Source organism: Halorubrum sp. SS7 (genome assembly GCF_005435055.1).
Lineage (GTDB): Archaea > Halobacteriota > Halobacteria > Halobacteriales > Haloferacaceae > Halorubrum > Halorubrum salinarum.
This window is the reverse complement of the sequence record NZ_SGXV01000002.1, coordinates 54,405-108,244: the sequence shown is the minus strand read 5'-3', so window position 1 is coordinate 108,244 and position 53,840 is coordinate 54,405. Positions and strand designations below refer to the sequence as shown.

Here is a 53,840-nt window from a genome sequence, read left to right as displayed (position 1 = left end):
CGAGCATCGTCTTCGCGATCGGCCTCGCGGAGCTCCTGACCCGCGGCTACGACCTGTTCACGGAGCAGACGACCGCGGTCCTCGAAGTCATCCTGTTCATCAGTGCCATCTACTTCGTCCTCACGTTCACGACGAACCGCGCGCTCGATTACCTCGGCACCCGCTACGCGATCCCGGAGGGGGAGTCGGCGTGACTGACGACGACTTCCTCCGCGTGAGCGAGGTCTCGAAGTGGTACGGCGACGAGCAGGTGCTCGACGAGGTCTCCTTCGAGATGGACCGCGGCGACGTGACCGTCCTGATCGGCCCGTCCGGCTCCGGGAAGTCGACGATGCTCCGCTGCGTCAACCGGCTCGCGGAGGCCCAGGAGGGCTCGATCACGCTCGACGGCGAGGAGGTGCTCTCGCCCGACACCGACGTGGACGAGCTCCGGCGCGAGGTGGGAATGGTGTTCCAGAGCTTCAACCTGTTCGCGCACCTCACCGCGGTCGGCAACGTCGCGCTCGGCCCCCGGCGCGTTCTCGGGCTCTCCGAGGACGCGGCTCGGGACCGCGCGGCGGACCAGCTGGAGCGCGTCGGGCTCGCCGACCAGCTCGACTCGTACCCCGCGGAGCTGTCGGGCGGCCAACAGCAGCGCGTCGGGATCGCCCGCGCGCTGGCGATGGAGCCGAAGCTCATGCTGTTCGACGAGCCGACGAGCGCGCTCGACCCGGAGCTCATCGGCGAGGTGCTGGAGGTGATGCGCGGGCTGGTCGACGACGGGATGACGATGCTCGTCGTCACCCACGAGATGAGCTTCGCGCGGGCCGTCGCCGACGAGGTCGTCTTCCTGGACGACGGCCGGGTCGTCGAGCGCGGGCCGCCCGAGCAGCTGTTCGAACGCCCCGAGAAGGACCGGACCGCCCGCTTCCTCGACCGCATCGCGAGCCACGAGTGATGGCGGGGGCGACGCGACCGCGGACGGTCGGCGAGCGCGTGGCCGACGCGGAGGGGTCCGCCGGCCGGATACTGCTGGTCGCCGCCGGCGCGCTGTTCTGGGGCTGGCTGGTCGTCAGCTGGGGGAACCGATGGCTCGGCGGCGTGATTGCCCCGGTCGGCGAGCCGCTCGTCTCGCCGGACGCCGTCGAGGGCGCGCTCGCCGGCGTGCCGGGGCTCGCCGGGCTGGCGGCCGACGCCGCGTTCGTGGTCGAACTCTCGCCGATCCTCGCGCAGGGGACGTGGCTCACCGTGGTCATCACCGGCGTGAGCCTCGTCTGCGGCTTCTTCATCGCCGTGCCGCTGGCGGTCGCGCGGGTGTACGGTCGGTTCTCCGCGTGGCTCTCCTTAGGCTACACCGAGCTGCTGCGCGGCACGCCGCTGCTCGCGCAGCTGTTCGTGCTCTACTACGGGCTGAACCTGGCGGCGTCGGTGCCCGCGGTGCTGTCCGGCGTCTTCCCGCGCGAGGTTGTCTGGGTGGCGATCCTCGGGTTCACGCTCAACGGGGCGGCCTACCAGGCCGAGTACATCCGCGGCGCGGTCGAGAGCGTCGACGACGGGCAGATCACCGCGGGGCGGGCGATCGGCCTCTCGAAGCTGGAGTCGATATACCACGTGGTCCTCCCGCAGGCGCTCCGCTACGCGATCCCCTCGTGGACGAACGAGTTCGTCTACCTGATCAAGTACTCGTCGCTGGCGGGCTTCATCACGGTCCCGGAGCTGTACTACCTGGCCAATCAGGTCGCGAGCGACACCTTCCGGTACACCACCGTCTTCCTCGTGCTCGGCGCGATGTACCTCGCGCTCGTGTTGACGGCGTCGAAGGTCATGGAGCGCGTCGACGAGCGCGTCGCGATCCCCGGGCTCGGGGCGGACCGAGAGCGGTGACGCTCACCCCTCGAAGTCGGTGACGACCTCGACGCCCCGCACGTCGTACTCGTCCATGGCGGCGAGCCGGTCCGAGACCTCCGACAGCGACAGCTCGCGGGCGACCAGCGCGCCGGGGTCGATCCCGGTCGCCTCGATCAGCGCGAACAGGTCCGGGTAGCTCGTCGGCGGCATCCCGCGCGAGCCGAGGAAGGATATCTCCCAGCGCGTCATCCAGTCGGTCGGCAGCGACACCTCGCCGCGTTCCGCGTCCGTGGTGAGCCCGACTTGGACGTGCGTGCCGCGCGGACGCAGCGACCGGACCGAGTTGCGGCAGGTCTCCGCGATCCCCAAGGCGTCGAGCGAGACGTCGGCGCCGCCGTCGGTGAGGGCGCGGACCCGCTCGGGGACGGACCCGTCCCCCGGGAGCGACTCCGGGGTCAGGGTCTCGGCCGCGCCGAACTCGGCCGCGAGCGCGAGGGCGTCGGGGTCGAGGTCGACCGCGATCACGCGGGCGCCCAGCGCGGCGGCGATCTGGACCGCGGAGAGCCCGACGCCCCCGCAGCCGTGGACCGCGACGGCGTCGCCCCCGCCGACGGTCGTCCGCTCGGCGAGGGCGTGGTACGCGGTCATGTAGCGGCAGCCGAGCGCCGCGGCCGCGGTCGCGTCGAGCCACTCGGGGCGCTCGACGAGGTTGTAGTCGGCCGCCGGGACGGCCACGCGCTCCGCGAACGCGCCCGGCGCCGCGGCCTCGAACCCCAGCGCCCGGCCGTCCTCGCAGACGTTGCCGGCCCCGCGGCGGCAGTGCGGGCAGGTGCCGTCGCCGAGCGAGAAGGGGACGACCACGCGGTCGCCCGGGTCGAACCGGTCGACCTCGCCGCCGACGGCGACCACCTCGCCGGCCGGCTCGTGGCCGAGGACCTGGCCGCGCGGGACGCGGTCGTCCGCCCACTCGCCGTGGCCGGCCCAGGCGTGCCAGTCGCTGCGACAGACGCCGCAGGCGTCGACGCGGACGACGGCGCCGTCCGGATCCGGGTCGGGCTCGGGGAGGTCGCGGACCGCGAGCGGCTCGCCGTACTCTCGCAGGATCGCTGCGCGCATACGACGATCCATCGGGGGCCGCGACAAAGGTCTCTCGGCGTCGCGGGGGCGTTTCTCGTTATTTTCGCACTTTTCAGACTTGATCTCAGCGTATGACAAGTGATAGGCGAGTAAGGTTTATACTGGCCGAGTAGTCTCGTTGACACGTGTCCCCACCGATGGAACGACGCCCCGGGATCGCCTACCGCCGGCCTGCGGGGGACCCGTCGCGGTTCGTGATCGAGGCGTCCGGGGAGCCCCGGATCGAGGTCCCGGAGCGCCCGGAGGGCGGCTGGCTCGACTGCGTGGTCGACGAGGACCGCGAGCGACTCCGCGAGGCGCTCGACGCCGCCCCGGTCGACGTGGTGTACCGCGTCGCCTCCGACGGGGAGCCGCAGTGGGTCCACGAGCGCGGGCGGGCGGCCGACGGCGGCGACCTGGTCGGATACCTGTTCCCCGCGGACGAGCGCGTCGAGCGCCGGAAGCGGCTGGAACGCCAGCGAGAGCGGCTCGACGAGTTCGCGAGCGTCGTCTCGCACGACCTCCGGAACCCGCTCTCGGTCGCGTTCGGGAACGTCGAACTGGCCGCCGAGCTCGACGGGGACGCGTCGAGCGAGCGGCTGGACCGCGCCCTCAACGCGCTCGACCGCATGGACGACCTCATCTCGGACCTCCTGACGCTGGCCAAGGAGGGGAAGACGGCCCGGAGCGCCGAGCCGACCGACCTGCGGTCGGTCGTGGACCGCGCGTGGCGGACCGTCGGCGAGCCGGCCGACGCCGCGCTCGTCGTGGACGGACCGCTCCCGACCGTGACGTGCGACTCGGAGCGGCTCCGGCAGTGCCTCGAGAACCTCTTCCGGAACGCGATCGAACACGGCGCCCCCGACGAGGCCGGCGCGGGCGACCCCGCCTCCGCGGACGACGAAGCGGGCTCGGCCGGTCGGGTCGCGCCGGGCACGTTCGCACCGGGTTCGGCGGCGGGCGCCGACCCGAGCGACCCCGACGCCGCCGCGGTCCGGGTCCGCGTCGGGCGGACGGACGAGGGGTTCTACGTCGCGGACGACGGCCCCGGGATCGATCCCGACCAGCGGGACGCCGTCTTCGAGCCGGGCCACACGACCGCTCCCGACGGCACCGGCTTCGGGCTGGCCATCGTCGAGCGGATCGCGGCGGCGCACGACTGGACCGTCTCGGTGACCGAGAGCCGCGAGGGCGGCGCGCGGTTCGAGTTCCGCTGCGCGGACGCGGTCGACTCCCCGTCGCCGAGCGGAAGCGACACGGATCCGAACTCGCCCCGGCTCAGCGGCGGCGGGAGCCGGTGAGCGACCGGCGCCGGGTCACATGAAGTCGGTCAGGCCCGCCTGATCGTCGTCGTCGCTCTCGTTCGAGGAGCCGTCGTCGTCGGCCGGCTCCTCCCCCGAGTCGGCTGTGTCGCTCTCGGGGTCAGTCGATCCGGAACCGTCGCCGTCGCGGTCCGCGGTCTCCGCGGCCGCGTCGCCCTCGTCGCCGCGGCGGGCGCCGTCGAGCGCGAAGGCCCCCTCGGCGTGTTCCTCGATCAGCTCCTCGCGGCGGGCCTGCGCGTCCTCGACGATCGATTCAACCTTGTTCGTCGACTCGCCGGAGCCGGTGACGAAGGCGACGCCCGCCTCGTCGAGGTCGTAGGCGGCCGCCATCGCGACGGTCAGCTCGCGGGGCTTACAGTGGTGGGTGACGGCCTCGAGGAACGGCAGCACCTCGCGGCGGGCGGTCGCGACGCTACACCCACTGGCGGCCGCGATCTTGCCGACGACCTCGTCCGCGGTCGCGTCCGACGACGACCAGAACTGCGGGCGGCCGTACCGCGTCCACCCGCCCTTCTCGCCGTCACGGGCGGCCGCGACGCCCGCGGCCGCGTTGTCGGTCGCGTACCGCCAGTAGGAGTAGTTCTGCGTGGCGCGCACGCGACCGAGCCACACGTCCGCGTTCGCGAGGAAGTCGTACGCGCGGACCGCCTCCGCGGGCTCGTACACGTCGAGGACGTTGTTCTCGATCCAGCGCGAGAGGTCGTCCGGCGTCTCGTCGACGGCGTACGCGGACTGGAGCGCCTCCTCCGCGGACTCCTCCTTGAGGACCGCGTCGAGGAACGGGAAGAGGCCAAGCGCCTTGTCCCGGTCGCCGGTGACCACGTCCTCGACCGTGACCGCGTCGCGCCCCTGCGTCGCGGCCTGGAGGTCGTTGATCGCGCCGCGGAGGTCGCCGCGGTTCCCCTCCGCGATCCGCTGGAGGGCGTCCGACTCGAACTCGATCCCCTCCTTGCGGCAGACGTCGCGCAGGACGGGGACGATGGAGCGCGCGGAGACGTCGCGGAACTCGATCTCCTGCGTGGCGTTCCGGAGCCCGCGGGACATGTCGTAGTAGTCGTTGGCGATGAGCACGATGGGCTGGCCCGACTCCTTGACCAGCTCCGTGATCGCCGAGGCGCCGCCGCGGTCGTAGTTGCCGTGGATGTTGTCGGCCTCGTCCATGACGACGAGCTGGCGCGAGGCGGTGTCACCGCCGCTCGCCCCGCCGCCGGCCGCGCTCCCGCCGAGGGTGGCGTTGCGCGCCGCACGCCCCGCGAACCGTTCGATGACGTCGGCGGTGCGCTGGTCGGAGGCGTTGAGCTCGACCGTCTCCCACCCCATATCGTTCGCGAGCGCGTGCGCCGCGCTCGTCTTCCCGACGCCCGGGCTCCCGTGGAGGACGACCGCCTCGCGGTGGTCGTCCCACGAGCGGGCCCACTCCGCGAACGCGTCGCGGGCCTTGTCGTTGCCGCGAACCTCCGAGAGCGTGCTCGGGCGGTACTTCTCCGTCCAGTCGGCCATTACCGGAGCAAGGAGCGAGCCGCGTTTAGTGGTTGCGGAGCGCCGCTCCTCGCGCGCCGCGCACGGGTCCGAACTCGTGGGATCGCTCGTCAGATGAGGACCGGTGCGACGCCGAGGGCGGCGGTCACGAGAAGGACCGCGACGTATCCGGTAGCGACGAGGAGTACCACGCGTCGCGGATAGTCGACGAGGCCTCGACGGTGTCCAACTGCCGCGAGGTAGCCGGTCAGCGGCAGCAACTGAAGGGCGTGGAGGCCGACGAAGTGCGCCAAGCGGAAGTCGCCGACGAGCTGCCAGCCGACGACCGGGACCGTCGGCTCCGCCGTCTCGACGACCCGAGACTGGATCGCGATCATCGCCGCCCCTTCGAACGCGCCGACGACGAACCACCCGATTCCGAGGAGGATCCCGGCAGCGAACGCCGGGTGGACGTCGAACTCGTTGCCGCGCGCTCGGACCGCCAGGGCGGCGATCGCGACGGTGACGACGACGATCGTGACGCCCATGACTCCCCCGATCGCCCCGTCGAGGACCGTCGCCCGGTTGAAGTGTGACCCGACGCCGCGAGCGGCCTGTCCGCCGATGAGGACGATTTCAAGGAGGAGACCGACGCCGACGACCCGGGAGACGCGGCGGCGAAAGTCCGGGTCGACCGGGAGGTGAACGCCGAGCCAGCCGAGCGTCGCGCACACGAGCGCGATGGAGCCGGCGAACTTCGCCGGCTTGAGCCACGCCGGTTCCCCGTTGACGACCGTCGGGTCCAAGGCGGTGCCGACGGCGAAGGCACCGAACAGGACGGCGTTGATCGCGGCCACGGCGGACAAAACCGGATCGCGGCGCCACAGCTCTCCGATCGGTCCGGTGATCGTCCGTGCCATCGTCCGCAGCGTCGCCCGTCCGCTCGTGGCCGCAGCGGCCGGCTCGGAGTTCATACGATAGTGTTGCCGGGCGATTCATGTGTACGTGACCCCAACGTGTTGGTATCTGCCCGAAGCGGCAGTGACCAGTATGATCGACGCCCGATTCCGCATTCGCCTCCCGCCGGACCTGTACATCGCCGACCTGTCGGAGGCGTTCCCCGACGCGACCTTTCGGCTGCTGTCCGGCGTCCGCAGCGGCGCCACCGCGAAGGAACTCGGTGAGGTGCTGGCTCGGACTCCCGGGTCGGTCGCAGCGGCGTTTCGCGAACACGAGGCGGTCGACGCGTACGAGGTGTTGGAACGCACCGACGACCGGCTCCTCGCGACGTACGAGACGACGGACGTCGACCTCTACGCGTTCGTCGAAGCCGGGGGGTTCCCGCCCGAGTTTCCGATCGAGGTGCGGAACGGGTTCTACGAGTTCGACCTGACCGGCACGCGCCGGGAGTTCGACCAGCTCCGAGAGACGCTGGAAGCGAGCGGGACCGAGTACGAGCTCCTCTCGAAGGTGAACAAGAGGCGATCGGACCGACTCCTCACGAGGCGACAGGAGGAGCTCCTCGCCGCGGGCCTCAGAGAGGGGTACTTCGAGGTCCCGCGAGAGTGTACGCTGGCGGATCTCGCCGACGTGGTCGGCGTGGACAAGTCGACCGCGAGCGGGATCGTCCGCCGGGCGCAGGCCCGGCTTATCGCGTGGTACCTGACCGACGTGACGGCCGACAGCTGACGATGGCCTCGAGGGACCACCAGATCTCGACGCCGCACGTGCGATGGATCCCTGACGAGAGCGGGTTTTACACTCGACCGAGGTGGTCGTAGACGCGCTCGGTCGTCTGACTGCTCGCGTGTCTGACCCGACTCCGAACGTCGTTTCCCGCGTCCTCGACGGGCGTAACTGACGGGTGAACCGGGCAGGTCACTGTCGTACCAAACCATCGTCATACCGGTCGATCTGGCCGGTTTCGGACGGTTCGTATAAAATTTCGTATGGGACCGCTGAGAGTCGAACTCAGGTCATACGGACCCCATCCGCATAGGATACCACTACCCCACGGTCCCTGTCTGCGGTCGAAAAAACGACGGTCCGGTAATTAAGGACTTCGCTTCACTCCTCGTCGGCGTCCCGCGGCACCACGAGGTCGCCGTCGTCCCGCACCGCGAGGCTCCCGATCGGGTCGCCCTCGTAGACCGCCAACCCCTCGCAGCGACCGAGGACGTACCCGTCGCGGTCCGCGGTGACCGTCGCCTCCTCGGCGCCCGCGGCGTCGACCACGTCGGCGAGGACGTCGCCCTCGGCGAACGCGCCGCCGGCCGCGACGCGGTGCCGAACGAGGCCGGAGTCGTCGGTCGTCGGCCCGCGGTAGCGCCGCACTGGGAACTCGACGGGTGCGGGCTCGACGCCGACGCCTGGCGCGCCGACCGACTCGGGCACGTCTTCGGGGTCCAGCAGCCCGAGTTCGACCGCGACGCCGACTGCGCCCGCGACGCCCGCTGCGAGGAGGGCGTCGTCGACGACGCTGTGGGCGCCCAACTCCGCCGTGAACGCCGGGATCCCGGCCTCGTTGAGGACGGCGCCGGCGGTCGACCGCTGGAGGTTCTCCTCGACGTACTCGGCCGCGAGGTACTCTCGGACCACCGGGAGGCCGAACGCGTCGACCAGCCGACCCAGCTCTTCGGAGAGCGCGGCCGCCTCGGACTCGATCCGGCGATCGCCGTAGAGGACGCGGTCACGGATGGCGAAGGGCTCGCTCCCGACGCCGGCGGTGTGGCAGTCGATCAGCGCGTCCGCGGCGGCGTTCGTCCCGACCGCCTCGACGGCGAACTCGCTCGTCCCGTCCGCGGACTCGCCCGAGCCGGTCGGGGATTCGTCCGCGTCGGTCGGGGATTCGCCCGTGATCGCGGCGTACAGGCGGGCGTCGATCCGCTCTTGAAGCTTCGGCGGGCGGGCCGACTCCGCGTCGGCGTCCGGGAAGTGGCGGTTCGGGTCCTCCTCGGCGTAGTACGTCTCCCTCGCGTTCCGCCGGAGTCCCGCGGGGGAGACCGCGGGCACCGCGACGACCGCGCCGGCGAGGTCGGCGAGGCAGTCGCCGAAGGCCGCCATCGCGTCCTGAACGACCGCGACGCCGGTCGCCTCGTCGCCGTGGACGCCGCCGGTGAGCCACAGCGTCGGCCCGGCGGCGGCACCGTTCGCGACGACGACCGGAAGCCGCTCCGAGCCGCCGGTCGGGAGGTCGGCGACCGGGAGTCGGCCGCGGTCGAGCGTCCCCGGCGCGGCGCCGGCCGTCCCGAGTGTTATCCGTCCGTCCGCCTCCCCGTCCGCGTCCGGCTCGTCCATACCCGAACCCGGCGTGGCCGACCTATAAAAGAACGCGCTCCAAGTCGACGACTTTCCCGCCGTCCGCGCTCGGATCGCCGACGATCCGCCCGAGACAGACCGCGGTGCCGTCCGGAGTGAAACACGCGACGAGCGGGGGTTCCGCGTCGGATTCGGCGTCTCCGGGGTGGGCGTCGCCGTCGACCGCGTCGTCTCCGGTCGGGACGGCCGCGTCGTCGACGTCGATCACGCCGGGCGCGTACACCGGCGCGCCGGTCGCGACGTTGCGCGCGGCCGACCGGGCGACCGTCACCGCCGGGAGGTGCGTCAGGGCGTCCTCGGCGGGGCGAACCACCTCGCGGAGGAGCGCGTCGTCGCCGTCCTCGGCCCACGCGAGCGCGTCCACGAGGTCCTGAAGCGTGCGGAGGTCGCGGTCGTCGAACGGGTCGGTGGCGGTGCGGCGGAGGTGGCCCATGTGCGCGCCGACGCCGGTCGCGAGCCCGACGTCGTGGCACAGCTTCCGGACGTACGTCCCCGACTCGCAGCGGATCCTGAGGAGCGCCTTCCGGTCGCCGACCTCCAGCACGTCGAGGTCGTGGACGGTACGGGTGCGGAGTCGACGGCTCACGGCGCTCTTCCGCGGCGGCTTCTGGTAGATCTCGGCCTCGAACTCCGCGACTACCTCGCGGAAGTCGGCCGGGGGCGGCCCGTGGAGCTCCAGCACCGCGACGTACTCTTTGGTCCCTTCGAGGAACACCTGCGCCATACGGGTCGCGTCGCCGGTCAGCGTGGGCAGGCAGCCGGTGACCTTTGGATCGAGCGTGCCGGAGTGAGCGACGCCGCGGGTGGGAGGACCGCCTGGATCGAGCGCGTCGAGCGTCTCGTCTATCGCGTCCCGCACCCACGCCGACACCTGATGCGAGGAGGGGCCCGCGGGCTTGTCGAGGTTGACGACGCCGAAGCGCAGTAGTTCCGGCACCGAGCGCTCGCCCGGCGGCGCCCTGAGCGGGTCCTCTCCGTCGGGGGGAGCGTCGGCGTCGGAGTCTGAGGCGTCTGTCATGCGGAGGCAGGTTGCGGACTCAGAAGTCGTACACGACGCCCTCGACGGGCGATTTCCCCTCGTCGTCCTCGGGGTCGTACGCCTCGACGGTCGCGACGAGGACGTCGAGGAACGGTTCGGGGCCCCAGCGGGCGGTGTTGTACGCGGCGTCGTAGATCGAGAGGTCCTCGATGTCGATGTTGTAGTACTCCCGGTACCGCTTGCGCTCGGAGGCCTCGCGGCGCTGCGTCTCCGTCCGCGCGCGGTCGACCGGCTTCGCCTCGCGCTCCGCGATCCGCTCGGCGCGGACCGACAGCGGCGCGTCGAACCAGAACCGGAAGTCGGCGTGGTTGGCCGCGAGCCACCCGGCGAGCCGCGATTCGAGGACCACGTCGTCGCGCTCGACGGCGATCTCGCGGAGCCGGCGGTCGAGGTCGCGGTCGATCTGGGGGTCCTCCTCGGCGAACTCGTTGAACTCGACGGGTGTCATGTCGCGTTCGGCCGCCATCTCGCGGAAGATGTCGCCGCCGGAGACGTGTCCGAGGCCGAGCGCGTCCGCCAGTTGGACGGCGTTAGTGCTCTTCCCGCTGCCGGGCGGGCCGGAGACGGTGATCAACATATCACCACTGCGCGGGTGTCGTTCAAAACGGTTGTCGTTCGGCCGCGGCGGGGCCGTCCGTTCGCGGGCAGTCCGGCCCCGCTCGGTCAGGGCTCGTCGTCGGCCGTCGCGGCCGTCATCGACCATACCGCGACGAGGCCGAGGAGGAGCGCCGGGACGAGCGGGAGCGCGAGGTACGTCGCGAAGAAGGGGAGACCGAACCAGCCCGCGGCGTACGGGTAGACGTAGATGATCCCGGGGATGACGAGCGCGCAGGTGAATATCGCCGCCGTCAGCGCCCACCCCTTGCGGCCGAAGCCGTCGGCCGCGGGCTCGTCGGCGGCGGTCGGGCCGCCGGCGCCGTCGCTGTCGGTCGCGTCGGCGCCGTCGTCGGTGCCCGGGACGTGGACGTAGCCGCCGTCGGTGGTGCCGTCGGCGGTCGCGTCCGCGCCGGCGTCGGTCTCAGAGCTCACTGTCCGGCTTTACCACCACTTTGCCAAAGCCCTCACGGTTTTCGATCATCTCATGTGCGCGCGCGGCCTCGCTCATCGGGAGGACCTCGCGGACGCGGGGCTCGAAGGTGCCGTCCCAGACGAGTTCCAGCACGTCGTCGACCTCGCCGGGCGTCGCCATCGTGGAGCCGATGACGGAGAGCTGGTTCCAGAAGATGCGGTTGAGCCCGGCGCCCGGGTTCGGGCCGGTGGTGGCCCCGCAGGTGACGAGCCGGCCGCCCTTCGCCATCGACTTCAGCGAGTCGGGGTAGGTGGCCTCGCCGACGTGGTCGACGACCACGTCGACGCCGCGCTTGCCGGTGAGCGCGGCGACCTCCTCGGCGAAGTCGTTCGCCTCGTAGTCGATGACGTGGTCGGCGCCGCACGCCTCGGCGTGCGAGAGCTTCTCCTCGGTGGAGGCGGTCGCGTACACCTCACAGCCCGCGTGGTCGGCGATCTGGACCGCCGCGTGGCCGACGCCCCCGGAGGCGCCCAAGACGAGCACCTTCTCGCCGGCCTCGATGTCGGCGCGCGTCTGGAGCATGCGCCACGCGGTCTGGAAGACGAGCGACGCGGAGCCGGCGACCTCCCAGTCGACGCCGGACGGGACCGGGACGAGGTTCGCCGCGGGCACCGTCGCCTTCTCCGCGTGGACGCCGCGGACGTGCTCGCCGATGATGTGGAAGGAGACGCACAGCGACTCCTCGCCGTTGCGACAGAACTCGCAGTCCCCGCAGGAGACGCCGGCGCTCACGGCCACGCGGTCGCCCGGCTCGAAGCGCGTCACGCCCTCGCCGACGGCCTCGACGACGCCCGCCGCGTCGCTGCCGGGGATGTGCGGCATCTCCAAGTCGATGCCGGGCATCCCGCGTCGCGTCCAGATGTCGAGGTGGTTCAACGCGCCGGCCTTCACGTCGACGAGGACCTCGCCGCGGTCCGGCTCCGGGTCGGGGAACTCGCCGTACTCGATCACGTCGCGGTCGCCGTGGTCGTCGAACTGAACGGCCTTCATGCTCGGACCCTCCCGCGGGACCCACTAAACAGTACGCTTCACGGAAGCGGGCGATCACCCTCTCGTCGCGACCGCGAATACACGGGACTGCGCGCGCACCGACCGTGCGAGTGGCCCACAGCGACCCGACCGTTTCGTGATGTTTAAGTACCGAAAGCGGGAGCATACGAACGCACGAACTGTAGGGGCGTCGGGCCCCGAGTCCGCAAGGGCGATGATACAACGCGGGTTGCGGTAGCCAAGCCTGGCCCAAGGCGCAGGGTTGCTAACTCTGTGGCGTCACTGCCTCCGGGGTTCGAATCCCCGCCGCAACGCTCGAACGGACGAGTACCGCCGATTCGCGTCGGTAGGGCTCACCACAACCAACACATGAGCACGGAAGAATCACAGGACGACTCGCCGGAGGAGGAGGAAGACCTCCAGTACTTCGTTCGGATCGGGGGCGCGGACCTCGACGGGACGAAGACGGTCGAGCGAAGCCTGTCCGAACTCGACGGCATCGGCACGCGCACGGCGCGGCTGGTCGCCGAGAAGGCCGACGTGGACCGCAACGCCACGTTCGGGCTCCTCGACGAGGAGGACATCGACGCGGTGGTCGACATCGCCGAGAACCTCGAAGACCACGTCCCGTCGTGGATGACGAACCGACAGAACGACTTCTTCACCGGAGAGACGACGCACCTCGTCGGCACCGACGTCAGCGAGAAGCGCCGTCACGACATCAACCGGATGAAGGTCATCGAATCGTACAAGGGCGTGCGCCACAAGCGCGGGCAGAAGGTCCGCGGCCAGCGCACCAAGTCCACGGGTCGCTCGGAGGGGACCATCGGGGTCAACGTCGAGGAGATCCGCGAGGAGATGGCGGACGACGAAGGCGGTGACGACGAATGAGCACCGGAAAGAACACCAAGGGCTACGAGACGCCGAACCACCCGTACCAGGGCGAGCGCATCGCCGAGGAGTCCGACCTCCTCTCGCGGTACGGCCTGAAGAACAAAGAGGAGTTCTGGCGCGCCCAGTCCGAGCTGCGTAACATGCGTCGGGAGGCCCGACGGCTGCTCGGCGAGGCGCAGGGCGACGTCGAGGCCGCCCAGGACGCCGGCGCGGAGTTCGTCACCCGGCTCCGCCGCATCGGCATCCTCGGCGACAACGACGACATCTCGACGGTCCTGTCGCTCGACGTGACCGACCTCCTGGAGCGTCGCCTCCAGACGGTCGTCTACCGACAGGGCTTCGCCTCCTCGACCCAGCAGGCCCGCCAGTTCATCGTCCACGGCCACATCACCGTCAACGGCGCCCGCGTCACGCGCCCGTCGGTGAAGGTGGACGTCGACGACGAAGGCGCCATCGCCTTCGACGAGACGAGCCCGCTCGCGGACGATCTCCACCCCGAGCGCGCGGAGTCACAGGAGTAACCAACCATGAGTGAATCCGAGGACGGAAAGTGGGGCATCGCCCACGTGTACGCGTCGTTCAACAACACGCTCATCACGGTCACCGACGAGACGGGCGCCGAGACGATCGCCAAGTCGTCCGGCGGCACCGTGGTGAAGCAGAACCGCGACGAGGCGTCGCCGTACGCCGCCATGCAGATGGCGGAGGTCGTCGCCGAGCGCGTCAAGGACGCCGGTCTGGAGGGCGTGCACGTTCGCGTGCGCGGCCCCGGCGGCAACCTCAACAAGTCCACCGGTCCCGGTGCGCAGGCGACGATCCGCGCGCTCTCGCGTGCGGGCGTCGAGATCGGGCGCATCGAGGACGTCACGCCGATCCCGCACGACGGGACGAAGGCGCCGAAGAACAAGCGAGTCTGACATGACCGAAGACGAATTCGATGTCCAGTACGTCGAACGGGACGAACGCAGCGCGCGGGTGCTGATCCGCGGGCTCACGCCGGCGTTCGCCAACGGCATCCGCCGCGCGATGATCGCCGACGTCCCGACGTTCTCGATCGACACCGTTCGGTTCGTCGAGAACTCCTCGGTCATGTTCGACGAGATGATCGGCCTGCGTCTGGGGCTCGTGCCCCTGACGACGCCGCTCGACGACTTCGAACTCGGCGACGAGGTCACCCTCGCGCTCGACGTCGAAGGCCCGGCGACGGCGTACTCCGGCGACATCGAGAGCAGCGACCCGCTCGTCGAAGTCGCCGACGAGAACGTCCCGATCATCGAGCTGAAGGAGGGGCAGCGGTTGGAGTTCGAGGCCGACGCGGTCCTCGACACCGGCAAGGAGCACGCCAAACACCAGGGCGGCGTCTCCGTCGGTTACCGCCACCTCCAGCGCGTCACGGTCGAGGGCGACCGGGGCGAGTTCGACGACGACGAGCCGAACATCCTCCGCGGCGTCATCGAGACGCCCGAGGGCGACATCGAGCTCACGGACGAGTTCGACAACGACCTCTCGGAACGGTTCCCCGGGAAGGAGGTCGCGGTCGAGGACGTGCCGGGCGCGTTCGTCTTCCACATCGAGACGGACGGCTCGTTCGACGTCGAGGAACTGCTGCTCCGCGCCATCGACTCCATCGAGGAGCGCGCGGACGAACTACAGACGAAAGTCGCAGTCTAAGGAAATGACGGCCCTTCGAACCAACACCCTGACCGTCGCCCCCGCCGACAGCCGCGGCGCCGCTCCGACCGCCGGAGCGCCCGCGGCCGACGCGGCGGACGGCGGGACCGAAAGTGGTTTGAAGGGAGCCGGAATACGGTGGAGTGCACGCAGGGATAGCCAAGTCAGGCCAACGGCGCAGCGTTCAGGGCGCTGTCCTGTAGAGGTCCGCAGGTTCAAATCCTGCTCCCTGCACTCCGTTTTCCACGAACTCTCCGTTCAGGAGGGACAGCTATGAGTAGCAAGACGAACCCGAAACTACAGAACCTCATCGCCGATCTGAAGTCGGTCTCGCGTGACTCCGGTGCCAACGTGTGGCAGGACGTCGCCGACCGACTGGAGAAGCCACGGCGCACGCACGCTGAGGTCAACCTGGGCCGCATCGAGCGGTACGCTCAGGAAGACGAGACGGTCGTCGTCCCCGGCAAGGTGCTGGGCAGCGGTGTGCTCGAAACGAACGTCACCGTCGCCGCCGTCGACTTCTCCGGGACCGCCCGGACGAAGATCGACCAGGCCGGCGAAGCGGTGACGCTGGAACAGTTCATCGAACAGAACCCCGAAGGAAGCGACGTGCGGGTGATCCGATGAGTCTCGCGAAGATCGACGCGGACGTCGTGGTCGACGCCCGCGACTGTATCCTCGGTCGCGTCTCCTCCGAGGTCGCGCAGCGCGCCCTCGCCGGGGAGACCGTCGCCGTCGTCAACGCCGAGCGCGCCGTCATCACCGGCAACGAGGAGGCGACGATGGAGACGTACCACAAGCGCGCGGAGCTCGGCTCGGACAGCGGGCCGTACTACCCCAAGCGCCCGGACCGGATCTTCAAGCGCGCCATCCGCGGCATGCTGCCGTACAAGTCGGAGGACGGCCGCGAGGCGTTCTCGAACGTGCGCGTGTACGTCGGGAACCCCTACGAGCGCGACGAGGACGTCGAGAGCGTCGTCCTCGACGGCACCTCGCTCGACCGCCTCTCGAACATCAAATTCACGACGCTCGGGGACATCTCCGAGTCTCTGGGAGCCAACGTCACATGGTAACGAACACCTCAGGCAAGAAGAAGACGGCCGTCGCCCGCGCCACCGTGCGCGAGGGCGAGGGCCGCGTGCGCATCAACTCCCAGCCAGTCGAGCTGGTCGAACCGGAACAGGCGCGGCTCAAGATGCTGGAACCGTTCCGCATCGCGGGCGAGGAGCTCCGCGAGGGCGTCGACATCGACATCGATGTCGAGGGCGGCGGCTTCAGCGGCCAGGCGGACGCGGCGCGGACCGCGATCGCCCGCGGCCTCGTCCAGCACCTCGGCGACGCCGAGTTGCGCGACGCGTACATGAACTTCGACCGCACCCTGCTGGTCAACGACGTGCGCCAGTCCGAACCCAAGAAGTGGGGCGGACCCGGCGCGCGCGCTCGCTACCAGAAGTCCTACCGCTGAGGTGATCCAGTCATGATGATCCCGGTCCGGTGTTTCACGTGCGGCAACGTCGTGGGTGAACACTGGGAGGAGTTCAAAGAGCGGGCTCGCGAGGGCGACGAGGACCCCGGCGAGGTGCTCGACGACCTCGGGGTCGACCGGCACTGCTGCCGGCGCATGCTGGTCAGCCACCGCGACCTCGTCGACGTCGTCTCGCCGTACCAGTAAACCATGTCAGGACAGCGATACAATCGATACGAGAAGGCACGCATCCTCGGCGCGCGAGCGCTACAGGTGTCCTACGGGGCGCCCGTGCTGATCGACACGGACCAGACGGAGCCCATCCTCGTCGCCGCGGAGGAGTACGACGCGGGCGCGCTCCCGTTCACGGTCCGGAGGGAGAGCTGATGACGCGGATCACCAGCGTCTCGCTCCGCCGCGTGCTCGACTCGCGCGGGAACCCGACGGTCGAGGCCGACGTGCTCACCGAGTCCGGCGGCTTCGGCCGCGGCGCGGCCCCCAGCGGGGCCTCGACAGGCGAGTACGAGGCGATCGAACTGCCCGCGAGCGAGTCCATCGCGAAGGCCCGCGAGCACGCGGTGCCGCGCCTCGAAGGCGTCTTCGCGGGCGACCAGCGCGCGGTCGACAACGCCTTACGCGCCGCCGACGGGACGGACGACTTCTCCGCCATCGGCGCCAACAGCGCGGTCGCCATCTCGATGGCGGCGGCGAAGGCGGCCGCCGACGTGCTGGGCGCGCCGCTGTACCAGCACCTCGGCGGCGCGTTCCGCGGCGAGAACTTCCCCGTTCCGCTCGGCAACGTCGTCGGCGGCGGGGAGCACGCCAAGGAGGCGACCCACATCCAGGAGTTCCTCGCGGCCCCCGTCGGGGCGCCGAGCGTCTCGGAGGCCGTCTTCGCGAACGCCGCGGTCCACGCGGCGGTCGCGGACGTGCTCGACGAGCGCGGCGTCCCCGCGGCGAAGGGCGACGAGGGCGCGTGGGCGCCCCCCATCTCGGACGCGGAGGCGTTCGAGGTCGTCGACGAGGCGGTCGACCGAGTCGAGGAGGAGGTCGGCTTCGAGATCCGCTTCGGGCTCGACATGGCCGCCGCGGAGCTGTACGACGACGACCGAGAGGCGTACGTCTACGGCGACGAGACGAAGTCGGCCGACGAGCAGATCGAGTACGTCGCCGGCCTCGTCGACGAGTACGACCTCGCGTACGTCGAGGACCCGCTCGACGAGAACGACTACGAGGCGTTCGCGGAGCTGACCGACCGGGTCGGCGACCGGACGCTGATCTGCGGCGACGACCTGTTCGTCACCAACGTCGAGCGGCTCCAGGACGGGATCGACGCGGGCGCGGCCAACAGCATCCTGATCAAGCCGAACCAGATCGGGACGCTGTCGGACGCGTTCGACGCAGTCGAACTCGCCGCCCGCAACGGGTACGAGACGGTCATCTCGCACCGCTCGGGCGAGACCGAGGACGCGACCATCGCACACCTCGCCGTGGCGACCGACGCCGGCTACATCAAGACCGGCACGGTCGGCGGCGAGCGCACCGCCAAGCTGAACGAACTGGTCCGCATCGCGGACGACGCGGTATGACGGGCCCACACCACGCATGAGCGAAGACAACGACGCGGTCGAACTCGACGACGACGCGGAGACCGAGGCGGTCGACGCGGGGGTCGAGGAGGAGGCCGACACGACCGAGGAACCGACCGCCGACGCGGGCGCCGAGGGGGCGTCCGCTGACGCCGAAACTGGGGCGCCGGCCGACGCCGAGAGCGAGGCCGCCGAGGAGGACGAAGAAGAGGCCTCCCCGTTCGACGACGACGTCATGCCCGACGACGACGTCGACCTGCTGATCCCCGTCGAGGACTACCTCTCCGCCGGTGTCCACATCGGGACCCAGCAGAAGACGAAGGACATGGAGCGGTTCATCCACCGCGTCCGCGACGACGGGCTGTACGTCCTCGACGTGAGCCTGACCGACGAGCGGATCCGCACGGCCGCGGACTTCCTCGAGAGCTACGACCCGGAGCAGATCCTGGTCACGTCCTCGCGGCAGTACGGCCGGTTCCCGGCCGAGAAGTTCGCGGATGCCATCGGCGCCCGCGCCCGCACCGGGCGCTTCATCCCGGGCACGCTGACGAACCCCGACTACGCCGGCTACATCGAGCCGGACGTCGTCGTCGTCACCGACCCGATCGGTGACGCGCAGGCCGTCAAGGAGGCCATCACCGTCGGCATCCCGGTCATCGCGATGTGCGACTCCAACAACCAGCTGTCGAACGTCGACCTCGTCATCCCGACGAACAACAAGGGTCGCCGCGCGCTGTCGGTCGTCTACTGGCTCCTCGCCAACGAGACGCTCGACCGCCGCGGGGCCGACACCGTGTTCGCCCTCGAAGACTTCGAGGACGAACTCTAACGCGGTCGGTTTTCGAGTCCACTTCCGTTTCGTTCAGTCACCGCCCGCCAGCCGCCGGCATCGCGCTGAAGGGACGACGCCCTCAGACGATGTCCGGCGTGAACGGGTACGAGTAGACCTGGCCGTCGTTCGCTTTCACCGTCGCGACGAGGACCAAGACCAGGTCGACGATTGCGATGATCGGGAACAGCAGGAGCCCGACGAACACGAAGCTCAGCACGGCGGCGAGCATGAGGGCGGCGAAGACGACGATCTGGAAGTTCAGCGAGTTCTTCGCGTTCTGTTTAACGAGTTCGTCGTCGTCGTCCGCGAGGATCAGGAACAGGATCGGCCCGAGGAAGGAGGCGAACAGCGCCGACGCGTGAGAGAGCGCCGCCAACGTCGTGTCGCCGTCGACGCGACCGTCCCCGGTGTCAGTGGCTGGTGTCGACATAGCGGGAGTTTGGTTTCGTAGCTGAGAGATAAGCTTTGGGAGAGAACAGGCCGCCCGGCGGGAGCCCCTCGACCGCCGCCCGCCTCAGTCGGCCGTCGACGCGGCGTCGTCGCCCGTCGCGCCGTCTCCGGCCTCCGCCGGCACGTCGTGGGTCCACCGCGGCTCTATCTCGCGGTTCGCCACCACGATCCGGTCGCCGGCGTCGGTGTCGATCCGCGTCTTCCGGAGTTCGATGGCGGCGACGGTGCCGGTGACGCCCTTCGCCTCGACGCGGTAGCCGACGTTGAAGTCGGGGTCGCGCAGGAGGTAGACGCCCGCGACCGTGTCCTCGATCATCTCGGAGAGGGCATACGAGACCCCCAGGGCGATGAAGCCGACGGCGGTGCCCAGACTCGCCGCGATGTCGCCCATGCCGAGCACCTTGAGGAACGTGAGCGCGACGCCGAACCAGAGGAAAATGGAGACGAGTGTGACGATCAGGTCGCCGACCAGTTCGCGGTCGCCGACGTACAGCCGTCCGATCGACCGCCGGACGAGCGCGAGGACGACCCTGACCGTGGCGTACGCCAGCGCGAGGAAGATCAGTCCCGAGAGCAGTCGGGGGACCGCGACGACCAGCCCCTCGACGAAGTTCGCGAGCGAGCGGGCGGCGAGCGACGAGATCCGTGTCATTACCGACCGGACGGAGCGTCGGTCCGAAAAGGTGGGGGACGAAGCGGCCGACCGCGTCAGCTCGCGTCGGTGTCGGAGGTGAAGACGGCGTCGAGGTCGACACTCGGATCCCGCCGGGGCTCGCTCTCGCGTCCCGACCGCTCGTCGGGGGCTCGCTCGCTCGCGCGTCGCATCAGGACCTCGTGGGTGTCCCGAGACGGTTCGTTCGGTCCCGGCCTCGCCTGAACGTAGCTTCCGTCCGGGCGCATCTCCCAGCGGCGGCGGTTGTCGTCGAGCATCGTCGAGAGTACCTCGTCGAGCGTCTGGCGCAGCGACGGGTCCTCGACGGGCGCCACGGCCTCGACGCGCCGGTCCAAGTTCCGCGTCATCCAATCCGCGGAGCCGATGTAGTAGTCCGGGTCGCCGGCGTTGTCGAACCGGAAGACGCGGGAGTGTTCGAGAAACCGACCGACGACGCTGTGGACGCGGACCGATCCGGTGACACTCTCGACTCCCGGTCGGAGCCGACAGATCCCGCGCACGATCAGGTCGATCTCGGCGCCTGCCTCGGCCGCCTCGTACAGCCGCTCGACGACGCCCGGGTCCTCGAGGGCGTTCATCTTCGCGACGATACGCCCGCCGCGTCCAGCGAGCGCGTGGTCGCGCTCCCGGTCGATCAGGTCGTAGAGCCGCTCCCGGAGCGTCTCCGGAGCGACGAGCAGCTTCCGATAGCTCCGGTTTCGTGAGTGGCCGGTGAAGGAGTTGAACAGCCGGACGAGGTCCTGGCCGACGTCGTGGTCGGCGGTGAACAGCCCGAGGTCGACGTACCCCTTCGCGGTCTCCGAGTGGTAGTTGCCCGTCGCGACGTGCGAGTAGAGCCGCACGTCGTCGTCCTCCTCGCGCACCGCGAGCGCGACCTTGCTGTGTGTTTTGAGGTCGACGGTGCCGTACGCGACGTGGATCCCCTCCTCCTCTAAGCGTTTCACCCACCGGAGGTTGTTCTCCTCGTCGAACCGCGCTTTGAGCTCGACCATCACCGCGACCTGCTTCCCGTTCTTCGCGGCGTCGATGAGGCTTGCGAGCACGCGGGAGTCGGGTGCCGTCCGGTAGATCGCCGCCTTGATCGCGAGCGTGTCGGGATCGTGGGCGGCAGCGTCGAGGAACGTCTGAACGGTGTCGGTAAACGAGTGGTACGGGTGGTGGACGAGGGCGTCGCCCGACCGGATCTCCTCGAACAGCTCCTCGGGCTGTTTCGCGTCGAGCCCGACGAACCGCGGGTGCTGTTGCGGCGTCCACGCCGGGCGCTTCAGGTCGGGCGCGTCGAGCTCGTAGAGGCTCCCGAAGTCGGAGAGCGCCAGCGGAGCACGCCGCTCGAACACCTCCCGTTCGTCGACGTCTAAGTGCTCGACGAGGAGGTCGCGGACCGCGGGCGAGGTGTCCTCGTCGACCTCGATGCGGACGAGCGTCGCGAAGCGCCGCTGCCGGAGCACGTCCTCGATCCGTTCTATCAGCCCCTCCGCGACGTCCTCGTTGCGCCTGACCTCAGCGTTGCGGGTCACGCGGAACGTCGAGTGGTCGACGATCTCGACGTCCGGGAACACCAGATCGAGGTTGGCGGCGATGACGCGCTCGACGGGCACGACTCGCGTCTCGCCGTCCTCCGGAAGCTGCGGATCGGCGGGGACCAGCCGTGGGAGGTTCTCCGGGACCTTGATCCGCGAGAATCGGACCGTACCGTCGGGCTTGCGGGTCCGAACCGCGAGCGACAGCGAGAGGTTCGAGAGGAACGGGAACGGGTGGGCGGGGTCGAAGGTCAGCGGGGTGAGCGTCGGGAGCACGGAGGACTCGAACCGCTCTCGGAGGTGATCGACCTCTTCGGGCCGGAGGTCGTCGTAATCGAGCACCTCCACGCCGGCCTCTCGGAGGGCGGGCTTCACCGCCTCGTGGTAACAGCGCGACTGCGTCTCGAACAGGTCCGCGGCCATCGAGAGCGCGTCCGACCACTGCTCGCGCGGGGTCGCACCGTCCACGGTCGGCTCCGTCGTCCCGGCGTCGATCTGCTGTTTGAGCCCGCCGATCCGCTTCATGAAGAACTCGTCGAGGTTCCGCGTCAGGATCGAGAGGAACCGGAGCCGTTCGAGCGGTGGCTGCCGGTCGTCCGTCGCCTCGTGGAGCACGCGCCACTGGAAGCCGATCTCGGAAAGCTCGCGGTTGAGGTACCACCGCTCGTCGTCGAACGCCTCGCCCGTCGGCGGCGGGTCGGCCGCGATCGGCGGGGTGCGGGGCGGCGCGGCACGCTGCCACGTCTCCGGCGAGAGGACGACGGCGTCGCCGTCCGCTGCCTCGCCTTCAACCGATTCCTCCGCGGTCTCGTCGTCTCCTCCCTCGCCCTCGGCGTCGTCTCCGCCGGCCCCGCGGTCGGAGTCGGTCATCTCAGCCCAGTTCGGCCACGTCAACGATCTTGGCGTCGCTCCGTTCGACGCCGCCGCGGAGCGCCGGGACCGCGGTGACCGTTCCCTCGCGGAGGTCGTACGCGGTGAGCGAACCGCCGTAGACGCAGCCGGTGTCGAGTCCGACCGCCCACTCGGTGACGACCGGGTCGTCGAGCACCGTGTGGCCGAAGAACACCCGCAGCGGCCCGGCGTACTCCTCGTACCAGTACGGCGGGTCGTAGCTGCCGCCCGGCACCAGCGAACGGGTGTTCTGGAGGTCGTCGATGGTGTGTTCCGCGAGCGGTTTCCGCGGGTCGACCCCGCCGTGGACGATCAGATTCTCGCCGACCGTTATCGCGACCGGCAGCGACTCGATCCACGCGAGGTCGTCGTCGGACAACCGCTCTAAGGACTTTTCGCCCCGAAGCAGCTTCTCCTCGTTGTTACCCCGGACCGTGAACATGTTGTCCGCGCGCCGCACGCGCTCGACGACCGCCGCGCTGTCCGGCCCCTTGCGGACCAAGTCGCCGACGAACACCACGAGGTCGTCGTCGGTGACGCCGAGCGTCGACAGCAGCCGGTCGAGCGGCTCGGGACAGCCGTGTACGTCCCCGACGACGTACGCGTCCTCGTACTCGTCGAGATCGATGTCGAGGTGGTGCGGTTCGACGTCCGGGTGAAAGCGACCCATTACATCCGGGTAGGGAGATTCGACTAATAAACGCCGCTAAGAGCGGTACATACCGATATATAACTCTCCGGCTCGCTCGTTTCGGTGAGCCGTCACCCGGACGCGACGTGTTGACAGCCCGCCTCCATCCGGGCCGTCGGATCACCGTCCCGGTCGTTCTCGACCCAGAGCTCGACGCCGCTTCGGTTCGGCTCCTCACAGGGGAGTTCCGCCCGCTCGAATCCCGGCCAGTCCCGCTCGAAGCGGGTTCCGTCGATGGTCACGACGACGGTCTCGGGCGCGGACGACCCGGAGAACGTCGCGTCCTCGTCCGCCTCGTTGGCGTCCGAGATCCGGTACGTCTCTTCGAACAGCGTCGCGCCACTCCCGTCGAGGACCGCGACGGTCACGTCGTGGGTCTCCTCGCGCTCACCGAGGTAGACGCTCACCCAGTGGGCAGAGACGGGGGCGGATCCGGAGCTACCGCACCCGGCGACGGCGGCGACGGCGGTCGACAGTCCGGCGGCGAACGCGCGGCGAGTCGTGGAGGGCATCGATCTCGACTGGTCCACAAATCCACTTAAACCGGTCGCTCGCGCTCCGTCGCGGCGGCTCGGTCACGAACAGGTCGACCGGTACCCGTTCTCCGGGCCGTCCGAAAACACGAAGGAGTGGCTCAGCGAGTTCCTCGGGCAGTCGGCGAACTCGGTTCGGACCACTCGCCCGTCGGGCGCCTCAAACACGTACAGAACGGCCGTTCCGGGCTCCCATGCGCCGAACGATGCCGTGGCCGTCTCCCCGGCTGGAACGGACAGCCGGCGCACCGTGGCGTTCCGCGCCGCACCGAGCGACAGGTTGTAGTACGGTCCCGCGGCGTCCAGCCGGACGAGTTCGATCTTCTCCCGCGTCCCGGCGTCGTTCGTCGCGCGGACGGTGAGCTCACCGGCTGCGACCGGGCCGTCGATCAGGTAGGCGGTCATCCGATACGACGTCGACTCGGCGTTCTCGACCGTCACGTCGGCCGAGGAGCCACCGGGCGCGGTACAGCCGGCGGTCGCGATCAAGAGGACACAACAGAGGGCGAGGGTGCGGCGGGGCACGGTTCCTCGGTCTCGTTGCGGAGTTATCAACGCTTCCCCGGCGCCTAGGCGTCTGCTCGCGCCGCGGGGAGCCACGCGGGCGGCGTGACCTCGCTGTCGGCGGAGCGGGGAGCGACCGCGTACTCGAACCGCTTGGACTCGCCCGCCCGGTCGTACGCGAGGGCGGCCTCTCGGACGACGCCGTTCCGGTCGACGGTCAGGTAGCCCCGGATGTCGGTCGCGTTTCGGACCGCGACGCCCGTCGGCGCATAGCGGATCAACCGCTCGCCGTCCTCGTCGACGGTCCGAACTGCGCGGAAGTCCGCGACCGTCAGGACCCGGGAGGCGACCGCCCACATCGAATCGGCCGCGCGGTACCGCGTCTCCGCCAGCGACCCGTTGGACGCCTCGAAGGAGACGTCCCTGTTCCGGGCGCTCCGGCTGTACCGGACGCCCCCGTCGACGTACACCTCGCTGCGCGTGACGTCGACGTACCCGTTGTGAACGTCGAGTCGGAACCGGGTCCGCTCCGAGGTCGCGTCGTACTCGTAGTCGGCGTACGCCCCGGCGCGGAAGCGCTCGACCGCGATTCCCGTCACCGGCTCCGTTCGGAGGAAGGTCACGGACCGCTCGCGCGCCGTCGCGATGTCGATCCCCGTCCGAGAGAACCCCGCCGGAAACGAGACGTCTGCGAGCCGCTCGTCTGCGGTCTCGTTCAGCTCGGTTCCGGACGGTCGGGAATCGATCGGCGCCGACTCCGGCGAAGAGGCGTCGGGCGGTGCCGGTCCGCCCGGAGCGACCCCGCCGCAGCCGGCGAGCAGGAGGAGAAGGGCGACCGCGGCCGCGGCGCGAGCCCGCTTCGACGCGTCGATTCCTCGCGGCATCGCGGTGATCAGACTACTGGCGAGCCCGATCGGCGGGCGCTCCGCCGTCGCCTGACAGCGCGGACCGAGCCTCCGCGACCGTCTCGTCCACCCGCGCCCACGCGACGGGCGGCTCGACCGCCGCGAGCTCCGTGTCGAGCGCGTCGAGCCGCTCGCCGAACCGGTCGTCCCAGTCCGTGCCGTCGGAGAGCGCCGCGCCGTGTGCGGCCACCTCGGCATCAAGCTCGTCGAGTCGCGCGTCGACGCCGTCGGGGAAGTCGACGCCGTCGCGCTCGGCCCACGCGCGGAGATCCTCCGCCTCGGCGCGGAGGTCGGCGACGACGAGGTCGAGGACGCGCGCCTGAACGCTCGCGTCGAACCGTCGCTCCGGGTCGGGCGCCTCGGCGGCCCGGAGCCGGTCGACGGTCTCCGCGAGGGACTCGGCGGACTCCTCGGCGGCCTCGACCTCGTCGACGAGGCCGTCGTGGCGGCGGTTCGCGGAAGAGAGCCACGCCTCGAACGCCTCGAGTTCGGTTTCGAGGTCGTGGGCGACCCGGACCACGTCCTGTGCGCCGGTCGTCACCTCGTGGAGGTCGACCGCGGCGCGGTACACGTCCATCGGCGACTCGGGGTCCGCCCTGGCCGCCGCGAGGTCGTCGCCGAGCGCCTCGACCTCCGCCCGGAGGTCGTCGAGCCGCGCCCCGAACGCCCGCCTGCGGACCTCGACGACGTCGAGGTCGGGCGCGTCGGTGGCGGCCGCGGTCGCGTCCTCGTGAGCGCGCGTCGCGAGGTCGACGCGGGTCTCGGCGGTGGCGAGGATCTGCGACACGTCGGTGACGGTCGACTCGAACGCCGCGGCCGTCACGGTCCCGTCGTCGGTGACGGGGTCGAGCGACCGACGGACCGAGTCCCGGTCCTCGCCGGTCCGCTCGGTAACGACTTCGACAAGTCTGTCTACTGAAACTTCGCTCGCCGCGGGGTCGATCATGTGCGTCCGTACTCGACACGCCGGTGTTATACCTTCCGTCAGAACTGAAAATAACCCGATAGAGGCCGTCAGAGCGGTATGTTCTTCTATATAGTCTATGTACGCTGCTATGATCGATACTGGTACTATTGCGTGCTCCCACCGGATACGAGTGCGGACATATCAGAAATATAAACCAGTTTAATACACTACTGCCTGTCTCCACTCGATGTCAGACCGGAACTGGGTTGACGGAGGCGTGTCGCGGCGGAAAGTTCTCATCACGTCCGGGGCGCTCGGGTCCGCCGGATTGGCGGGCTGCGGGGGCAGCAGCGACGGCGGTTCGGGCGGTTCGGGCGGTTCGGGCGGTTCCGGCGGCGACGGAAGCGACGGAAGCGACGGAAGCGACGGCGGCTCCGGCGGCGACGACGCCTCCGGTCCCAACACGGCGCTGCTCAACGCCGAGGGGTCCTCGACGGTGTACCCCATCTCGAACACGGGGAGCTCCTACTGGAACTCCAACGCGCCGCCGAGCGACGGCGAGTACTGGGGGTCGAACGACGAGGGGTCGGTCCCGGGCTGGAACCAGCTCTCGGCCGACGGCGCGGACGACATGCTCATCGCCGACTACTTCGCGTCGAAGTTCGGCTTCGAGCCGAGCGAGCAGCGCTCCTCGCCGCCGTTCCCGACGACCGTCGGCCTGAGCCACTCGGGCACCGGCTGCGAGGCCGTCACCGAGGGGCTCGTCGACATCGGCAACTCCTCGGGTCCGATCACGGCCGAGCTCGACTGGAGCGAGGAGAAGGCCCAGAGCACGGTCGTCGACAACGTCGTCGGGCGCGACGGCCAGCCGGTCGTTATCAGCTCCGACGTCGCCGACGCCGGCGTCAGTCAGCTGACGGGCGAGGAGATCCGCGCGATCTACCAGGACGAGATCACCAACTGGAGCGAGATCGACGGCGTCGACTACGACCAGGAGATCTACGTCATCGGCCGCGCCGAGGGCTCCGGGACGGACACCTCGTTCCGCCTGAACATGCTCGGTGAGGCCGACGCCTCGATGTCCGGCGTCGACACGCGCTTCGGGCAGAACCAGCAGGTCGCGCAGGCCGTCGCCCAGAACGAGGGCGCCATCGCGTACATGGCGCTCGCGTTCACGGGGCCGGAAGTGACGCCCATCGCGATCGAGTTCGACGGCACGCTGTACGAGACCAGCCGGGACGCGGAGAACACCATCTTCGACAGCGAGTACCCGCTGAACCGCGACCTCCACATGTACACGCTCATCGAGGAGGACAACCCCGACGGCGGCGGGTACGACCCGCGCGAGGCGGCGTTCGTCAACATGTTCCTCAACGAGTTCGGCCAGAGCGTCTTCGTCGAGGGTAACAACTACATCCCGCTCCCGACCAGCGACCTCGAAGCGATGAAAGAGAAGGTCTCGGCGGTCGCCACCGAGGACCTCATCTCGCCGTAACGGACCGGAGTCCGGTCCTCGATCGCGCCACGGGTCGCCGGTTCACCGGCTGACCCCGCCGTTACACCCCGAAACACACGTTCACAATGAACTCCACTTCTGCGAGAGACGCCACGCACAGATGACACCGCTAACAGACCCATGTCGTCGGTAGGCCGACTCCGCGGGCGCGCGAGTCGGGCGCTCGGCGAGCAGCTGCGACGGCTCAGCGAGTTCGTCGACGACACCGAACCCCCGGCGCTGGCGATCGTCGCGACGATGACGCTGTCGCTTTTCGCCACGCTCGTCGGGTTCCTCGCCGTCTCTGACCTGACGATCGTGCCCTTCGTCGTCTTCCTCGGCGCCGCGGGGATCGGCTGGTTCCGGTATCAGGAGGAGACGGCGTACACCGTCGCGCTGATGATGACGGCCTCGACGATCCTCATCCTCGGCCTGATCATCGTGTTCATCTTCCGGGAGTCGATCCCGGTGATCCGGTACGAGAGCGCGACGGTGTTCGGCGTCACCGTCCCCGGGCTTCGGATGTTCATCCAGCCGAACTGGGACGCCGTCTCGCCGCCGATCCGGTACTCGATGGTCCCGATGATCCACGGGACGGTGATGGTGACGCTCATCGCGTCGGCCGTCGCCGCGCCGCTCGGGGTCTCGGCGGCGCTGTTCCTCTCCGAGATCGCCCCGCCGACCGTCCGCGAGGTCGTCAAGCCCGGCGTCGAGATCCTCGCCGGGGTCCCCTCGATCGTCTACGGGTTCATCGGGTTCACCGTGCTCGGCCCGTGGGCCTCGGACCAGTTCCAGACCACCGGGCAGGGGTCGTACCTGTTCGTCGGGATCGTCGTCGGCCTGATGGCGCTGCCGACGGTCGTCTCCGTGGCGGAGGACGCGCTGAGCAGCGTCCCCGAGTCGATGAAGAGCGGCTCGCTGGCGATGGGCACGACCGACTGGCAGACGATGACCTCGATCACGCTCCCGGCGGCGTTCTCCGGCGTGTCGGCCGCGGTCCTGCTCGGCGTCGGCCGCGCAATCGGCGAGACGATGGCCGCCACGGTGATGCTCCGCGGCGTGCCGCGACTCACGGACCCGCTCGTCAACGTCTTCTACGGCCAGGAGACGCTGACCTCGATCATCGCGCGGAACTACGGCGAGGCGGACGGGCTCCAGATGGACGCCCTGTTCGTCGCCGGCGTCATCCTGTTCGTCACCGTCCTCGTCATCTCGATCGGCGCGCAGTACATCGAGTGGCGGATGCACAAGCGGCTCGGGGGTGAGGTCTGATGGCCGGTGCCAACGAGACCGACGCGAAGCTCGTCGAGTCCGAGACCACCGAAACGGACGCGGTCGCCGGGGTGGCGGTCGGCCTCTCGGCGGTCCTGTTCGCCCTCGCGGTCGCGGCGCTGTTCGAGCGCGTCAGCCTCACCGGCTCGCTGTTCGGCGTCCGGACCGTGACGCTGCTCGGCGGCCTCCTGACCGCCCTCGGCGTCGCGGTGGTCGCCTTCGGCGCCGGGTCGCGGCTCGGCTACGTCGAGACCGACCCGGACCCGAGCGCCGGGCTCGTCGCCGGCTTCGGCGCCGCCGTCCCGTGGGTCGCCGTCGGCGGGGGCGTCGCGAGTCAGACGCTCGGCCTCGGCACCGCCGGCGGCGCCGTCGCCGGGATCGCCGCCGGCGGCGTCGCGTTCGCGCTCACCGTCCTCCCGCGGGAGGACCTCGGGTCGACGCTCCCGCTCGGGAGCCTCCTCGCGCTGACCGGGCTCGTGTTCCTGACCGGCGTCATCGGTCCGGAGTGGGTGTGGGAGCTCGCGTGGGAACAGCGCGCCGCGATCACCGCCGAGTTCCTCATCCCCGCCTCGACGCTGTTCGCCGCCCTGTACGGCGGGTGGGCGTCGGCGAAGGCGTACGGCGGCTTCGGCGCTCGCGGGCGACACATGGGCGCGTACGTGCTCGTCTACCTGAACGCGCTCTCCATCGTCGCCTTCCTCTTCATCCTCGTCGCCTTCGTGGTCGTTCAGGGGCTCCCCGGCCTGCTGAACGGCGCCGAGTTCGGCTTCGGGACCGGACCGGAGACGACGATCCTCGGGGCGTCGGTCACCCTCCCGGCGTCGGTCCCGTTCGTGATGAACGGCGTCGCGCTGTTCAACGACTTCCAGGGCGTGTTGCCGGCCATCGTCGGCACGCTGTGGCTCGTCGCCGGGGCCGTCGTGCTCGCCGTCCCGCTCGGCGTCGGCGCGGCCGTCTTCCTCACCGAGTACGCCGACCGCGGCCGGTTCACGCAGGTCGTCGAGATCGCCACCAACGGGCTGTGGAGCACCCCGAGCATCGTCTTCGGCCTGTTCGGGTTCGCGTTCCTCGTCCCGCGGTTCGGCAACGGGAAGTCGCTGCTCTCGGGGATGATCACGCTCGGGTTCATGCTGCTCCCGCTCGTCGTCATCACCTCCCGCGAGGCGATGCTCTCGGTCCCCGACGAGTACCGCGACGCGAGCGCCGCCCTCGGCGTGTCGAAGTGGCAGACGATCCGCAGCGTCGTCCTCCCGGCGGCGCTCCCGGGCGTCGTCACCGGCGTCATCCTCGGCGTCGGTCGCATCGCCGGCGAGACGGCGCCGATCCTGTTGACGATGGCCGGCGGGACGTTCCTCCCGGGCTCGCAGACCGCCGACGTCCTCGGTAGCTTCCAGTTCACGACGGCGCCGCCGTTCGTGGCGAACCCGGCGCTGATGGAGGCCACGTCTGCGCTCCCGTACCAGCTGTACGCCCTCATCGCGGCCGGCGTCGGCGCGAGCAGCAACGTCGGCAACGCGGACGAGTTCCGGTGGGCGACGGCGCTGGTCCTGCTCGTCGTCGTCCTCTCCTTCTACGCGATCGGCATCGCGACGCGCTACTACTTCCGGCGGCGGCTCAAGCACACCTGATCACCGATGAGCGAGAACACGACACCACAGACCCAGACCACGACCGCGGCGGCGGAGAGCGACCAACCACTCACGACGACCGCCGGCGAGACCGCCGAGCAGACGCGGTCGGAGTGGACCGACTACGAGTTCCCGGGCGACGCGAAGATGGCCGTCGAGGACCTCCACGTCCACTACGGCGACGACCACGCGCTGAAGGGCGTCTCGATGGAGATCCCCGAGAAGAGCGTCACCGCGCTGATCGGCCCCTCCGGCTGCGGGAAGTCGACGTTCCTCCGGTGTCTCAACCGGATGAACGACCGCGTCAGCTCCGCCCGGATCGACGGGTCGGTGAAGCTGGACGGACAGGAGATATACCAGGACGGCGTCAACCTCGTCGAGCTCCGGAAGCGGGTCGGGATGGTGTTCCAGTCCCCGAACCCGTTCCCGAAGTCGATCCGCGAGAACATCGCCTACGGGCCGAAGAAGCACGGCGACCTCGACACGGGCCTCCTCGCGCGGCTGCTGAACCGGAGCGACGCCGAGGAGCGCGACGAGCTGGTCGAGCGCTGTCTCCGCGACGCGGCGCTGTGGGACGAGGTGAGCGACCGGCTCGACGACAACGCGCTCGGCCTCTCCGGGGGCCAGCAACAGCGGCTCTGTATCGGCCGGTGCCTCTCCGTCGACCCCGAGGTCATCCTGATGGACGAGCCGGCCTCCGCGCTTGACCCGATCGCCACCGCGAAGATCGAGGACCTGATCGACGACCTCGCGGAGGAGTACACCGTCGTCATCGTCACGCACAACATGCAACAGGCCGCGCGCATCTCCGACCAGACGGCGGTGTTCCTCACGGGCGGCGAGCTGGTCGAGTACGGCGACACCGACCAGGTGTTCGAGGACCCCCACAGCGAGCGCGTGGAGGACTACATCACCGGCAAGTTCGGGTGATTCCGTGCCCCGAGAACGGTACCAGGACTCGCTCGACGGGCTCCGATCGGAGGTGCTCGCGATGGGCGAACTCGTGACGGAGCGGCTCGGAGACAGCCTGGAGGCCGTCGAGAACCGGGACGAGTCGCTGGCGCGGGCCGTCGCCGCCGGCGACGACGAGGTCAACGAGACGTACCTCGCCCTGGAGGACCGCTGCGTCGACCTCTTCGCCCTCCAGCAGCCGGTCGCCGGCGACCTCCGGTTCGTCACGGCCTCGTTCAAGATCATCACCGACTTAGAGCGGATCGGCGACCTCGCGGTGAACCTCGCGAACTACTCGCTGGCGGCGCGGGAGACGGTCGCCCCCGAGGTGGCGGTCGACGCGATCGGCGCGGCGGCGCTCGATCTCCTCGAACGGAGCCTCGCGGCCTACGAGACCGGCGACGCCGCGGCGTGTCGGGCCGTGGCCGCCGGCGACGACGAGGTGGACGCGCTCTGCCAGCGCGCGAGCGAGAGCGTCACCCGCGAGCTGATCGCCGAGACCGACGACGACGGGTGGGCGGCCGAGCGCCTGTTGGACGACGTGTCTCGGGTGCTGTTGACCGTGCGAGACCTGGAGCGGGTCGGCGACCACGCGGTGAACATCGCGGCGCGAACCCTGTACATGGTCGAGAGCGACCCGGAGCTACTCTACTGAGCATGGAAACCCGCAAGATCCAGACCGTCGGAAACGGAACGTACACCGTCTCGCTGCCGAAGGAGTGGGCCGAGTCGCAGGGCGTCACCGCCGGCGACACCGTGAGCCTCCACGACCACATCGACGGCGTGCTGGCGGTCCAGGCGCCGGAGGGCCGCGACGCCGACGCGCCGGCCGCCGGCCGGATCGAGTCGACCGAGCCCGAGGTGATCGCGCGGGCGCTGCGAGCGGCCTACGCCGCCGGCCTCCGGGAGGTCACGGTCGAGCGCGACGGGGCGCTCACCCCGGCGCAGCGGCGGGCCGTCGAGCGGACGGCTCGGGGTCGGATCGGGATGTCCGTGGCCGCGGAGTCCGAGACGGAGACGACGGTGCGGATCATGCTGGACTCGGAGGAGGTCTCCGTGAGCCAGTCGCTCCGCCAGCTGTCGTTCACCGCGCGCTCGATCCACGCGGACGCCGTCGAGGCGCTCGCGGCGGCGCCCGACGAGTCGCCGGTCGGCTCCCGAGACGACCAGGTCGAGCGCCTCGCGGCGATGGTCGAGCGGTCCGTGTCGCGGGGGGCGGCGGACCTGAGCGAGGTCGACGCGCTCGGCGCGACCCGGCCGGAGCTGTTCGAGTCGTGGACCGCGATGCGCGAGCTCCGCCGGTTCGGGGACGCCGCGTCGGAGATCGGCGCCGCCGCCGCCGCGCTCGACGAGCCGCCGGACGGGCCGCCGCTGGAGGCGTTCCGCGAGATCGGCCGAACGGTCCGCGAGGTCGTCGTCGACGGGGTGGGCGTGGCCCTCGGCGACGAGCCCGTCGCCGCCGCCCGGGACGCGGTCGTCGCCGCCCGCGAGGCGCGCGAGCGGATCGACTCCTTCGACCGGCGGGTGGACGAGGCGGGCTCGGGCGCCGCGGAGCTGCGCTGGGCCTCGCGCGCGCTCCGGCGGACCGCGGAGCGCGCCGGCGACGTCGCCGAAGTCGGGCTCCGGCGGGCGGTCCGGTGCGGCGAGCCGGTGCGCGACGCGGAGTAGCGGCGCGACCGCGGAACGCGCCGCTCCGGCAAGCGCAACGACTGTAAGCCCGCGGAGCGACCGTCGTCGTATGACCGTTTGCGAGGCGCCGGGGAAGGTGTACCTCTTCGGCGAACACGCCGTCGTCTACGGCGAGCCGGCCGTGCCGGCGGCCATCGAGCGACGCGCCGCGGTGACCGCCGAGCCGCGCGAGGACGACCACGTGCGCGTCGAGGCGGAGGACCTCTCCTTGGACGGGTTCACCGTGGAGTACTCCGGGGAGACGAGCGACCGCCCGGACGTGGACGTGCCGACGCCGCTCGTCGAGGCCGCGATGGGGTACGTCGACGCCGCCGTCGAGCAGGCGCGGGACGCGGCCGACGCCCCCGACGCCGGCTTCGACATCACCGTGGAGAGCGACATCCCGCTTGGCGCGGGGCTGGGGTCGTCCGCGGCGGTGGTCGTGGCCGGCATCGACGCCGCGACGCGCGCGCTCGGCGAGCCGCTCGACCGCCGCGAGCTCGCCGAGCGGGCGTATCAGGCCGAGTTCGAGGTCCAGGACGGGCAGGCCTCCAGGGCGGACACCTTCTGTTCGACGATGGGCGGCGCGGTCCGTGTCGAGGGCGACGACTGCGAGCCGATCGACGCCCCGAACCTCCCGTTCGTCGTCGGCTTCGACGGCGGCGCGGGCGACACGGGCGAGCTGGTCGCCGGGGTCCGCGCGCTCCGCGCGGAACACGAGTTCGCGGCGGACACCGTCGAGTCCGTCGGCGACCTCGTCCGGGAGGGCGAGCGGCTTCTCGCCGACGCCGACCCCGAGAGCGAGCCCGACCCGGAGCTGCTCGCGGCGCTGGGCGAGCTGATGGACTTCAACCACGGGCTGCTCGCGGCGCTGGGGGTCTCCGCCCGGTCGCTCGACGCGATGGTGTGGGCCGCGCGGGACGCGGGCGCGCACGGCGCGAAGCTCACCGGCGCGGGCGGCGGCGGCTGTATCGTCGCGCTCGACGAGAGCGACGCGACGGAGACCGCGCTCTCGTTCACCCAGGGCTGCGAGGAGGCGTTCCGCGCCGAGCTGGCGACCGAGGGCGTCCGGGTGGTGGAGCCGTGACGGGCCCCGGTGCGGCGAGGGGCGGCGCGGACGATGCGGACGGCGCAGACGACACCGCCGACTCCGAGGCCGGCGCGCCGCCGGTCGTCCTCAAGCTCGGCGGCAGCCTGATCACCGAGAAGGGCCGGCCCGAGACCCTCGACGGCGACGCGCTTGACGCCGCCTGCGACGCGGTCGCCGACGCGCTCGCGGCGGGCGACGTCGACCGGCTCGCGGTCGTCCACGGCGGCGGGAGCTTCGGGCACCACCACGCCAGCGAACACGGCGTGTCGACGACGGCCGGCACGCGCGACGCGGACGCGGTGGCGGCGGTCCACGGCGCGATGAAGCGGCTGAACGCGCACGTATTGGACCGACTCCGCGAGCGGGGCGTGCCCGCGGTGCCCGTCCACCCGCTGTCGCTCGCGGCGCGGTCCGACGGCGCGGACGGCAACCTCGACCTCCCGCTCGGGTCGACGGCGACGCTCCTCGGCGAGGGGTTCGTCCCGGTCCTCCACGGCGACGGCGTGGCGACGGCTGGCGACGGGGTGACGGTCGTCTCGGGCGACGAGCTGGTCGTCGAGCTCGCCGCGGGGCTCGGCGCGCGCCGCGTCGGCGTCTGCTCGACGGTCCCCGGCGTCCTCGACGCCGACGGCGACGTGATCTCCGCCATCGACTCGTTCGACGCGGTCGCGGACGCGCTGGGCGCGAGCGACGCGACCGACGTCTCCGGCGGCATGGCGGCGAAGGTGCGGGAACTGCTGGCGCTCGACGCGCCGGCGTACGTGTTCGGCGCCGCGGGGCTCGCCGCGTTCCTGCGCGGGGACGCCGCCGGCACTCGAATCGACTGACCGGGTGACAGAACCCTTATTCGGCCCACCGCCCTCCCTCCGGGCATGAACGAAGCGGACGTGCGAGAGCGACTCGCGGACGTGCAAGACCCCGACCTCGGGGACGACATCGTCTCGCTCGGGCTGGTCAACGACGTCGAGGTCGACGCGGACGCGGTCCGCGTGTCGCTCGCGCTGGGCGCCCCCTTCTCGCCGCACGAGTCCGCGATCGCCGACGACGTCCGATCGGCGCTGGCCGACACCGGACTCGACGTGTCGCTCTCGGCGTCGATCCCGGACGGGTTAGACGCCGACGAGCAGGTGCTCCCGGGCGTCAAGAACGTGATCGCGGTCGCCTCCGGGAAGGGCGGCGTCGGCAAGTCGACGATGGCCGTGAACATCGCCGCGGGGCTCTCGGAGCTCGGCGCGCGCGTCGGGCTCTTCGACGCCGACGTGTACGGTCCGAACGTCCCGCGGATGGTCTCGGCCGAGGAGCGCCCGCAGACCGACGGGGAGACGATCGTCCCCCCCGAGCGCTTCGGCGTGAAGCTGATGAGCATGGACTTCCTCACCGGCGAGGACGACCCCGTCATCTGGCGCGGGCCGATGGTCCACAAGATCATCACCCAGCTCGTCGAGGACGTGGAGTGGGGCGACCTCGACTACCTCGTGATGGACCTCCCGCCGGGCACCGGCGACACGCAGCTCACCATCCTCCAGACGCTGCCGCTGACGGGGGCGGTGATCGTCACGACGCCGCAGGACGTGGCGCTCGACGACGCGGTGAAGGGGCTCCGGATGTTCGGCAAACACGACACGAACGTCCTCGGCATCGCGGAGAACATGGCCGGCTTCCGCTGTCCCGACTGCGGCGGCTTCCACGAGATATTCGGCTCCGGCGGCGGGAAGGGGCTCGCGCAGGAACACGACCTCCCGTTCCTCGGCGGCATCCCGCTCGACCCCGACGTGCGCACCGGCGGCGACGACGGCGAGCCGGTCGTCTTGGAGGACGGCGAGACCGCGGACGCGTTCAAGGTGCTCGTCGAGAACGTCGCGAACAACGCCGGCGTCGTGCGCCGCCGCGGGGTGAGCGAGGGTCGATGACCGACGCGGACGACGACGACGGCGGAATGGCTTCGGACGGCGCCGCGAGCGGTGACGACCGCGAGGACCCCCTCGCGGCCGCCGGCGTCGACCCGGTCGTGCCGGAGGACGCGGGGGGCGGCGAGTTCGCCGCGGACGAGGAGGTCCGCGAGTTCCTCCGCGAGGTCGCCGAGGACGTGCGCGGGGACAGCTCCGAGAGCAAGCAGCTCTCGGCGATACTCTACCGCGTGTCGGACCTGTACGACGCCGGCGAGGAGACCTCTCCCGAGGAGATATACCTCAACGTCCGGCACATCATGCGGATCAAGTCGGAAGGCGGGCTGCGTCGCTGAGCCGCCCGCGGTCGCCGGTCGGTGACCCGTTCTCCTCCGCCCGCTAGTCGTCCGAACGGGCCGCCGCGGGGTCGATCGGCCGCTCGTCGAGCGGGGTCGCGTCGTCGGCGACCCCCGCGAGGCCGAGGCGGTCGAGCGTCTCTGGCGTCGGGAGGCCGCGCTCGCCCCACCCCCGCGCGGCGTAGTAGCGGTCCAGCAGGCGGTCGAAGGCGTCGGCGTCGACCCCGGGCGTCCCGTCCGCGGCGGGCGTGCGGAGCGGCTCGGGGAGCGCGTCGTCCGCGCGGTCGAACCCCTCGCGGGCGTTGAACAGCCGCGCGAGCGTCCAGATCCGCTCGCCGGTCCTCGCGAGCGCGTCGACCGGGTCGTCCGCGTCGTCGTCGTCGCGCCCGGCGGGGTCGACCGCGGGGTGGTCGACCGCCGCGAGCCACTCCGCACCGAGGTCGGCCCAGACCGCTTCCCCGACGAAGTCGTCGACGACGAGGCTCCACAGCACGGAGCGGGCGTTCTGCTCGCCCACCACGTCCCGCACCTGATCGGCGGGAGAGCGGTCCGGACGGGCGAGGGGCTCGGTGTCCTGCGGCCGCGCCCGGCGGTGGCACGCGCCGCGGTCGCTCGTCGCGTACGCGAGCGCGACCCCGACGGCGGCGCGGGGGTCGAACCCCGGCAGCGCCATCGACTTCACCGTGGGCACGAGGGCCGCGCCGCCGAACCGGTCGACGGCGGCGTCGATCCCGTCGGCGAGCGCGTCCGGCAGGTCCGGGTCGACGGCGAGTCCCGACGACGGCTCGCGGGCCGCGATCGACTCCAGCAGCCGCTCCGCGCCGTCGGCGTCGCCGAACGAGACGGGACAGTCGACGACCCCCGCCTCGCCCGCGCGGACCGCCCACGCGACCGCGTTGCCAGCGCCGATCACGTCGAGACCGAGCCGGTCGCAGAGCCCGCAGAGCTCCACGACGCGGTCGAAGTCGTCGATCCCGAGCCCCGCGCCGAGCGTGATCGGCGCCGCGCCGCGCGGGACCACCTCGCCGTCCGGGGTGTCGATCCGGAAGCCGCCTGAGACGGACTGATCCTCGCCCTCGCGTCCCGTCGCGCGCTCCAGCGCGGCCTCGACGCCGATGTCGTCGGCGCCGTCGAAGCCGGTCGCCGTCCACCCCTCCGCCGCGAGGATCCCGACCTCGTTCGCGTAGTCGACCGTCTCGACCGTCTCGCCCGCGGCCTGCCACTCGCCGATCGGGTCGCGGCCGTACGCCGCGGCGTCGCGGTCGCGGAGCGCCGCGAGGTCGTCCGGGACCGCCGGTGGCGGGTCGCGCGCGACGACCGCCTTCAACCGCTTCGAGCCCATCACCGCGCCGGCGCCGCCGCGGCCGGCGTGGTGGTCGCCGCCGTCGCTCGCGACCGTCGCGTAGGCCGTCTCGCGCTCGCCCGCCGGGCCGACGCAGGCGACGCCGGCGTCCGGGAACCGCGCGGCCGTCTCGGCGGCGTCGTCGCCCCACGCGTCGCTCGGCTCGATCCGTGCGCGCCCGCCCTCGACCTCGATTCGCACCGGGCGGTCCGCGGCGCCCGTCACGAGCAGGCCGAGGCAGTCGCCGAGCGAGCCCGCGAGGCGGTCGGCGAAGTCGCCGCCGGCGTACGAGTCGAGGAAGCCGCCGGTGAGCGGCGACTTCGTCACGGCGGCGTAGCGCGTCTCGCCCGGGAGGTAGCCCGCGAGCGGCCCGACGAAGAGCGCGAGGACGTTCCCCGGGCCGGTCGGGTCGGTCCCCGGCGACAGCTCCTCGTAGAGGTAGCGCGCGCCAAGCCCCTTCCCGCCGACGTAGTCGCGCCGCCACCCCTCTGGGACGCGCTCGCGGGCGGTCTCGCCCGCAGAGAGGTCGACCCGGAGGACGCGGATGCGGCTCCGACTCATTCAGGCGCTCTGCGCGGCGGAGACGTATCAATCTGTTCGCCGCGCGGATGGAGGCCCGCCCGACCGCCTCCCGCTCGACCCACCGTTAGAGTGACCCCGGCGGCGGGCGAACGGCCGGGCATGGACCTGACGACCGCGCTCGACGCCCGCGACGCGACCGTCTGCGTCGTCGGCGCGGGCGGCAAGAAGTCGACGCTGTTCGCGCTCGCAGACCGGCTCGACCGGGCGGTCGTGACCGCGAGCGTCCGGATACCGATCTTCGACGACCGCGTCGCCGCGGTGCGGGTGACCGAGAACCCCGTGGCCGCGCTCGACGAGGCCGGAGGGGGCGACTGGCCGCTGGGGCTGGTCCCCGAGCGCGACCGGTCGGACCGATACCTCGGGTACGACACCGCGACCGTCGCGGAGGTCGCCGACGCCGCGCCCGGCGCGACGCTCGTGAAGGCCGACGGGGCGCGCCTCCGCGAGTTCAAGGCCCCCGGCGAGCGCGAGCCGCAGATCCCGTCGAACGCGGACGTCGTCGTCCCGATCGCGAGCGCACACGTCGTCGGCGAGCCGCTCACCGACGACCTCGTCCACCGGCCGGAGGAGGTCGCCGCGATCACCGATCGCGAGGTGGGATCGGAGATCCGCCCCGCCGACGTGGCGACCGTCCTCGCGAGCCCGGCTGGCGGGCTGAAGGGCGTGCCCAGCGGCGCGACCGCGATTCCGATCGTGAACAAGGTCGACGACGACGCGGACGCCGCCGCGGCGCGGGCGGTCGCCGGAGAGATCCTCCACCGCGCCGACGTGCCGCGCGTCCTCCTCACGCGCCTGATCGCGGGCGACCCGGTCGTCGAGGTCGTCGAGTAGCGCTACGAACTCCCTCCGGAAACGTCCTCGAACGACCGCCACAGCGCCCGGTACAGCGTCCACGCGTCGACGCCGGTCCGGTCCATCACGGCTCGGCAGGCGTCGTCGAACCACCGGTAGTCGGCCGCCGACGGCGGGTCCGGATAGTCGCCGTCGAGCTCGCCGGCCGCGGCCAGCACCGCCCAGGTCCGGCGGTCGATCGCGACGAACCGCGAGGGGGCGAGGAACTGACAGAAGGCGGACGCGACCGCGACGTCGACCCCGTCGAGCGCGGTGAGCGCCGAGAAGGCGGCGTCGATGTCGCGTTCCTCGTCGGCCGGGGCGTCCCTGTCGGGGTCCTCGTCGACCGGGGCGTCCCCATCGGGGTCCCCGGCGCCGAGCGCGTCGACGGCGGCGTCGAGCGCGTCGATCACGTCGCCGAAGTCGTTGTCGCGGAAGGCGTCCTCGCGCTCCCGCCGCTCCCGGTCCGGGTACTCGCCGAGGTACCGCCGGAAGTACCACCGGACGATCCACTGCGCGTCGCGGCGCCCGTACTCGTCGCTCGCGAACGTCTTCGGGACCGTCTCGACGTGCTGGCGTTCCACGTCGTACAGCGGCTCCGTCTCCGCGTACGCCCGTGCGCGGTCCCGCACGGTCGACTCGCTCAGGTCCATCGCCTCGCGGTACGGCGGTGGGACGGATGAACGTTCCCCGACCCACCCGATCGATCGTTTCATACAGCCGTGGTCACTGGTAGCACACATGACAGACGCGCGCATCCCGGTCACCGTCCTCAGCGGTTACCTCGGCGCCGGGAAGACAACGCTCGTGAACCACCTCCTCTCGAACCCGGGGGACCGGCGGATCGCCGTCATCTTGAACGACATGGGCGAGGTGAACGTCGACGCCGAGAAGATCGCCCGCGAGAACGACGAAGAGGGGGTCGTCGACCTCTCGAACGGCTGTATCTGCTGTCGGCTTCAGGACGACCTGCTCTCGGAGGCCGCGGCCCTGGCCGATTCCCGGGAGTTCGACTACCTCCTCGTGGAGTCGTCGGGCATCTCGGAGCCGGTGCCGATCGCGCGGGCGTTCACGGAGGGCACGGCGGACAGCGAGGTCGACCCCCGGGAGCGGTTCCGGGTGGACACGATGGTGACCGTCCTCGACGCGTACGGCTTCTGGAAGGAGTTCGACGCGGGCGAGACGCTGCCGGGGGGCGCACAGCCGGAGACGGACCGCCCGCTCGCGGACGTGCTCGTCGAGGGGATCGAGTTCTGCGACGTCCTCCTCGTGAACAAGACCGACATGGTCCCCGACGACGTGCTCGACCGGATCGAGTCGGTCGCGGAGCGGCTGGGACCGAGGGCGAAGCGGATCCGGACCACCTACTCGGCGGTCGACCCGGACGAGGTGCTCGACACCGGCCGGTTCGACTTCGCGGCGGCGAAGGGGTCGGCGGGGTGGAAGCGCGCCATCGCCGACGAGGAGGCGGACGGTCACGACCACGACGGGGACGGAGGAGGAGCTCATGAGGGTGACGGAGGCGGCGGCCACGACCACGCGCATCCGGAGGGCGCCGCCGCGGCCCACGGAGTCGGGTCGTTCGTCTACCGGTCGAGTGACCCCCTCGACCCGGGCGGGCTCGCCGAGTGGCTGGACGACTGGGACGGGTCGATCGTCCGGGCGAAGGGCGTGGTCCGCGTCGCCGGCACCGACGAGGTGATCGGCGTGAGCCAGGCCGGCCCGTCGGTCCAAGCCGGACCGATCGGCGAGTGGGGCCCCGACGACGACCGCCGGACGCGGCTGGTGTTCATCGGCGAGGACCTCGACGAGGCGCGGATCCGCGAGGAGTTGGGCGGGCTGGCGGCGGACGAGGGCGGGCCGACGGCGGACCCCGGTGCGGTGTTCCCGATTTAGATTCCCAGTTCGCTCCGGAGGTCGTCCCACTCGTCGTGGAACCCGTGGGTCGACTCCGTCTCCGCGCCGACCGCCGACTGGTACGTCTCGTCGTACTTCAGGAGCTCCCCCCACCCGTCGTGGAAGGCCCAGTTACAGTACTGACACATGGCCGTCACCACGCCCCGGAGTGACATACCCGTTTCGCCCGGCGGGACCGGCCGCCGCCCGCAGCGGCGGGCCTCGCGCGGCGGCCGTCGACAGCCTGAACCGTGGTGAGTGCGTACACGACTCAGACGCGGGCGCGACCCGAGTCGACGGAGCATCAAATGCCGACCTACAGACGCGGCGGCCACGTCCGCGGCGACGACGACGGAGTGGAACGGGAGTGCGACCTCTGCGACTGGCACTGCGTGGCTGACTCGTACCCGGCGCTCGTCCGGGAGTACCAAGCGCACCTCCGGAGCGACCACCCGAAGGCGTGGCTCAGGGCGTGACGGCGGGCGCGGAAAAATAGCGGTTCTCGGGGCGCGACGCGGTCGGTCTCAGGGCTCTAACAGGACCTTCGTGACGCCCTCCTCGCGGGCGTCGAACGCCTCGTACATCTCCGGCGCGTCTTCGAGGTCGACCCGGTGGGAGACGACCCAGCTCGGGTCGGCGCGGCCCTCGATGATCATGTCGCGCAGGTACCGGTTGTACTCCTTCACGTTACACTGGCCGGTGCCGCACTTGAGCCCCTTCTCGAAGAACTTCCCGAAGTCGATGCCGAGCCGCCCCTGCGCGGCCATGTCGTCGGGCGCGCCGGGGTCCTCCGGGACGTACAGGCCGGGGATCCCCAGTTCGCCGGTCGGCCGGACCACCCGGATCAGGTTGTTGATCACGACCGCGGGATTCTCCTTGGCCGGCTGGTAGGAGTAGTCCTCGGTCTCAGTGTCGACGTCGTCGGGGTCCGTCGCCTGGTAGCCGACGGCGTCGACCCCCTTGTCGACCATGCCGCCGTGTTCCTCGATGATCTGGTCGACGGGGTCGCCCTCCGAGAAGTCTATGGCGTGGGCGTCGCAGTGCTCTTCCGCGAGCTCTAGTCGGCTCGGCACCTGGTCGACGACGTATATCTCGGCGGCGCCCTTGATCTTCGCGCTGTAGGCGGCCATCAGCCCGACCGGCCCGGCGCCGAAGATGGCGACGGACTCGCCGGGCTGGAGGTTCGCCAGTTCGGTGCCGTGCCAGCCCGTCGGGAAGATGTCTGCGAGCAGCGAGAACGCGTCCTCGTGTTCGCGTCCTTCGGGGAGCTTCAGGGCGTTGTGGTCGGCGTACGGGACGCGAAGCTTCTCGGCCTGTCCGCCCGGATAGGGGCCCATGGCGACGTAGCCGTACGCGCCGCCCGCGAAGCCGGGATTGACGTTGGTACAGAAGCCGGTGAACCCCTCCTCGCAGTTCTGACAGAAGCCGCAGGAGACGTTGAACGGCATGACGACGCGGTCGCCCTCCTCCAGCGTCGATACGGCGTCGCCCACCTCGCTGACGATCCCCATGTTCTCGTGACCGAAGACGATCCCCTCCTCGGCCGCGGTCCGCCCCTCGTACATGTGGAGGTCCGACCCGCAGATACAGGAGGTCGTGATGTCGACCACGACGTCGTTCGGGTGTTCGATCTCCGGTTCGTCCACGTCCTCGACGGCCACTTCGTACGGGCCTTGATAAACAACTGCTCTCATGTTGATCCCAATTGTAACGTGTTAACAATCCGTAGTAAATGTTTTTCCATTATAATTATGCTTAGCAATTTTGAAACGCCGGCTGTTAACGAGGGTCGTACGGCAGCGGACGGCGCGGCGACCGGACTCCGCGCGTTCGGCGACGCCGGGGCTCCAGACCACCGGTACACTCATGGACGCCGACGATAGATCGTGTGGTATGAACACACACGGGGGCGGTGAGAGCGATGTCCAGTGAGCCGGACGACGCGACGAAGACGATCTGTCCGTACTGCGGCGTGGGCTGCGGGATCCGCGTGCTCGAAGGCGACGAGCCCGGCGAGATGCGCTTCATGCCGTGGGGCGACGCGCCGGTGAACGAGGGGAGCGTCTGTATCAAGGGCGGCGCGGCGACGCAGGTCGTCGACCACGAGGACCGGCTGACGGAGCCGCTGATCAAGGAAAACGGCGAGTTCCGCGAGGCGACCTGGGAGGAGGCGCTCGGCCGCGTCGTCGACGAGATGAGGTCGATCCGCGAGGAGCACGGTCCGGACGGGATGGGATTCTTCGGCTCCTCGAAGACGTTCAACGAGGAGAACTACCTCATCCAGAAGCTGGCGCGCCGGTACGGAACGAACCAGGTGGACAACTGCACGCGGATGTGTCACGCCTCCACCGTCTGGGCGCTGCGCACCAGCCTCGGCATGGGCGCGATGACGAACAGCATGGCCGACTTAGAGGACTCGGCGGACGTGCTGTGGATCCAGGGCGCGAACCCCGGCGAGCAGCACCCGATCGCCAACAGCCAGTACTTCCGGCAGGCCGTCCTGGAGGGCGCGACCGTCATCCAGGTCGACCCGCACGCGAACAAGACCACCCGGTCGTTCGAGATCGACGACACCGACCGGCACATGCACCTCCAGCTGAAGCCCGGCACCGACATCCCGCTCCTGAACGTCGTCCTCAAGACGATCTTGGACCGTCACGAGGAAGAGCCCGACGCGGGCTGGATCGACGAGGAATTCGTCGAGGAGCGCACGAAGGGGTTCGACCACCTGAAGGAGACGCTCGCGGACTTCGACGTGGAGGCGGCCGCCGAGGAGTGCGGCGTCCCGCTGGAGGACATCGAACTCGCCGCCGAGAAGTACGCGATGGCCAACGACGCCGCCATCTTCACCGGGATGGGGATGAGCCAGCACACCTGCGGCGTCGACAACGTCCAGAACGAGATCAACCTCGCGCTGGTCACGGGGAACCTCGGCCGGCCCGGCACCGGCGTCAACCCCCTGCGCGGGCAGAACAACGTCCAGGGCACCTGCGACGTGGGCGCGATGCCGAACGTCCTGCCGGGGTACCAGCTCGTCGACGACGACGAGGCGCGCGAGAGCGTCGAGGAGGTGTGGGGCTTCGAGGTCCCGGAAGAGCCCGGACTGACGAACGTCGAGATATCCCACGCGATCGGCGACACCGTCCACGGGCTCTACGTCATGGGGGAGAACCCGATCATGAGCGAGCCCGACGGCAACGAGACGGAGCGCCGCTTCCGCGAGGATCTCGACTTCATGGTGGTCCAGGACATCTTCATGACCGAGACCGCCGAGCTCGCGGACGTGGTCCTCCCGGCGACGACGTGGGCCGAGCGCGACGGCACCGTCACCAACACCGATCGCCGCGTCCAGCGCATGCGCGGCGTCCACAAGGTCCACGAGAACACGCGCCACGACCTCGACATCCTCTGTGAGGTCGGCACGCGGCTGTTCGACGGCGACGAGTTCGATTTCGACGGCCCCGAAGAAGTGTTCGAGGAGCTGCGCGAGGTCTGCCCGATCATGCACGGGATGACCTACGACGCGCTCGGCGAGACCGGGATCCACTGGCCCTGCTACGAGGAGGGCGACGAGGGCGACTCGTTCCTCTACGAGGACTCCTTCGAGACCGACGACGGCCTCGGCCGCATCGAGGGCGTCGTCCACCAGGAGCCGAAGGAGACCCCCGACGAGGAGTACCCGCTCGTGTTGACCACGGCGCGGCTCGAAGAGCACTACAACACCGGGACGATGAGCCGCCGGTCGCCCACGCTCTCGAAGCAGCACCCGGAGAACTTCGTCGACGTCCACCCGAACGACGCCGAGCGGTACGGCATCGAGGACGGCGACCACGTGACGCTGAAGTCCCGGCGCGGCGAGATCACGGTCCGCGCCGACGTGACCGAGGACATCAAGGAGGGCGTCGTCTGGACCACGCCGCACTTCGCGGCCGCGTCCGCGAACCGACTCACCAACGACGTGCTCGACGAGCGCGCCAAGATTCCGGAGTACAAGGCCGCCTCGGCAGAGATCGAGGTCGGCATCGAGCCCGCGGGCGACGGCGCCGCGTCCGCCGACGACTGAGCGGGCTCGGACGGTTCAGACGCGCTCTTCCAGCACCGTCTCGTCGCCGTGGCGCACGACGACCCGCTCCGGCACGGGCGCCTCGGGGAACGCGACGGCGACCGAGTACGGGTGGGGTTCGGCGACATCTGAACAGCGGTCGACGTCCGAGTCGGGGTCGTCCTCGGAGACGAGCCGGAGGCGGAGCATCCCGTCGTCGAGCGCGGCCTCGAACAGGGTGACTCGATAGCAGCGTCGGGGTCCGTCAAGGAGCGAGCCAGCCACGACCAGCCGCGGCGGGTCCTCGTCGAGGCGGCGGCGGACCTCGGCGACATCATTTCCGCCGGACCCGGGAGCGTCGATCTCGCCGTCGTACTCGCGCCGGAACGTCACCTCAGCGCCGTCGATTTCGGTTGGATCGTCGGTCCACGGCGGGGTAGGACAGCCCGCGAGTGAGGCGGTCGAGGCGGCGGCCGCGGACGCGAGGAGGGCTCTGCGGCGCATACCGGGGGCGAAGCGGAGCGCCGTGAAGTGTCTTGTGCGGTCCGCGGTGCGACCGAGTACCTCTCGGGAGCGCGGTCGGCCGTCACCGCCGCATCCGAAACCACTATCCCCGATCCGGCGAACTTCCCCACATGGACTGGCCACACGACCCCGACGGCGAGCAGGGGAGCGAGGGCATGCGGCAGTACGGCCACGCCGTGCTCGCGAAGAAGATCGACGAGGAGGAGGACTTCCCGCTCACGGCGGCGGAGTACGTCGAGCAGTACGGTGACCACCCGATCCGGATCGACTTCGAGACGGTCGTCTCCGTCGAGGAGATCTTCGAGCACGTCGAGAAGGAGGAGTTCGCGGACTTCGTCGAGTTCCACCAGGAACTCGGCCGGGCGATGCGCGAGAACGGCTACTGGTTCTACGAGGGCGCCGACCAGTTCGTCGACGGCAGCGCTTGATACGGGTTTTCGGGTCCGCTGTCGTTCTTTTCGAGTAGTCGCCGGTCGATCGTTTATAAATAACTGGCAGTAGATCGGCGACGAACACCTCCAAAGCCCCAGCCGGGAGGCGGGCGCACGCTCGCTGCGCGCTTCAGTCGCTCACTTCGTTCGCTCCTTCCAGTGCTTGCGTCGCCTGCGCCCGCCTCCCGGCTGCCCCTTTGAGTCCCGCCCCGGTCCGCACCGCAGCCTCACACCTCCCCAGCCTCGCGGTTCGCGCTCTTCGAGCGCTCACCGCGTCCCTCGCGCGTGCTCCTCGCGGCCTCCGCTTCGCTCCGGCGGCTTACAGGCACGCGCCGTCGAGGTACAGTCGTCTCGCTCGGGCACCCCTCGACTCTTTTAAGAACTCCCGGGGCGAGCGACCCACCATGGACAACGAGCGGATCGCCGTCCTCGCCCACGAGAAGTTCCCCGACCGCGCGAAGACCGCGCTCGGCGTGCTGCGCTACGGCGACCAGGAGGTGTGCGCCGTCCTCGACCGCGACCGCGCCGGCGACCGCGTGGCGGACCACGTCGCCGACGTCTCCGACGCGCCGATCGTCTCGTCGTTCGCGGACGCGCACGCCGCGGCCGAGCCGGACCTCGACGCCTTATACATCGGCATCGCGCCGATCGGCGGCGGCTTCGACGAGTCGTGGCGCGCGGACGTCGAGGCCGCGATCGAGGCCGGTTGCGACGTGGTGAGCGGCCTCCACTACTTCCTGAACGAGGACGAGGACCTGGCCGCGCTGGCCGCCGAGCACGGCGTCGACCTCGTCGACGTGCGGGAGCCCGACGACGACCTCAGCGTGGCGACCGGGGCGTCCGGCGACGTGGACGCCGACGTGGTGCTCACGGTCGGGACCGACTGCTCGGTCGGGAAGATGACCGCCTCGCTGGAGATCGTCGCCGCCGCCCGCGAGCGCGGCATCGACGCCGCGTTCGTCCCCACCGGACAGACCGGGATCATGATCGCCGGCTGGGGGAACCCGATCGACCGCGTCGTCTCCGACTTCACCGCGGGCGCCGTCGAGGAGATGCTCGTCGAGGTCGGCGACGACCACGACCTGCTCGTCGTCGAGGGGCAGGGGAGCATCGTCCACCCCGCCTACTCCGCGGTCACCTGCGGCATCCTCCACGGCTCGATGGCGGACGGCCTCGTCCTCTGTCACGCCGCGGGCCGCGAGGTCGTCCACGGCTACGAGTCGTTCGACCTCCCGCCGCTGGCCGACTACGTCGACCTCTACGAGGACCTCGCGGCGCCCGTTCACGAGACCGCGGTCGTCGCCGGCGCGCTCAACACGAAGGACGTGAGCGACGACGCGGCCGCCGCCGAGGCCGTGACCGAGTTCGGCGACGCGGTCGGCGTCCCGGCCGCCGACCCCGTCCGCGACGGCGCGGCCCGGATCGTGGACGGAATCGTCGACGCGGGGCTCGGCGGCCGATGAGCCTCGACGCCGAGTTCGAGCGGGTCTCGCTGCCGCTCGACGACCCGTTCACCATCGCGCGCGGCACCCAGACCGAGGCGGAGAACGTGGTCGTGCGGATCACCGACGACGCGGGAATGACCGGGGTCGGCGGCGCGGCGCCGTCGGCCCACTACGGCGAGACGGCCGACACCGTGACGGCGGTGCTGCCGGCGCTCCTCGACGCGGTCGAGCGCGTCGGCGACCCCCACGCAGTCCGCGAGATCGAGGCCGAGCTCCGGGAGGTGGTGAACGGCAACCCCGCCGCCCGCTGCGCCGTCTCGATCGCCGTCCACGACCTGGCGGCGAAGCGGCTCGGCGTCCCGCTCTACCGCCTGTGGGGCCTCGACCCGAGCGACGCGCCGAAGACCTCGTTCACGGTCGGGCTCGACGAGACCGACCGCGTGCGCGAGAAGGCGGCCGACGCCGTTGCGGCCGGGTACGACGTGTTGAAGATCAAGCTCGGCACGGACCGGGACCGCGAGCTGATCGACGCGGTCCGCGACGCCGCGCCCGACGCCCGGCTCCGCGTCGACGCCAACGAGGCGTGGACGCCGAAGGAGGCGGTCGCGAAGAGCGCGTGGCTCGCCGACCGCGACGTGGAGTTCGTCGAGCAGCCGGTTCCCGCCGAGAACTCCGAGGGGCTCCGCTACGTCTACGAGCGGTCCGAGCTCCCGATCGCCGCCGACGAGTCCTGCGTCACCGCGGCGGACGTGCCCGCGATCGCCGACCGCTGCGACATCGCGAACCTGAAACTGATGAAGGCCGGGAGCCTCCCGGAGGCGCGGCGACTGATCGCCGCCGCGCGGGCCCACGGCTTAGAGGTGATGTGCGGCTGTATGATCGAGTCGAACGCCTCCATCGCGGCCGCCGCGCAGCTCGCGCCGCTCCTCGATTACGCCGACCTCGACGGCTCGCTGCTGCTCGCCGAGGACCCGTACGCGGGCGTCGACCTGACCGACGGGGAGATCCGACTCGCCGACCAGGACCGCGCGGGGACCGGCGCGCGCCTGGCCTCGGACTGAACGGCTCGGAAACGGGAACCGGCAGGCGGGGACCGCGGGGACCGACCGCGGGCGGGACGGGACCTCAGTTCCGCTGCTCGTCCGCGTCGGACTCCGACTCCTCTAGCTCGACGTCGAGCTCCTCGTCGAGGTCGGCGCTCGAATCGCCGTCGAGGTCGGCTTCGAGGTCGTCCGCGTCGATCTCCGACTCGATGTCCGCCAGCTCGGCGTCGACGTCCTCGTCGCTGACGGCGTCGCCGTCGTCGGCCGATTCGCCCTTCCCGAGCTCGCCCTTGAGCGTCTCCAGCTCGGCGTCGACCTCGCTGTCCGTCGAGAGGCTCTCAAGCTCGCGGTCGATGCTGTCCTTGTCGGAGAGCGCGTCCTCGAAGGCGCCGGAGTCCTCAAGCTCGTCCATCGCCTCGGCGCGCGCCTCCATCTCCTCGGTGCGCTCCTCGGCGCGTTCGATGGAGCGGCTCACGTCCTCCATCTCGTCGCCGACGCCCGTCATGGCCTCGGAGACGCGGGAGGAGGCCTCGGCCGCCTCGTAGCGCGCCTTCATCGTCTCCTTCTTCGTGCGGAACTCCTCGATGCGGTTCTGGAGCTTGTTCTTCTTCTCGACGAGCTGCTCCTGAGTGTTGTTCAGCTCGGCGATCTGGCCCTCCAGCTCCTCGATCTGGTTCATCTTCGACTTCTTCTTCTCGAGGGCCTTCCGCGCGAGGTCGTCGCGGTCCTGCTGGACCGCCTCGCGGGCCTGGCGGTTGTGCTTCTCGACGTTCTCTTCGAGCTTGCGCTTTTGGATCTCCAGGCGCTTCTTCTGGGTCGTCAGGTCGGCGATCCCCTGTTTTACGTCCTGGAGCTCGTCGCGCATCTGTTCGTACGAGTAGTCGAGCGACTCCGTCGGGTCTTCGGCCCGGTTGAGGAGGGCGTTCACCTTCGAGCGGACGACGTAGGAGGCGCGCGAGAGGATTCCCATGTCCCGTCATACGCGTTCCACCCGTTAAAACCTCATGCGGTTCGCGTCGGAGCGACGCGGTTCGCGGCGGGAACGCACGGTCACGGAGACGGCCGCGCGGTCGTCCGGTCGGCCGGACGGAGCCCCGCCCGTCGGCGCTCCCTGAACACTTATCGGGGGCGTCGGTGTAGGCCCGCGCATGGACATCGGCGTGCTGACCGTCCCCCTCGGCGGCGAACCGATCGGCGACGCGGCCGCGTACCTCGACGGCCTCGGCGTCGACGCCGTCGAACTCGGCGTCGGCGGCTGGCCCGGCGAGGACCACGTCGACCGCGAGCGGCTCCTCGGCGACGGGGAGGCGCGCGACGAGCTGCTCGGCCTGCTCGACGAGTACGGGCTCCGAATCTCCGCGCTGGCGACCCACAACAACCCGCTCCACCCGGACGAGGAGCGGGCCGCGGCGGCCGACCGCGAGCTGCGCGAGGCGATCGAGCTGGCCGACCTGCTCGGCGTCGACGCGGTGACCTGCTTCTCCGGGCTCCCCGCGGGGGCGCCCGGCGACTCGACGCCGAACTGGGTGACCGCGCCGTGGCCGACCGAGCACGCCGACGCGCTCGACTACCAGTGGGACGAGGTGGCGGTCCCGTACTGGCGCGACCTAGCGAAACACGCCGCGCATCACGGCGTCGACGTGGCGATCGAGATGCACCCGAACATGCTCGTCTACGAGCCGACCGGAATGGCGGCGCTGCGCGAGGCCACCAACGAGCGGATAGGCGCCAACTTCGACCCCTCGCACCTCTACTGGCAGGGGATCGACGTGACGGAGGCGATCCGGTTCCTGGGCGAGCGCGACGCGATCCACCACGTCCACGCGAAGGACACGCGGGTGTACGAGGCCAACTCGCGCGTGAAGGGCGTCCTCGACACGACGGGCTACGCCGAGGAGGCCGACCGCTCGTGGCTGTTCCGCTCGATCGGCTACGGGCACGGCGAGGAGCACTGGAAGGACGTGGTCTCGACGCTCCGGATGGTCGGCTACGAGGGCGCGCTGTCGATCGAACACGAGGACTCGCTCACCTCGGCGCGCGAGGGGTTAGAGAAGGCGGTCGACGTGCTCGACCGCGCGGTCTTCGAGACGGAGCCGGGCGACGCGTACTGGGCGGAGTGAGGCGGCGACCAAGGAATCCACGACAATGACCGACGAACCACTGCGGATCGGCGTACTGGGGTATCGATTCATGGGCAAGGCGCACGCGAACGCGCTGGCGCGGCTCCCGATGTTCTTCCCGGACGCGCCCGAGGTCGAGCGGCACACGCTCGTCGGGCGCGACGAGGAAGCGCTGGCCGAGGCGGCGGAGCGGTTCGGCTTCGCGAACACCGCGACCGACTGGGAGGCGGTGATCGACGAGGTGGACGCCTTCTACAACCTCGGGCCGAACCACGTCCACGCCGAGCCGTCGATCGCGGCCCTCGAAGCCGGGGTCCCCGTCCTCTGTGAAAAGCCGCTCGCGCCGACGGTCGAGGAGGCGGCGGCGATGCGCGACGCGGCCGCGGCGACGGGCGTCACCGCGGGGACCGCGTTCAACTACCGGTTCGTCCCCGCGATCCGGCACGCGAAGCGGCTGATCGAGGACGGCGAACTCGGCGAGATCCGACAGGTCCGCGGGCGGTACCTCCAGGACTGGCTCGTCGACCCCGAGGCGCCGTGGGCGTGGCGGATGGACGCCGAGATGGCGGGGTCGGGCGCGCTCGGCGACCTCGGGGCCCACACCATCGACCTCGCGGACTTCCTCGTCGGCGACCGCGTCGGCGAGATCGAGTGCGTGTCGGGGCGGCTCACGACGTTCGTCGACGAGCGCCCGGTCTACGACGAGGACGGCAACGTCGCGGAGTACCGCGACGTGACCGTCGACGACGCGTACGGCGCGCAGGTCGACTACGAGTCCGGCGCGACCGGGACCTTCGAGGCGAGCCGCGTCGCCGCGGGCCACAAGAACGACCACACGGTCGCGGTCCACGGGACGGAGGGAAGCCTGAAGTTCTCCTTGGAGCGACTCAACGAACTGGAGGTCCTCCGCGAGGGGAACCGCGGCTACGAGACGGTGTTGGTCACCGAGGAGTCGGACCCGTACGTCGACCGCTGGTGGCCCCCCGGTCACGTGATCGGGTGGGAGCACACGTTCGTCCACGAGAGCTACGAGTTCCTCTCGGCGGTCGCCGAGGGCGGGTCGTTCGAGCCGTCGTTCGAGGACGGCTACGAGGTCCAGAAAGTCCTCGCGGCGATCCAGCGCGCCGACGAGCGCGGCGAGCGGGTCGCGGTCGAGTGAGCGGTCGCGGGCGGGCGTCGCCCCGAAGTCGAGCGACGATCGGTCTCAGACGCCCACGGCCCCGCCCGCGGCGCCCCCGTTCTCCTCGCTCCACTCCTGTATCGCGGAGTCCTCGCCGTTGTAGCTGCCGAGCGTCTCGCGGGTGTCGAACGCCACGGGCTCCCAGACGACCTCGAAGTTCTCGTTGCCGGTCGCGTTGGGCACGACGACCTGATCGCCCGGTCTGACGATCCCGTCGCCGGGCCACGCGCCGAACTGGACGTTGCCGTCCGGGTCCTCGCCGCGGACGTACAGCTCCTCGGCCGGGACCGGCTCGGGACCGAGCGCGACGACGACGAGGGAGCCGTTCTGCTGTTGGCCCTCGAACTCGGCGTCCGGCGGGGCGACGCCGTCGATGAGTCCGAACACCGCCGCGCCGACGAGCGCGAGCAGCAGCACGACGACCCCGACCAGCAGCCCCGTCCCCGCCAACGGGGTGAACCCTCGCTCGTCGGTGCTGAACGCGGCCATTCGAGCGACAGTCAGAGAGGGCCGATATAAGGGTTTGTGCGCCGCGTATCAGCGCTGATAAGTACGGCGGCGGCCTCCCGAACGCGCGGGCCGACTCCGCGGACGGGACCGAACCGGAAACGGGTTATTCCGCGCGGCCGAACTACCCGCGTGACCTCTCGGATGAGCGGTTCGTCGGGCGGTCGACCCCGCGGCCTGCGGGGGATAGCGCGCACGTGGGGCGAGGTGCTCGTCCGGCCGCGGCGGGCGTTCGCGAACGGGATCACGCCCGGCGACCAGGCGCCCGCGCTGACGTTCGCGGTGGCGGTCGCCGCGGCGTTCACGCTCGGGTGGATCGCGTCGGACCCCGCCGCGATGCCCGCCGTCGTCCCCTCCTCCCCCCTGCTCTCGCAGGCCGTGGTCTTCCTCGTCGTGGTCGCGCTGGCGGCGCCGGTCGGCCTCCACCTGACCGCGGCGGCGGCGACCGTCGCCGTCGTCGTCGCGAGCGTGGAGATCGCCGACGGACATTTCGCCCTGCGGGACCGCGGGGGCGTGAGCGAGACGGTTCAGGCCGTGGCGTACGCGAGCTCGCCGATGGCGCTGGCCGGCCCGGCGATCCCGGAGCTCAGGGTCGCCTGCGGCGCGTACGCGGCGGTGCTTCTGTTCGTCGGGTTCCGGGAAGTCCACGGGCTGGGACCGCTCCGGACGGCCGTCGCCGCGGTGCCGCCGGCCGCGCTCGGCTACGGGGTCGGCTACCGCGCCGTGGCCGCCGCGCGAACGCTGCTCGGCGCGTGACGCGCCGGGCGCTCGCGCCGCCGCCAGCGGGCTTTCGACAACCGTTTTAGGCCCGAGACTCTCGGTGTACTCAAATGGGATCCTGTATCATCTGTGGCACCGACGTCGGGAGCGGTCGCGTCTGCGACTCGCACCAGGAAGACGTCGTGTTCGATTTCCGCGGCGACTCCCCCGAAGACCTGGTTCCGAGCCGGTTCTACCGGGGGGTCGTCGACGGGTACGCCGAGTTCGGCGTGTTCGTCGACCTCGCGCCGGGCGTCACCGGGCTGCTCCACCGCTCAGAGCTCGACCGCCGGCTCGACAGCCTCAGCTGGGAGCCGGGCGACGACGTGTTCGTCCAGGTGAAGGGCGTCCGCGACAACGGCAACGTCGACCTCGCCTGGTCGATCCGGCAGGCCGACCGCGAGTTCCGCGGCGTCCTCGTCCAGGAGTCCTCCGGGGAACGCCTCCCCGACGAGGACGCGGGCGACGACGAGCCGACGACCGATGAGTCCGCCGAGAGCGCGGAGCCGACCGACGAGAGCGACGACGAGGCGGCCGAGGAGTCCACCGAGGCCGACGCCGGCACCGAAACGGCGGCGCCGGAAGACGAGGCGCCTGAATCCGCCGAGACCGCCGAACCCGACGACGAGGCGGAGGGTGACACGGAATCCGCCGACGAGACGGAGGCCACAGAGCCCGAGACCGACGACGTCGCGACCGCGGACGACGAGGAGACGCCGGAGGCCGAGACCGACGAGGACGACGCGGAACCGGAGCGCGTATCGATCGAGACGCTCGGGGACGCCGTCGGCGACGTGGTCCGGATCGAGGGCGAGGTCGTCGGCGTCCGTCAGACCGGCGGCCCGACGGTGTTCGAGGTCAGCGACGAGACGGGCGCCGTCGACGTGGCGGCGTTCGTCGAGCCGGGCGTCCGGGCGCACCCGGACGTCGAGGTCGGCGACGCGGTGCGGGTCGACGGGGAAGTCGAGAGCCACCGCGGCGACATCCAGGTCGAGTCCGAGGCGCTCGCCCTCCTCGACGGCGAGGCGGCCGAGGCGGTCCGCCGCCGCCTGGCCGAGGCGCTCACGGACGAGGCGCGGCCGGAGGGCCTCCAGCCGCTGGCCGGCGACGAGACGGTCGCCGAACTC

The 53,840-nt window shown here is 70.8% G+C and carries 60 protein-coding genes and 3 tRNA genes (2 of these 63 cut by a window edge); 39 read left to right on the top strand and 24 right to left on the bottom strand.

What is annotated here, in order from left to right:
- The 3 genes in view from EXE44_RS02985 to EXE44_RS02975 are tightly spaced (each overlapping or abutting the next) and all read left to right on the top strand, a layout consistent with a single transcriptional unit that may run on beyond the window.
- A protein-coding gene (locus EXE44_RS02985) for an amino acid ABC transporter permease (protein ID WP_137715898.1) crosses the window boundary here: on the top strand, positions 1-194 show its end. 622 nt of this gene lie to the left of the window's left edge; 194 of the gene's 816 nt are visible here — the last part of the coding sequence; its start codon lies beyond the left edge, outside the window; its stop codon occupies positions 192-194.
- Complete coding sequence (locus EXE44_RS02980; protein WP_121562481.1) at positions 191-937, top strand: amino acid ABC transporter ATP-binding protein; 747 nt, start codon at positions 191-193, stop codon at positions 935-937. The genes EXE44_RS02985 and EXE44_RS02980 overlap by 4 nt, the downstream gene beginning before the upstream one ends.
- Positions 937-1,863 (top strand): amino acid ABC transporter permease, encoded by a 927-nt coding sequence (locus EXE44_RS02975; RefSeq protein ID WP_137715897.1) that lies wholly within the window; start codon positions 937-939, stop codon positions 1,861-1,863. Before EXE44_RS02980 ends, EXE44_RS02975 begins: the two co-directional genes overlap by 1 nt.
- 3 nt (positions 1,864-1,866) lie before the next feature.
- On the opposite strand, the gene EXE44_RS02970 is transcribed toward EXE44_RS02975, so the two are convergent.
- The gene (locus tag EXE44_RS02970; RefSeq protein ID WP_137715896.1) at positions 1,867-2,943 is read right to left on the bottom strand and encodes a zinc-dependent alcohol dehydrogenase family protein; all 1,077 of its coding nucleotides are present in this window, start codon (positions 2,941-2,943) and stop codon (positions 1,867-1,869) included.
- A gap of 146 nt (positions 2,944-3,089) precedes the next feature.
- On the opposite strand from EXE44_RS02970, the gene EXE44_RS02965 reads away from it, so the two are divergent.
- Positions 3,090-4,244: a HAMP domain-containing sensor histidine kinase gene (locus tag EXE44_RS02965; protein WP_137715895.1), complete on the top strand. Its 1,155-nt coding sequence runs from the start codon at positions 3,090-3,092 to the stop codon at positions 4,242-4,244.
- Positions 4,245-4,259: 15 nt separating this feature from the next.
- On the opposite strand, the gene EXE44_RS02960 is transcribed toward EXE44_RS02965, so the two are convergent.
- Both EXE44_RS02960 and EXE44_RS02955 read right to left on the bottom strand, forming a co-directional pair.
- Positions 4,260-5,765 (bottom strand): replication factor C large subunit, encoded by a 1,506-nt coding sequence (locus tag EXE44_RS02960; protein ID WP_137715894.1) that lies wholly within the window; start codon positions 5,763-5,765, stop codon positions 4,260-4,262.
- Between the two features lie 89 nt (positions 5,766-5,854).
- On the bottom strand, positions 5,855-6,697 hold the full coding sequence (locus tag EXE44_RS02955; RefSeq protein WP_241991783.1) for a hypothetical protein: 843 nt from the start codon (positions 6,695-6,697) through the stop codon (positions 5,855-5,857).
- Positions 6,698-6,773: 76 nt separating this feature from the next.
- On the opposite strand from EXE44_RS02955, the gene EXE44_RS02950 reads away from it, so the two are divergent.
- A complete protein-coding gene (locus tag EXE44_RS02950; RefSeq protein WP_137715893.1) occupies positions 6,774-7,412 on the top strand; it encodes a helix-turn-helix domain-containing protein in 639 nt (212 codons plus the stop codon).
- A gap of 261 nt (positions 7,413-7,673) precedes the next feature.
- Here EXE44_RS02950 and EXE44_RS02940 read toward each other — a convergent pair.
- The 6 genes from EXE44_RS02940 to EXE44_RS02915 all read right to left on the bottom strand — a co-directional run bounded on the left by EXE44_RS02940 (position 7,674) and on the right by EXE44_RS02915 (position 12,139).
- Positions 7,674-7,744: transfer RNA gene (locus EXE44_RS02940), tRNA-Pro, on the bottom strand.
- A gap of 46 nt (positions 7,745-7,790) precedes the next feature.
- Entirely contained in the window at positions 7,791-9,020 is a 1,230-nt protein-coding gene (locus EXE44_RS02935) for a succinylglutamate desuccinylase/aspartoacylase family protein (RefSeq protein WP_137715892.1), read from the bottom strand.
- 22 nt (positions 9,021-9,042) lie between these two features.
- Positions 9,043-10,059 carry an RNA-guided pseudouridylation complex pseudouridine synthase subunit Cbf5 gene (locus tag EXE44_RS02930; RefSeq protein ID WP_137715891.1) on the bottom strand — a complete coding sequence of 339 codons (1,017 nt, stop codon included), beginning with the start codon at positions 10,057-10,059 and terminating at the stop codon, positions 9,043-9,045.
- Between the two features lie 19 nt (positions 10,060-10,078).
- Positions 10,079-10,657 carry a (d)CMP kinase gene (gene cmk / locus EXE44_RS02925; protein ID WP_137715890.1) on the bottom strand — a complete coding sequence of 193 codons (579 nt, stop codon included), beginning with the start codon at positions 10,655-10,657 and terminating at the stop codon, positions 10,079-10,081.
- A gap of 86 nt (positions 10,658-10,743) precedes the next feature.
- Positions 10,744-11,109 (bottom strand): hypothetical protein, encoded by a 366-nt coding sequence (locus tag EXE44_RS02920; protein ID WP_137715889.1) that lies wholly within the window; start codon positions 11,107-11,109, stop codon positions 10,744-10,746.
- Positions 11,099-12,139: a zinc-binding dehydrogenase gene (locus EXE44_RS02915; protein ID WP_137715888.1), complete on the bottom strand. Its 1,041-nt coding sequence runs from the start codon at positions 12,137-12,139 to the stop codon at positions 11,099-11,101. The genes EXE44_RS02920 and EXE44_RS02915 overlap by 11 nt, the downstream gene beginning before the upstream one ends.
- 228 nt (positions 12,140-12,367) lie before the next feature.
- Between EXE44_RS02915 and EXE44_RS02910 the strand changes: the two genes are divergently transcribed.
- The 13 genes from EXE44_RS02910 (at position 12,368) to rpsB (ending at position 18,587) form a co-directional block, all read left to right on the top strand.
- Positions 12,368-12,453: transfer RNA gene (locus tag EXE44_RS02910), tRNA-Ser, on the top strand.
- Positions 12,454-12,508: 55 nt separating this feature from the next.
- A complete protein-coding gene (locus EXE44_RS02905; protein WP_053771106.1) occupies positions 12,509-13,030 on the top strand; it encodes a 30S ribosomal protein S13 in 522 nt (173 codons plus the stop codon).
- Complete coding sequence (locus tag EXE44_RS02900; RefSeq protein WP_121562527.1) at positions 13,027-13,554, top strand: 30S ribosomal protein S4; 528 nt, start codon at positions 13,027-13,029, stop codon at positions 13,552-13,554. Before EXE44_RS02905 ends, EXE44_RS02900 begins: the two co-directional genes overlap by 4 nt.
- A gap of 6 nt (positions 13,555-13,560) precedes the next feature.
- On the top strand, positions 13,561-13,950 hold the full coding sequence (locus EXE44_RS02895; RefSeq protein ID WP_004046448.1) for a 30S ribosomal protein S11: 390 nt from the start codon (positions 13,561-13,563) through the stop codon (positions 13,948-13,950).
- 1 nt (position 13,951) lies between these two features.
- A complete protein-coding gene (locus tag EXE44_RS02890; RefSeq protein WP_053771104.1) occupies positions 13,952-14,704 on the top strand; it encodes a DNA-directed RNA polymerase subunit D in 753 nt (250 codons plus the stop codon).
- A 149-nt stretch (positions 14,705-14,853) separates the two neighbouring features.
- A tRNA-Leu gene (locus tag EXE44_RS02885) sits at positions 14,854-14,938 on the top strand.
- Positions 14,939-14,977: 39 nt separating this feature from the next.
- On the top strand, positions 14,978-15,331 hold the full coding sequence (locus EXE44_RS02880; protein WP_006112315.1) for a 50S ribosomal protein L18e: 354 nt from the start codon (positions 14,978-14,980) through the stop codon (positions 15,329-15,331).
- Positions 15,328-15,777, top strand: coding sequence for a 50S ribosomal protein L13 (locus tag EXE44_RS02875; RefSeq protein ID WP_121562528.1), 450 nt, complete (start codon positions 15,328-15,330; stop codon positions 15,775-15,777). Before EXE44_RS02880 ends, EXE44_RS02875 begins: the two co-directional genes overlap by 4 nt.
- A complete protein-coding gene (locus EXE44_RS02870) occupies positions 15,771-16,169 on the top strand; it encodes a 30S ribosomal protein S9 (RefSeq protein ID WP_053771101.1) in 399 nt (132 codons plus the stop codon). Before EXE44_RS02875 ends, EXE44_RS02870 begins: the two co-directional genes overlap by 7 nt.
- Before the next feature lie 12 nt (positions 16,170-16,181).
- Complete coding sequence (locus EXE44_RS02865; protein ID WP_006628058.1) at positions 16,182-16,376, top strand: DNA-directed RNA polymerase subunit N; 195 nt, start codon at positions 16,182-16,184, stop codon at positions 16,374-16,376.
- 3 nt (positions 16,377-16,379) lie between these two features.
- Positions 16,380-16,556, top strand: coding sequence for a DNA-directed RNA polymerase subunit K (locus EXE44_RS02860; RefSeq protein WP_006628057.1), 177 nt, complete (start codon positions 16,380-16,382; stop codon positions 16,554-16,556).
- Complete coding sequence (eno, locus tag EXE44_RS02855) at positions 16,556-17,758, top strand: phosphopyruvate hydratase (RefSeq protein WP_137715887.1); 1,203 nt, start codon at positions 16,556-16,558, stop codon at positions 17,756-17,758. Before EXE44_RS02860 ends, eno begins: the two co-directional genes overlap by 1 nt.
- 16 nt (positions 17,759-17,774) lie before the next feature.
- On the top strand, positions 17,775-18,587 hold the full coding sequence (gene rpsB / locus EXE44_RS02850; protein WP_137715886.1) for a 30S ribosomal protein S2: 813 nt from the start codon (positions 17,775-17,777) through the stop codon (positions 18,585-18,587).
- An 82-nt stretch (positions 18,588-18,669) separates the two neighbouring features.
- Here the strand turns inward: rpsB and EXE44_RS02845 are convergent, their stop codons facing one another.
- From EXE44_RS02845 to EXE44_RS02810, 8 genes are all read right to left on the bottom strand, one after another.
- On the bottom strand, positions 18,670-19,020 hold the full coding sequence (locus tag EXE44_RS02845; RefSeq protein WP_137715885.1) for a DUF4870 domain-containing protein: 351 nt from the start codon (positions 19,018-19,020) through the stop codon (positions 18,670-18,672).
- Positions 19,021-19,104: 84 nt separating this feature from the next.
- Entirely contained in the window at positions 19,105-19,692 is a 588-nt protein-coding gene (locus EXE44_RS02840; protein ID WP_121562534.1) for a mechanosensitive ion channel domain-containing protein, read from the bottom strand.
- A 56-nt stretch (positions 19,693-19,748) separates the two neighbouring features.
- A complete protein-coding gene (gene ppk1 / locus EXE44_RS02835) occupies positions 19,749-22,103 on the bottom strand; it encodes a polyphosphate kinase 1 (protein WP_137715884.1) in 2,355 nt (784 codons plus the stop codon).
- A 1-nt stretch (position 22,104) separates the two neighbouring features.
- Positions 22,105-22,794 (bottom strand): metallophosphoesterase family protein, encoded by a 690-nt coding sequence (locus EXE44_RS02830; RefSeq protein WP_137715883.1) that lies wholly within the window; start codon positions 22,792-22,794, stop codon positions 22,105-22,107.
- A gap of 92 nt (positions 22,795-22,886) precedes the next feature.
- Positions 22,887-23,327: a hypothetical protein gene (locus tag EXE44_RS02825; protein WP_137715882.1), complete on the bottom strand. Its 441-nt coding sequence runs from the start codon at positions 23,325-23,327 to the stop codon at positions 22,887-22,889.
- A gap of 63 nt (positions 23,328-23,390) precedes the next feature.
- A complete protein-coding gene (locus EXE44_RS02820; protein ID WP_137715881.1) occupies positions 23,391-23,873 on the bottom strand; it encodes a hypothetical protein in 483 nt (160 codons plus the stop codon).
- Positions 23,874-23,917: 44 nt separating this feature from the next.
- On the bottom strand, positions 23,918-24,736 hold the full coding sequence (locus EXE44_RS02815) for a hypothetical protein (RefSeq protein WP_137715880.1): 819 nt from the start codon (positions 24,734-24,736) through the stop codon (positions 23,918-23,920).
- A 13-nt stretch (positions 24,737-24,749) separates the two neighbouring features.
- Positions 24,750-25,703 (bottom strand): halo transducer protein, encoded by a 954-nt coding sequence (locus EXE44_RS02810; protein WP_137715879.1) that lies wholly within the window; start codon positions 25,701-25,703, stop codon positions 24,750-24,752.
- Positions 25,704-25,911: 208 nt separating this feature from the next.
- Between EXE44_RS02810 and EXE44_RS02805 the strand changes: the two genes are divergently transcribed.
- From EXE44_RS02805 to EXE44_RS02760, 10 genes are all read left to right on the top strand, one after another.
- Complete coding sequence (locus tag EXE44_RS02805; protein ID WP_137715878.1) at positions 25,912-27,159, top strand: PstS family phosphate ABC transporter substrate-binding protein; 1,248 nt, start codon at positions 25,912-25,914, stop codon at positions 27,157-27,159.
- A 141-nt stretch (positions 27,160-27,300) separates the two neighbouring features.
- Positions 27,301-28,431 (top strand): phosphate ABC transporter permease subunit PstC, encoded by a 1,131-nt coding sequence (pstC, locus tag EXE44_RS02800; RefSeq protein WP_137715877.1) that lies wholly within the window; start codon positions 27,301-27,303, stop codon positions 28,429-28,431.
- Positions 28,431-30,059 carry a phosphate ABC transporter permease PstA gene (pstA, locus tag EXE44_RS02795; protein WP_137715876.1) on the top strand — a complete coding sequence of 543 codons (1,629 nt, stop codon included), beginning with the start codon at positions 28,431-28,433 and terminating at the stop codon, positions 30,057-30,059. The genes pstC and pstA overlap by 1 nt, the downstream gene beginning before the upstream one ends.
- Before the next feature lie 6 nt (positions 30,060-30,065).
- Positions 30,066-30,989 (top strand): phosphate ABC transporter ATP-binding protein PstB, encoded by a 924-nt coding sequence (gene pstB / locus EXE44_RS02790; RefSeq protein WP_121562544.1) that lies wholly within the window; start codon positions 30,066-30,068, stop codon positions 30,987-30,989.
- A gap of 4 nt (positions 30,990-30,993) precedes the next feature.
- The gene (gene phoU, locus EXE44_RS02785; RefSeq protein ID WP_137715875.1) at positions 30,994-31,665 is read left to right on the top strand and encodes a phosphate signaling complex protein PhoU; all 672 of its coding nucleotides are present in this window, start codon (positions 30,994-30,996) and stop codon (positions 31,663-31,665) included.
- Between the two features lie 2 nt (positions 31,666-31,667).
- Entirely contained in the window at positions 31,668-32,678 is a 1,011-nt protein-coding gene (locus tag EXE44_RS02780) for an AbrB/MazE/SpoVT family DNA-binding domain-containing protein (RefSeq protein ID WP_137715874.1), read from the top strand.
- A 70-nt stretch (positions 32,679-32,748) separates the two neighbouring features.
- Complete coding sequence (mvk, locus tag EXE44_RS02775) at positions 32,749-33,765, top strand: mevalonate kinase (protein WP_137715873.1); 1,017 nt, start codon at positions 32,749-32,751, stop codon at positions 33,763-33,765.
- Positions 33,762-34,595: an isopentenyl phosphate kinase gene (locus EXE44_RS02770; protein ID WP_274595365.1), complete on the top strand. Its 834-nt coding sequence runs from the start codon at positions 33,762-33,764 to the stop codon at positions 34,593-34,595. The genes mvk and EXE44_RS02770 overlap by 4 nt, the downstream gene beginning before the upstream one ends.
- 45 nt (positions 34,596-34,640) lie before the next feature.
- Positions 34,641-35,678 carry an Mrp/NBP35 family ATP-binding protein gene (locus tag EXE44_RS02765; RefSeq protein WP_137715872.1) on the top strand — a complete coding sequence of 346 codons (1,038 nt, stop codon included), beginning with the start codon at positions 34,641-34,643 and terminating at the stop codon, positions 35,676-35,678.
- Entirely contained in the window at positions 35,675-36,010 is a 336-nt protein-coding gene (locus tag EXE44_RS02760; RefSeq protein ID WP_137715871.1) for a hypothetical protein, read from the top strand. Before EXE44_RS02765 ends, EXE44_RS02760 begins: the two co-directional genes overlap by 4 nt.
- A gap of 43 nt (positions 36,011-36,053) precedes the next feature.
- Here EXE44_RS02760 and EXE44_RS02755 read toward each other — a convergent pair whose 3' ends face one another.
- Positions 36,054-37,913: an aldehyde ferredoxin oxidoreductase family protein gene (locus tag EXE44_RS02755; protein WP_137715870.1), complete on the bottom strand. Its 1,860-nt coding sequence runs from the start codon at positions 37,911-37,913 to the stop codon at positions 36,054-36,056.
- Positions 37,914-38,033: 120 nt separating this feature from the next.
- Here EXE44_RS02755 and yqeC point away from each other — a divergent pair, with 120 nt between their 5' ends.
- Positions 38,034-38,765: a selenium cofactor biosynthesis protein YqeC gene (gene yqeC / locus EXE44_RS02750; RefSeq protein ID WP_137715869.1), complete on the top strand. Its 732-nt coding sequence runs from the start codon at positions 38,034-38,036 to the stop codon at positions 38,763-38,765.
- 2 nt (positions 38,766-38,767) lie between these two features.
- Here the strand turns inward: yqeC and EXE44_RS02745 are convergent, their stop codons facing one another.
- Positions 38,768-39,418 (bottom strand): hypothetical protein, encoded by a 651-nt coding sequence (locus EXE44_RS02745; RefSeq protein WP_137716098.1) that lies wholly within the window; start codon positions 39,416-39,418, stop codon positions 38,768-38,770.
- An 88-nt stretch (positions 39,419-39,506) separates the two neighbouring features.
- Between EXE44_RS02745 and EXE44_RS02740 the strand changes: the two genes are divergently transcribed.
- Positions 39,507-40,661, top strand: a complete 1,155-nt coding sequence (locus EXE44_RS02740) for a GTP-binding protein (RefSeq protein WP_137715868.1) — start codon at positions 39,507-39,509, stop codon at positions 40,659-40,661.
- Here EXE44_RS02740 and EXE44_RS20650 read toward each other — a convergent pair.
- A complete protein-coding gene (locus tag EXE44_RS20650; RefSeq protein ID WP_166377178.1) occupies positions 40,658-40,810 on the bottom strand; it encodes a hypothetical protein in 153 nt (50 codons plus the stop codon). The two genes, EXE44_RS02740 and EXE44_RS20650, sit on opposite strands and share 4 nt — an antisense overlap.
- Before the next feature lie 159 nt (positions 40,811-40,969).
- Between EXE44_RS20650 and EXE44_RS20645 the strand changes: the two genes are divergently transcribed.
- On the top strand, positions 40,970-41,137 hold the full coding sequence (locus EXE44_RS20645) for a hypothetical protein (RefSeq protein ID WP_173230192.1): 168 nt from the start codon (positions 40,970-40,972) through the stop codon (positions 41,135-41,137).
- Positions 41,138-41,185: 48 nt separating this feature from the next.
- Here EXE44_RS20645 and EXE44_RS02730 read toward each other — a convergent pair whose 3' ends face one another.
- Positions 41,186-42,355, bottom strand: coding sequence for a glutathione-independent formaldehyde dehydrogenase (locus EXE44_RS02730; RefSeq protein WP_137715866.1), 1,170 nt, complete (start codon positions 42,353-42,355; stop codon positions 41,186-41,188).
- A gap of 227 nt (positions 42,356-42,582) precedes the next feature.
- Between EXE44_RS02730 and fdhF the strand changes: the two genes are divergently transcribed.
- The gene (gene fdhF / locus EXE44_RS02725) at positions 42,583-44,724 is read left to right on the top strand and encodes a formate dehydrogenase subunit alpha (protein ID WP_137715865.1); all 2,142 of its coding nucleotides are present in this window, start codon (positions 42,583-42,585) and stop codon (positions 44,722-44,724) included.
- A gap of 15 nt (positions 44,725-44,739) precedes the next feature.
- Here fdhF and EXE44_RS02720 read toward each other — a convergent pair whose 3' ends face one another.
- Complete coding sequence (locus EXE44_RS02720; RefSeq protein ID WP_137715864.1) at positions 44,740-45,207, bottom strand: hypothetical protein; 468 nt, start codon at positions 45,205-45,207, stop codon at positions 44,740-44,742.
- Positions 45,208-45,338: 131 nt separating this feature from the next.
- Here EXE44_RS02720 and EXE44_RS02715 point away from each other — a divergent pair, with 131 nt between their 5' ends.
- From EXE44_RS02715 to EXE44_RS02705, 3 genes are all read left to right on the top strand, one after another.
- Entirely contained in the window at positions 45,339-45,656 is a 318-nt protein-coding gene (locus EXE44_RS02715) for a DUF5785 family protein (protein WP_121562556.1), read from the top strand.
- 407 nt (positions 45,657-46,063) lie between these two features.
- A complete protein-coding gene (locus tag EXE44_RS02710) occupies positions 46,064-47,122 on the top strand; it encodes a DUF1611 domain-containing protein (RefSeq protein ID WP_137715863.1) in 1,059 nt (352 codons plus the stop codon).
- Complete coding sequence (locus EXE44_RS02705; protein ID WP_137715862.1) at positions 47,119-48,165, top strand: dipeptide epimerase; 1,047 nt, start codon at positions 47,119-47,121, stop codon at positions 48,163-48,165. The genes EXE44_RS02710 and EXE44_RS02705 overlap by 4 nt, the downstream gene beginning before the upstream one ends.
- Positions 48,166-48,229: 64 nt before the next feature.
- On the opposite strand, the gene EXE44_RS02700 is transcribed toward EXE44_RS02705, so the two are convergent.
- Positions 48,230-49,117, bottom strand: coding sequence for a PspA/IM30 family protein (locus tag EXE44_RS02700; RefSeq protein WP_137715861.1), 888 nt, complete (start codon positions 49,115-49,117; stop codon positions 48,230-48,232).
- A gap of 178 nt (positions 49,118-49,295) precedes the next feature.
- Between EXE44_RS02700 and EXE44_RS02695 the strand changes: the two genes are divergently transcribed.
- Complete coding sequence (locus EXE44_RS02695; protein WP_137715860.1) at positions 49,296-50,267, top strand: sugar phosphate isomerase/epimerase; 972 nt, start codon at positions 49,296-49,298, stop codon at positions 50,265-50,267.
- Between the two features lie 25 nt (positions 50,268-50,292).
- The gene (locus tag EXE44_RS02690) at positions 50,293-51,426 is read left to right on the top strand and encodes a Gfo/Idh/MocA family protein (protein WP_137715859.1); all 1,134 of its coding nucleotides are present in this window, start codon (positions 50,293-50,295) and stop codon (positions 51,424-51,426) included.
- 45 nt (positions 51,427-51,471) lie between these two features.
- On the opposite strand, the gene EXE44_RS02685 is transcribed toward EXE44_RS02690, so the two are convergent.
- The gene (locus EXE44_RS02685; RefSeq protein WP_137715858.1) at positions 51,472-51,936 is read right to left on the bottom strand and encodes a type IV pilin; all 465 of its coding nucleotides are present in this window, start codon (positions 51,934-51,936) and stop codon (positions 51,472-51,474) included.
- A 162-nt stretch (positions 51,937-52,098) separates the two neighbouring features.
- On the opposite strand from EXE44_RS02685, the gene EXE44_RS02680 reads away from it, so the two are divergent.
- Entirely contained in the window at positions 52,099-52,710 is a 612-nt protein-coding gene (locus EXE44_RS02680; RefSeq protein ID WP_137715857.1) for a YIP1 family protein, read from the top strand.
- Between the two features lie 74 nt (positions 52,711-52,784).
- Positions 52,785-53,840: the 5' portion of an OB-fold nucleic acid binding domain-containing protein gene (locus EXE44_RS02675; protein WP_137715856.1), read on the top strand. 1,125 nt of this gene lie beyond the right edge of the window; only the first 1,056 of its 2,181 coding nucleotides appear in the window; the start codon lies at positions 52,785-52,787; its stop codon lies beyond the right edge, outside the window.

What these genes read in the sequence shown, in the direction of transcription:
- EXE44_RS02975 (WP_137715897.1), top strand. Translation starts at nt 937, where the DNA reads ATGGCGGGGGCGACGCGACCGCGGACGGTCGGCGAGCGCGTGGCCGAC.
- EXE44_RS02970 (WP_137715896.1), bottom strand. Translation starts at nt 2,943, where the DNA reads ATGCGCGCAGCGATCCTGCGAGAGTACGGCGAGCCGCTCGCGGTCCGC.
- EXE44_RS02960 (WP_137715894.1), bottom strand. Translation starts at nt 5,765, where the DNA reads ATGGCCGACTGGACGGAGAAGTACCGCCCGAGCACGCTCTCGGAGGTT.
- EXE44_RS02955 (WP_241991783.1), bottom strand. Translation starts at nt 6,697, where the DNA reads ATGAACTCCGAGCCGGCCGCTGCGGCCACGAGCGGACGGGCGACGCTG.
- EXE44_RS02950 (WP_137715893.1), top strand. Translation starts at nt 6,774, where the DNA reads ATGATCGACGCCCGATTCCGCATTCGCCTCCCGCCGGACCTGTACATC.
- EXE44_RS02935 (WP_137715892.1), bottom strand. Translation starts at nt 9,020, where the DNA reads ATGGACGAGCCGGACGCGGACGGGGAGGCGGACGGACGGATAACACTC.
- EXE44_RS02930 (WP_137715891.1), bottom strand. Translation starts at nt 10,059, where the DNA reads ATGACAGACGCCTCAGACTCCGACGCCGACGCTCCCCCCGACGGAGAG.
- cmk (WP_137715890.1), bottom strand. Translation starts at nt 10,657, where the DNA reads ATGTTGATCACCGTCTCCGGCCCGCCCGGCAGCGGGAAGAGCACTAAC.
- EXE44_RS02915 (WP_137715888.1), bottom strand. Translation starts at nt 12,139, where the DNA reads ATGAAGGCCGTTCAGTTCGACGACCACGGCGACCGCGACGTGATCGAG.
- EXE44_RS02905 (WP_053771106.1), top strand. Translation starts at nt 12,509, where the DNA reads ATGAGCACGGAAGAATCACAGGACGACTCGCCGGAGGAGGAGGAAGAC.
- EXE44_RS02900 (WP_121562527.1), top strand. Translation starts at nt 13,027, where the DNA reads ATGAGCACCGGAAAGAACACCAAGGGCTACGAGACGCCGAACCACCCG.
- EXE44_RS02895 (WP_004046448.1), top strand. Translation starts at nt 13,561, where the DNA reads ATGAGTGAATCCGAGGACGGAAAGTGGGGCATCGCCCACGTGTACGCG.
- EXE44_RS02890 (WP_053771104.1), top strand. Translation starts at nt 13,952, where the DNA reads ATGACCGAAGACGAATTCGATGTCCAGTACGTCGAACGGGACGAACGC.
- EXE44_RS02880 (WP_006112315.1), top strand. Translation starts at nt 14,978, where the DNA reads ATGAGTAGCAAGACGAACCCGAAACTACAGAACCTCATCGCCGATCTG.
- EXE44_RS02875 (WP_121562528.1), top strand. Translation starts at nt 15,328, where the DNA reads ATGAGTCTCGCGAAGATCGACGCGGACGTCGTGGTCGACGCCCGCGAC.
- EXE44_RS02870 (WP_053771101.1), top strand. Translation starts at nt 15,771, where the DNA reads ATGGTAACGAACACCTCAGGCAAGAAGAAGACGGCCGTCGCCCGCGCC.
- EXE44_RS02865 (WP_006628058.1), top strand. Translation starts at nt 16,182, where the DNA reads ATGATGATCCCGGTCCGGTGTTTCACGTGCGGCAACGTCGTGGGTGAA.
- EXE44_RS02860 (WP_006628057.1), top strand. Translation starts at nt 16,380, where the DNA reads ATGTCAGGACAGCGATACAATCGATACGAGAAGGCACGCATCCTCGGC.
- eno (WP_137715887.1), top strand. Translation starts at nt 16,556, where the DNA reads ATGACGCGGATCACCAGCGTCTCGCTCCGCCGCGTGCTCGACTCGCGC.
- rpsB (WP_137715886.1), top strand. Translation starts at nt 17,775, where the DNA reads ATGAGCGAAGACAACGACGCGGTCGAACTCGACGACGACGCGGAGACC.
- EXE44_RS02845 (WP_137715885.1), bottom strand. Translation starts at nt 19,020, where the DNA reads ATGTCGACACCAGCCACTGACACCGGGGACGGTCGCGTCGACGGCGAC.
- EXE44_RS02840 (WP_121562534.1), bottom strand. Translation starts at nt 19,692, where the DNA reads ATGACACGGATCTCGTCGCTCGCCGCCCGCTCGCTCGCGAACTTCGTC.
- ppk1 (WP_137715884.1), bottom strand. Translation starts at nt 22,103, where the DNA reads ATGACCGACTCCGACCGCGGGGCCGGCGGAGACGACGCCGAGGGCGAG.
- EXE44_RS02830 (WP_137715883.1), bottom strand. Translation starts at nt 22,794, where the DNA reads ATGGGTCGCTTTCACCCGGACGTCGAACCGCACCACCTCGACATCGAT.
- EXE44_RS02825 (WP_137715882.1), bottom strand. Translation starts at nt 23,327, where the DNA reads ATGCCCTCCACGACTCGCCGCGCGTTCGCCGCCGGACTGTCGACCGCC.
- EXE44_RS02815 (WP_137715880.1), bottom strand. Translation starts at nt 24,736, where the DNA reads ATGCCGCGAGGAATCGACGCGTCGAAGCGGGCTCGCGCCGCGGCCGCG.
- EXE44_RS02810 (WP_137715879.1), bottom strand. Translation starts at nt 25,703, where the DNA reads ATGATCGACCCCGCGGCGAGCGAAGTTTCAGTAGACAGACTTGTCGAA.
- EXE44_RS02805 (WP_137715878.1), top strand. Translation starts at nt 25,912, where the DNA reads ATGTCAGACCGGAACTGGGTTGACGGAGGCGTGTCGCGGCGGAAAGTT.
- pstC (WP_137715877.1), top strand. Translation starts at nt 27,301, where the DNA reads ATGTCGTCGGTAGGCCGACTCCGCGGGCGCGCGAGTCGGGCGCTCGGC.
- pstA (WP_137715876.1), top strand. Translation starts at nt 28,431, where the DNA reads ATGGCCGGTGCCAACGAGACCGACGCGAAGCTCGTCGAGTCCGAGACC.
- pstB (WP_121562544.1), top strand. Translation starts at nt 30,066, where the DNA reads ATGAGCGAGAACACGACACCACAGACCCAGACCACGACCGCGGCGGCG.
- EXE44_RS02780 (WP_137715874.1), top strand. Translation starts at nt 31,668, where the DNA reads ATGGAAACCCGCAAGATCCAGACCGTCGGAAACGGAACGTACACCGTC.
- mvk (WP_137715873.1), top strand. Translation starts at nt 32,749, where the DNA reads ATGACCGTTTGCGAGGCGCCGGGGAAGGTGTACCTCTTCGGCGAACAC.
- EXE44_RS02765 (WP_137715872.1), top strand. Translation starts at nt 34,641, where the DNA reads ATGAACGAAGCGGACGTGCGAGAGCGACTCGCGGACGTGCAAGACCCC.
- EXE44_RS02760 (WP_137715871.1), top strand. Translation starts at nt 35,675, where the DNA reads ATGACCGACGCGGACGACGACGACGGCGGAATGGCTTCGGACGGCGCC.
- EXE44_RS02755 (WP_137715870.1), bottom strand. Translation starts at nt 37,913, where the DNA reads ATGAGTCGGAGCCGCATCCGCGTCCTCCGGGTCGACCTCTCTGCGGGC.
- yqeC (WP_137715869.1), top strand. Translation starts at nt 38,034, where the DNA reads ATGGACCTGACGACCGCGCTCGACGCCCGCGACGCGACCGTCTGCGTC.
- EXE44_RS02745 (WP_137716098.1), bottom strand. Translation starts at nt 39,418, where the DNA reads ATGGACCTGAGCGAGTCGACCGTGCGGGACCGCGCACGGGCGTACGCG.
- EXE44_RS02740 (WP_137715868.1), top strand. Translation starts at nt 39,507, where the DNA reads ATGACAGACGCGCGCATCCCGGTCACCGTCCTCAGCGGTTACCTCGGC.
- EXE44_RS20650 (WP_166377178.1), bottom strand. Translation starts at nt 40,810, where the DNA reads ATGTGTCAGTACTGTAACTGGGCCTTCCACGACGGGTGGGGGGAGCTC.
- EXE44_RS20645 (WP_173230192.1), top strand. Translation starts at nt 40,970, where the DNA reads ATGCCGACCTACAGACGCGGCGGCCACGTCCGCGGCGACGACGACGGA.
- EXE44_RS02730 (WP_137715866.1), bottom strand. Translation starts at nt 42,355, where the DNA reads ATGAGAGCAGTTGTTTATCAAGGCCCGTACGAAGTGGCCGTCGAGGAC.
- fdhF (WP_137715865.1), top strand. Translation starts at nt 42,583, where the DNA reads ATGTCCAGTGAGCCGGACGACGCGACGAAGACGATCTGTCCGTACTGC.
- EXE44_RS02720 (WP_137715864.1), bottom strand. Translation starts at nt 45,207, where the DNA reads ATGCGCCGCAGAGCCCTCCTCGCGTCCGCGGCCGCCGCCTCGACCGCC.
- EXE44_RS02715 (WP_121562556.1), top strand. Translation starts at nt 45,339, where the DNA reads ATGGACTGGCCACACGACCCCGACGGCGAGCAGGGGAGCGAGGGCATG.
- EXE44_RS02710 (WP_137715863.1), top strand. Translation starts at nt 46,064, where the DNA reads ATGGACAACGAGCGGATCGCCGTCCTCGCCCACGAGAAGTTCCCCGAC.
- EXE44_RS02705 (WP_137715862.1), top strand. Translation starts at nt 47,119, where the DNA reads ATGAGCCTCGACGCCGAGTTCGAGCGGGTCTCGCTGCCGCTCGACGAC.
- EXE44_RS02700 (WP_137715861.1), bottom strand. Translation starts at nt 49,117, where the DNA reads ATGGGAATCCTCTCGCGCGCCTCCTACGTCGTCCGCTCGAAGGTGAAC.
- EXE44_RS02695 (WP_137715860.1), top strand. Translation starts at nt 49,296, where the DNA reads ATGGACATCGGCGTGCTGACCGTCCCCCTCGGCGGCGAACCGATCGGC.
- EXE44_RS02690 (WP_137715859.1), top strand. Translation starts at nt 50,293, where the DNA reads ATGACCGACGAACCACTGCGGATCGGCGTACTGGGGTATCGATTCATG.
- EXE44_RS02685 (WP_137715858.1), bottom strand. Translation starts at nt 51,936, where the DNA reads ATGGCCGCGTTCAGCACCGACGAGCGAGGGTTCACCCCGTTGGCGGGG.
- EXE44_RS02680 (WP_137715857.1), top strand. Translation starts at nt 52,099, where the DNA reads ATGAGCGGTTCGTCGGGCGGTCGACCCCGCGGCCTGCGGGGGATAGCG.